This is a genomic window from Leucobacter exalbidus, from assembly GCF_017834145.1.
GTDB classification, from domain to species: Bacteria; Actinomycetota; Actinomycetes; order Actinomycetales; family Microbacteriaceae; genus Leucobacter; species Leucobacter exalbidus.
The window spans coordinates 1,670,197-1,727,453 of the sequence record NZ_JAFIDA010000001.1; the positions used below are offsets into that span (position 1 = coordinate 1,670,197).

Sequence of the window (57,257 nt, forward strand, 5' to 3'; positions counted from 1 at the left end):
TCGCAGCGGGGGTCGCGTTGTCACACCTCAGCGCCCCCGAAGCCGAGCTCGAGCTCAGCTTCCTCGAACTCACCGGCGACGCGGCCGATACGGTCGCTGAAGGAGCCCGCTCATGAGCCGTCTGACCCGCAGTCTGTCAGCCGAGGCCCGCAAGGTGCGGGCTACCAAGCTGTGGTGGATCCTCGCGCTCGTGATCGCCGTCTACTCAGCGATGATGGCGGCCGTGTTCGTGTTCATTTTTGGTGAGATGGGCGACATGGCCGACCTGGGCGGCCAGTCCCCTGCGTTCTCGTCCCAGATCATCGCCAACCTCGTCTACTCGGCAGTGGCGTCATTTGGCTATGTGGTGCCATTACTCTTTGGCGCGCTCGTCGCGACCGGCGAGCTGCGGCATCGCACGCTCGCGCTCGCATTTCTCCATGAGCCCCGCCGCGGCATCGTGCTCGCCAGCAAAACCATCACCGTGTTTGTGGTGGGGCTTGCGCTCGGTATCGCCGGTTTGCTCGGCGCAATCGCGGCTTCACTGCCCGTGTTTGTCACCACTGACGGCGATCCGATGCTGGGCACCGGCGACACCTGGGCGATCTTTGCCCGCACCATCGTGGCGATGGGGCTCTGGGCGATCCTGGGCATGGGCGTCGGAGTGCTGGTCAAGAACCAAGCCTTCGCGATCGTCATCACACTCGTGTTCACCCAGTTCGTTGAACCGGTCGCGCGCATGGGCGCCCAGTTTTGGGAGTGGAGCGCGCAGGTCGCGAAGTTCTTGCCCGGAGCCGCAAGCGATGCGTTTGTGGGCGCGAGCCTGATGAATAATCTGTCGGCGCTTGACCCATCGGCGGCTGGGGCTAGCTCGGCTTCCCTGGGCATCTGGGCTGGCTTCGCCGTGCTCGCGGCCTACGCCGCCGTGGCTACGCTGGCCGGTTGGGCGCTGCGCTGGCGCGGCGATGTCGAATAGCCCGCGACACCCCAAAAGCTCGTCGCGCCCACCCCCTCAGGGGTGGGCGCGACGAGTTCGTTACGGCTTAACTCGCGGCGCGAAACTTGCGCAGCTGATCGACCACAAAGTTGTGATCATCAACCTGCGGCAGCCCCGAGACGCCGACGGTGCCGACGACGCCCACCCCATCGATTTGAATGGGAAATACCCCGCCGTTGGCGGCGATCACTGTCGGATCAAGGCGAGCATCTGCCTCGTAGAGCCGCCCCTGTGAACGAAACAGCTCACCCACCCCCAGCGACGACCGCTCAAAGTGCACCACCGAGCGTGCCTTGCGTTCAAGCCATGCATCGTTATCGGGGCTGGCTCCCGGCAGCGCAGCGTGGAATACCCGCTGCGCGCCAATCGCGATGCCAATCACGAGCGGTAGCTGCTGCGCTACGGCAGCTTCACGCATCTGCACGCCAAGCCGCCAGGCGTCGTCGCGTGTAAACGAGGCGAACCAGAGTTCGCGCTCTTCGGCTTCGATGGCAGCAAGCCGCGACTCAGTCGTCTGCTTAGCCATTGGACGAAGCGGTCCAGATGTTGATGTTGCCGTCCTGTGCGAACTCTTCGATCTCGGCGAGCTCAGCGGCGGTGAACGGCTCTGCGGCGAGCGCCTGTACCGAGTCATCCAGCTGCGAGGTCTTGCTCGCGCCCACGAGCACTGAGGTGATGCGCTCATCGCGCAGCACCCATGCCAGCGCCATCTGCGCGAGCGTCTGGTTGCGGCGCTCGGCAATGGCGTTCAGTGAACGAATGCGCTCGATGTTCGCATCGCTCAGCATGCCGTCGCGCAGTGTCTTGCCCTGCGTCGCGCGTGAGCCCTCGGGCACCCCGTTGAGGTACTTGTTGGTGAGCAGACCCTGTGCCAGCGGCGAGAACGCGATAACGCCCGAGCCCACCTGGGCGGTGACGTCGAGCAGGCTGGGCTCGCCCTCTTCTACCCAGCGGTTGAGCATCGAGTACGAGGGCTGGTGAATGAACAGGGGAACGCCTGCGCGTTCGAGCTGTGCAGTCATTTCGGTGGTGCGTTCGGCCGAGTATGACGAGATACCGATGTAGCGAGCCTTGCCGCTCTTCACGATCTCGGCGAGGGCGTCAGCCGTTTCTTCCAGCGGGGTTTCTGGGTCGAAGCGGTGGCTGTAGAAGACGTCGACGTAGTCAAGGCGCAGGCTCGTCAGTGAGTGGTCGAGGCTCGACTGCAGGTACTTCTTATTGCCGCCGGTGCTGTTGATGCCGGGGCCGAAGGGGTAGCCCGCCTTGGTCGAGATGATCAGCTCTTCGCGCAGTGACGCGAAGTCCTCTTCCAGAATGCGGCCGACGTTCTTCTCGGTTGAGCCTGCGGGCGGGCCGTACCCGTTGGCGAGGTCGAAGTGGATGATGCCCAGGTCGAAGGCGTGACGCAGCAGCTCGCGCTGGCGTGCGATCGGGGTGTCGTCACCGAAGTTGTGCCAGGTGCCCAGCGAAATTTCGGGGAGCTTCAACCCGTGACGGCCCACGGCGCGGTACTTCATGCGCTCGTAGCGGTCTGCGGCGGGGGCGTATGCGGGGGTGAGTTGAATCGACATAACTTCCTTATTTCGGTGGGTAGAGAAAATTAAATGAGGTGAGAAATCTTGGCAATCTGTGCCGGATCAGCGAGTGCGCTGCCCAGGCTAATCACGTTGGCGCCCGCCGCGAGAAACTGCTCAGCATTATCGGCTGACATGCCACCCGTTGCCACGATGTTGAGGTGGGGGAAGGGGCCGCGCATGCCAGCGAACCAGCGCTCACCCAGTGCGTCGGCGGGGAAGGCCTTCACCCAGGTGCGCCCGGTCGTGAGTACGGCCTGAATTTCTGAGGCGGTGCCGACTCCCGGCAGGTGCGCGAGACCGGCGTCCTCGCTCGCCTGAGCAACGACGCTGTCAAAGCCGGGCGCGACGGTGAAACGAGCGCCCGCCGCGCGAACGGCCTCCACTTGGTCCACACTGATAATCGTGCCTGCGCCGACAATTGCGCCGCGGGCTTGGCCCGCTGCCGCAACGATGCGCAGCGTCTCGATGGCTTCTGGGGACTGGGCGGGGATCTCGACGGCCGAGATGCCCGCGTCCCACGCCGCCGTCGCAAGTTCGAGTGTGCGCTCCACGCTGAATCCGCGCAGGATCGCGAGGAAGGGGGCACCGCGGAAAATGTCGGTAAAGAAGTCGTTCATGGTCTCCATCCAAGGTCTCGCGAAATTGCTTCGGTGGTCTCTGTCAGCCGTGGCAGCCACCCGGTCAGTGTTTCGAGGTCGGCTTTCGCCTTCAACGCCGTGATCGACACGGCAGCGATCACCCGGCCAGAGGCGTCACGAATCGGCATCGCGACGCAGTTCACATAGTCTTCGTACTCGGCATCATCGGCAGCCCACCCGCTTGCCCTCGTGGTGACCAACGCGGCGTGAAACTCTGCCTCTGAGGTAATGGTGTTCTCGGTGAACTTCGTGAACTGGTGGCCGCGCAGCACGCGGTCGATCGTGGCCTCATCTTGGAACGCCAGAATTGCTTTGCTCACCCCTGCGGTGTGCAGCAGCACCGGCTGACCCACCTGTGAGTACAGCTTGATCATGCCGGGCTGTTCAATCTTGTCGGCGTACACAATGGTGTCGCCTTCGAGCGCGGCGAGGTGGATCGTGAAGGTGCATTCACGCCCCAGTTCGTCGAGTGAGTGGTGCGCGACGTTACGCATATCGAACTGTTCAGCGGCGACCGTGGCGAGCCCGGCGAGCCGGTATCCCAGCCCGTAGCTGCCATCGGCGCGACGCCGCGAGAGCCCCGAATCGGTCAGCGTCTGCATGGTGCGTAGCGCGGTTGATCGGTGCACCCCCAGCGCGATCGCAATCTCTGACTGGGTGCGCGGGCGCACCGCAATCAGTTCAAGGATTTCTGCGGCTCGTTGAATGCTCTGGGACATGCATCCCCCTCTCGCTGCGACACGAAGTCACGTGTACTGCTCAGCGCCCTGGCCGCGGTTGCGTGCCCCTTGCTGAGTCGGTCTCGTGTATTCATATCGCGAATCAGCGCCGAAAGGTAGCCCGCGGTGAATGCATCACCGGCACCCACCGTTTCAACGACGTCAACCGTGAGGGCGGGCACAAATACTTCGTCGTCGACAGACACCGCGGTGGCCCCGATGTCACCGTCTTTCACGATCAGGGTGCCCGTCATTTCGAGTCGCTGAAACAGCTCGGCGGCAGACGATGCTCCCCACAAGAGTTCGGCCTCGTCTCGGCCCACAAACACAATGTCTGAACGGGCCGCGAGGCCGGCGAGCACCGGCGCTGCGGTGGCAATGTCCCACACCTTCGGGCGATAGTTCACGTCGAATGACACCATCGTGGCGGTGGCGTGTGCCCGCTCGATCACCGCATCGAGCAGTGATCGGCAGCTTGCTGAGAGCCCCGCCGTAATCCCGCTAATGTGCACCACACGGGTGGCGGCCCAATCAATGCTGTCGACAATGCCAGGGGTCATCTGCGAGGCGGCTGACCCCGCACGGTAGTAGTACACCGACGTGGACTCGTCGTCGGGGTCTTTGAAATAGACACCCGTGGGTGCGTCATCAACGACGCGTACCCCGGCTACGTCAACGCCGTGACCGCGCAGCTCGTCGAGCATCCGTTCCCCCAGGGGATCGTTGCCCACCTGACTGATCCACGATGAGTGATGACCGTAGTCGGCCAAATACAGCGCGACAGTAGATTCGGCGCCACCAATCTGAATATCGAAGCTGGGGGCGACCCGCAACCGGGCCGGTGTCGACGGGGTGACCAGCGCCATACTCTCGCCGATGCACACCACTTCGGGGGCGTTACTGCGTGACTGATTCTGCGACATCACGTGAGCGTCCTTTCTTGATGAGCGCCACGATGCGGGGCGCGAACACAGCCACAATGCTGAGCACGATGAGGATGGATGCGATCGGTGAGTGAATGACTGCGGCGGGGCCGTCGATGAGCAGCGCGCGGCGCAGATTGCTCTCGGCGAGCGGGCCCAGAATCAACCCGAGCACCATGGGCCCGGGTGGGAACCCGAAGCGGCGCATGAGCAGCCCGATGAACCCGAAAGCAAACATCAAGACGACGTCAAAGATGCTGTTCTGTACGGCATACGTGCCCACCATGCAGAACGTGACGATGATGATCGCCAGGTACCTGGGCGGGAGCGCGAGCAGATTGACGACACCCTTCATACGTACGAGCGCCAGGGCGAGCGCGCCCAGGGTCGCGATCACCATGATCGTGCCGAGGCTGAAGACCAGATCGGGCTGGGTGACAAACAGTGCCGGCCCGGGCTGCAATCCCCAGATCACCATGGAGCCGAGCATCACGGCCATCACCGAGTCACCGGGCACGCCCAATGCCAGTGTGGTGGTGACCGAACCGCCCATCGTGGCGGCGCTCGCGCTGTCGGCAGCGGCGACGCCTTCGAGGTTACCCTTGCCAAAGGTGTCGGACTGCTTAGACGCCCGACGCGCCTGATCCCAGCCCACCACGCCAGCGATATCGCCGCCGGCCGCAGGAACAACGCCCACGATGGCGCCAACGATCGTGCCGATGATCGTGGGTTTACGCAGCAGCTTTCGTTCTGACTTATTCGGCCACCACTCACCCAGCTGGGTGATGGGCTGCGGGGCTTTGCCCCGTCGCGCCGTGATCATCTGGTTGAAGACGTCTGCAATGCCGAACAGGCCGATAATGACCGCGATGAAGGGGAGGCCGGAGTTCAACTCGGTGATCCCCAGGGTGAACCGCGGGTCGCCGGTGATCGGGTCGCGCCCGACCGTGCCCAAAAGCAGGCCGAGGGCGCCGGCGGTCAGACCTTTCAGTACCTTGCCCCCAGACACACCAATCATCATGGTGAGACCGAAGACCACGAGCGCAAACATCTCGATCGGGCCAAACTTCAGCGCGAACGATGCGAGCGGTTGCGCGAAAAATAGCAGGATCGCGATGCCGCACAGTGCACCGACGGCGCTGACCAGCGCAGAACTCGTCAGTGCGATGCCGGCGCGACCCTGCTTGGCGAGGGGGTAACCATCAAAGGTCGTCGCGATCGAGGCCGGGGTGCCAGGTGTATTAATCAGGATTGCTGGAACGCGATCGCCAAACTGTGCGGCGATGTAGATCGAGAGCAGCACGGCGAGGCCCTGCAGCGGTTCGAGTGTCAGTGTGAAGCCGGCCGCCAGTGCGACCGCCATGGTCGCGGTGATACCGGGTACGGCACCGACCAGCGTGCCCACCAAGATGCCGATAACGAGGCAAATACCGATGGTGGGGTCGAGGAGGGCGGTGACCCCGTCAAGTACAGCATTCATAGTGGAACCCTGAGGAGCAGGCCGAAGACACCGAACAAGATAGCGGTGACTACGACGGGGAAAAGGATGAGGGCGCGCCAGCCGCGGCCGCCCATGAGCAGGCTCAGCCCGGCAACCAGCACGAGGGTGATGGGTACAAAGTGCAGCACCTGCCACAGCAGCCCGTAGAGCACGATGGCGGGGATGAAGATTGCCAGCTGCACGAGTCCGTGGCGTGACACCTGGTCTTCTTCGATGACGCCCGGTTTGCGTGCGCCGGTGATTGCGATGGCGATGCCACCCACTGTGGTGAGCACGCCCAGAGTGAGGGGCCAGAATACGGGGCTGTTAATGAAGTTCGGGGCGCTATTGGGAAGCAGCAGCGCCGCTCCCACGATCGCGAGGCCGAGCGCAGCGGTGACCGATCCGGTCCAGACTTCGCGCGCGACGGAGCTGGGGCATGCACCCGAGTCTTCACCCGGGTGCACCGCCGTTTCAGCCTCCGTCACAGTGACAGAGGGTGCGGTCATTTCGCGAGGATCTCAGCGAATCGCTTGTTCTCAGATGCCGCGAATGCCGTCGTCGACTCGGCGTCCTGATACAACGGGATGTTGCCGCTGTCGGTCGTGAAGGTCACGAACTTATCGCTCTCGGCGGCGGTCGCCACAGCGGCTTCAAGGGTGTCGCGCACGGCGTCGTCGAGGCCTGCCGGCGCAGCCACCGTAGCCCAGCTGCCAATCACCACGTCGTAGCCCTGCGAGATCGCGGTGGGTACGCCCTCGAGCGCGGGGGCTTCTTCTTCGGTAAATACCGCGAGCACGCGCAGCTGGCCCTGGTCGTGAGCGGGCGCCGTCTCACCGATGCCCGCGAAGACTGCGTCAACCTGGCCGCCCATGGCCGCCGTTACCGCGGGAGCACCGCCGTCAAAGGGGACACTCTGAAACTTGACGCCCGCGGCATCGCCCACTGCGGTCGCACCGATCTCCCAGATGGAGCCGGCGCCAGCGTTCGAGATTGTGACCGATCCGGGGGCCTCCTTGGCCGCCGCGACGAGGTCGTCGAGGGTCTTGAATTTACTGTCTGCCGGCACCGCGAGGGTGCCCGGCTGTGAGTTCAAGCGGCCCAAGAAGTCGTAGTTCTCGTGGTCGATGTTGTAACCCTGCTCGCCGAGCATGCTGACCTCAACGGGAAGCACCGCGATGGAGTAGCCGTCGGCCTTCGTGCCAGCGACGTGCTCCATGCCCACCGAACCTGCGCCACCTGGGCGGTTATCAACCACTACCGAGACACCGAGTTCGGTCTCCATCTCGGCACCAATGGTGCGCGCAGCCAGGTCGGTTGCGCCGCCAGCGGTGGTGGGGGTGTACAGCGTGATGGTTTTACTCGGAAACTCTGCAGCAGAGCTTTCCCCGCCGCCGCGGTTGGCGCACGCGGTGGCGCCCAGGGCGAGACCGGTCAGCGCGATCAGGGCAACGCCTCGGCGCAGCTGGGTATTCAATGACTTCATTGTCAGGTGTCCAATCAAGGTCTTAGATCACTTCATCGTGTTGCAAGGTGCGCAACTCAATTGCGCACCTTGCACACTTTACCTGTTGCGCGTCGAAATGTGCAACGTGATCTGTCACGTTTCAGCGAGGATTTTTTCACCATTTTTCGCGCCATCGCCTTCGGGCAATTTGTTTTCGGGCGCGCCAAATTCACCCGCCCCGGGCCGGGCGGGTTCAGCTCCTGCGGCGAGCGCCGATGCGGGTGCGGGCCTTCAGCCGGCAGTTAGCGCGGGCGCAGGGTGGAGTGCTGCTGTACCCAGCTGAACATCGACACGGCCGCTGCGGCCGAGGCGTTGAGCGAGCGGGTCGAGCCGTACTGGGTGATCTCGACCACGGCTTCTGCGGCGGCCACGGCTTCGTCAGTGAGGCCGGGGCCTTCTTGCCCGAAGAGCATGACGCAGCGCTCAGGCCAGTCGAAGGTTTCCATGGGTACGCAGCCCGGCACGTTGTCGATCGCGATGATCGGAATGCCCTCGGTGGCAGCCCACGCCACGAGCGCGGCGATGTCTTCGCGGTGCTCGACGTGCTGGTAGCGGTCGGTGACCATGGCGCCGCGCTTGTTCCAGCGGCGGCGGCCCACGATGTGCACGGTGTCGGCGGCGAATGCGTTCGCGCTGCGCACGATCGAACCGATGTTCATGTCGTGCTGCCAGTTTTCGATGGCCACGTGAAAGCCGTGGCGCTGCTCGTCGAGGTCGGCCACGATGGCCTCCATCGTCCAGTACCGGTAGCGGTCAATGACGTTGCGTGAGTCACCGGTTTCGAGCAGTTCGCGGTCGTAGTGCGGCTCGGTGGGCCACGCTTCGGGGCCGCCCGGCCAGGGGCCCACACCCCAGGTGCTGCGCTCGGGGTGCGGATTATCTGCGGGCTGTTCGACGGTGTTCACCCGTCTATTCTCCCAGGCTCACGGGCGTGCGGCGCCCAGGGAGCTGCACGCCGCACGCGCGGGGTTATTCAGGCTCCCCCGGGCTGCCGAGCGAGGCCGGCCATCCGGCTCCCGGCAGGCAGGCGAGCACGGCCGCGTCGCCCGTCACTCGCCACGCACCAAATGCGTAGGGCACGGCGTAGGCCTCTCCGCTTTTCACCGCGATCTCGCCGGCCACCGAGTGCAGCGTGCCCGACCCTGCGGTGACGATCACGACGGCGAACGATGCCGGGTAGGCGCCGCCGGGGCCCTGGCCGCGCAGCACCCTGAAATAGGGGTCGGCCGCCGCGGGCAGCATGGTCTCTGGGCCCGGGCTCGGCTGTGACTCGGCGTGGTGAATCAGCGCAGCCAGTTCGGCACCCGCGAGCGCCGCGTGCGAAACCGCGCCCATCACGGCGTCAAAGCCCAGGTCAAGGTGCGATTCTTCGCGCGTCGAGGTCGTCACTGACCACTCCAGCAAAATCGAGAAGTCAGTGGGCTCTTGCACCTCGGCCACGAATACGCCCGTGCCAATCGCGTGCGCGGTGCCCGCGGGCACGAGCACGCTGAGCCCCGGATACGCAGGAATTTCGTTGAGTTGGGAGAGCAACCAATCGCTGTCTTGGGCGTCGCGGCGCGCGGCCAATTGATCCGGATCGACATCAGCTTTCCACCCCACGTACAGCGCGCTGCCCGGTTCGGCATCGAGCACGAACCATGCCTCGGTTTTGCCGTAGGGGCAGTCGAGGTGGCTCGCCGCGAACGCCCGGCCCGGGTGCACGTGGGTGGGGAGGCGTTGGCGGGCATCGAGCAGTTTCACGAGCACGCCCACGTCGGCGGGGGCGCTGCCGCGGCCGCCCACCCAGGATTCGGGGTCGGCGGCGACGAGGTCGGCGAGCGGGCCGTGCGCGGTGATCGCGGGCCCTACCTCGGGTTCTCCGAAACGTGACACGGTTGAGCCCAGCCACTCTTCGGGCTGAAATTCGGTGAGCTGGCTGATGCCACGCAGCGCAGCGATGCGGTCCCCTCCGCGGTAGAAGTGCTGGATCGGGTTGGGTGGCAACAGAAGCGGTTTCACAGGGGTCCTTTCACGGGCGTCGATGACCGTTGTCTCCACCCTACGACCACGCGGGCCTCAGCGCGCGGGTGAATCTGCCGGGTGATGAGTGCTCGCGCTTCAGACCTCGTCTGGGCGCGCCACCAGCGTCGGCCGTGCCGCGGCCCGCTTCGCTTCGCCGCCGGCGCTGCCGTCGCCCGCACCCTCGCCCGCGGCCGCCGCCTCGGCCTGAGAGATTTCGCGGGCGCCCCGCCACTCCTCGAGGTGCACGGGGTCATCGGTCACGATGAGGTCAATGCCGCGCTCCATCGCGTGATCCCACAGCGGCTCTTTGTTGAGGGTATACACGAGCAGGCCGATCCCTGCCGCCCGCAGTTCGGTGAGCAGGTCGGGGTGCTGCTCAAGCACTTTGGGCCGCCCGCCCACGGCCGACACTTCAAGCTCGACGGCAATCGCGGCAATGCGCGCATCCCACTCGCGGGTCAGCATCACCCGCGCAAAGGTGGGGGCCACTTGCTGCAGCCCCCGCAGGGTGTCCTCCTCGAAGGACTGTAGCGCGACCCGGTTCACCAGATACCGCGCCTGCAGCTGGTCGGTGACGGCCGAGATCTGCTCGGGCAGCCACTCCCCCTTCAGCTCGACCAGTGCGCGCACGTTGGCGGGCGCGAGCTCGTTCAGAAACTCTTCGAGCGTGGGGATCTGTTCGCCCGCATAGGCGGGGTCGAACCAGCTACCGGCGTCGAGGGTGCGCAGCTGCGCGAGGGTGTACCGGCCGACCTCTCCAATGCCGTTGGTGGTGCGGTCGATGGTGAGGTCGTGCATCAGCACGGGCACGCCATCGCGGGTGAGCTGCACGTCGGCCTCGACGAAATCGACCTGCTGGGCGATGCCGATGCGCACCGCCGCGAGCGTGTTCTCGGGGGCGAGCGCTGCGGCCCCGCGGTGGGAGACGATGCTCACGGCGCCCTCACGCAGCAGCGCCCCGTGCTGCTGCATGGTGCTCGCCGCTGCGGCGTGAGGATTGGCGCCAAACATGATGACGAGCGCGGCCGCGATCAGCCCCGCAATGACGCCCGAGCGCACCCCTAAGTGCACCCCGAACTGCCCCGTTGCCTGCCGCACATCAGCTCTACGCATCTGCCCTCCGCACCGTGCTCCGTCGCCCAATGCCAGTCAGCCTAGCTCAATTCGTTACCATTTTGTGATGTTTACTGCGTGGCCTCGCGCTCGACATCTGGGCGGCCCTAGAGTCGACACTGTGCGGTCTGTACGGGCCGTGAATAGCGCGGTGGCACGCAGCCTGCGCGCCCACTCAGACCCCTCGAGGAGACCTTCGTGACTCACCAGCCCCACAGCTTTCGCCTCACGTTCGGGGCGTACGCCGCCGAGATCTTGGCCACCGGCGCTACGCTTTCACGCCTCACCTACGCCGGCCGCGATCTGATTCTGCCCGCGGGCTCCCCGCACGCCCCGGGGTTTCCCGGCGCGCTGCTCGCCCCCTGGCCCAACCGCACCGTCGACGGCCGCTACACCTTCAACGGGCAGCTGCTCGAGGTGCCGATCAACGAGGCCGAGCGCCACCACGCGCTCCACGGGCTCGCCTACGCCCTCGAGTTCGCCCCGACCGGCCCGCCCCAGGCGGCCACGCTCGAGCTCACCGCGATGCTCGATCCCACCCCCGGGTACCCGTGGCAGTTGCGCTTCACCGCGCACTTCACCCTCGACGAGGCTGGCCTGCGCTACGGCGTCACCGCCGAGAACCTGTCGCAGAATGCTGCGCCCTATGGCGCCTCGACCCACCCCTATCTCATCGCGGGCCCCGGCTCCATCGATGATTGGGAGCTTGAGCTCGCGGTGAGCGAGCGGCTCGAAGTGACCCCGGATCGCCTGATCCCGCAGCACCTCACCCCCGCGGCTGGTTTCACGGGCCGGCTCGGCAGTACGAGCCTCGACCACGCCTTCACCGGCATCGGGTGGCACGAAGGCACCGCAGACGACACTGCCTCAGAAGCTGCCGCCGCGACCGCCACCCTGCGGGCCCCGGGCGGCACCGGCGTGGTGATGGAGTGGGATCGTTCGTGCCCGTGGGTGCAGATCTTCACGTGCGACCTGGGTGCCAGCGACCCCGCTCACCGGTCGGCGGTGGCACTCGAGCCGATGACCTGCGCTCCCGATGCGTTCAACGATGGCGCGTACCCCTTCGATACGGGGCTGCTGACGCTCGATGCCGGCCAGTCGCACACCACGCTCTGGCGCCTCACAGCCCTCGAGGGCGCAGGCACGGCGCGCTAATCCACGCCGCCACCGCGGGGCCCGGGCCACACGCTCGAGCCCCGCGGCCACCCACCGCGCCCCGCAACTCGGCCGCAACTCGGCCGCAGCCCAACCGCAACTTGAAGCTGCGCATTTCAGCCCCAAAGTTGTCTCGAAACGCACCCGCAACCAGTACGATGTTTGCGTGAACATTTTTGACGCGCACGACGCGAATGACGCACAGGCAACGCTGCTGGGCGCGGGCGTTACGAAGCGGGCCACTCGCCTCGCTGACGGCCGCGAGCTGCTGTACTTCGATGACCCTAATACGCGACTCGAAGCCGCACGCAGCATCGACACGAGGCAGCTCGATCCACGCCCCGACACCGCACAGATGCGGTACGACGTACTCACCGGCGATTGGATCTCGGTCGCCACCAACCGCCAGAACCGTGCGTTCTTGCCGCCCGCGAACCTCGACCCGCTCTCACCCCAGAGCCCCACGAACCCCTCTGAAGTGCCGTCAATGTATGACGTCGCCGTGTTCGAAAACAAGTCGCCCTCGTTTGGGCCGACGCTGCCCAAGCCAGATGCCGCCGCGCTGCGCACCCCGCTGGGCGTGCCGCTTGCCGCGACCGATGAGCCCCCGGTCGATCCCACGACGGGCATCTCGCACCCCTCGTTTGGGCGCTGCGAAGTAATCTGCTTCTCACCCGAGCACGAGGGCTCGTTCGCCTCGCTCACTCCCACCCGTGCGCGCACCGTCATCGAGGCGCTCGCTGACCGCGTCGCCGCACTGTCTGCGCTGCCCGGCATCGAGCAGGTGTTTCCGTTTGAGAACCGCGGCCGCGAGATCGGCGTCACGCTGCCGCACCCGCACGGCCAGATCTACGGCTACCCCGTGGTCACGCCGCGCACCCGCGCTCTGCTGCGCAGCATCGATGAGCACGGCAGCGACCTGTTCGCGCGCATTCTTGCGGCCGAGCGCGCCTCAGACCGCATCATCTTCGCGGGCGAGCACTGGACGGCATTTGTGCCGTTCGCGGCCCGCTGGCCCCTCGAGATCCACCTGATGCCCAACCGGCACGTGGCCGATCTCGCCGAGACCACCGCCGCCGAGCGCGACGAACTCGCCCCGCTCTACCTGCGGCTGCTGCGCGCGGTCGACACGATCTACGACACCCCCACGCCCTACATCGCCGCGTGGCACCAGGCCCCCGTGCACATCGGTCGCGACTCGGTGCGCATGCGCCTCGAGCTCACGTCGCCGCGTCGCGCCGCCGACAAACTCAAATTCCTTGCCGGATCAGAGGCCGCCATGGGCGCCTGGATTGGCGATGTGGCCCCCGAGGCCGCCGCCGCCACGATTCGCGCAGCATTTGACCGCACCCCCACCCCTGAGGATCCCCGATGACCCCCGCAGCTGCCGCCCGCCCGGCTACCCCCGCCACCAAGCAGATCGCCGCCGAGTTCTTGGCGCGCTTTGGCCGCGCAGCCGCGGGCGTCTGGTCGGCGCCGGGCCGCGTGAACCTGATCGGTGAGCACACCGATTACAACGCAGGCTTCGCGCTGCCGTTTGCGATCGGTCAGCGCACGTACGTCGCCGCGGCCCCCCGCACCGACGGCCGCATGAGCGTGGCTTCTGACGCGTTCGATGACGCCGTCGAGGTGTCGGTTGACGAACTCGCCACCCTGTTTCCCCAGGCCACCGGCCCGGGCGAGGCTGCGCAGGTACCCGAGTGGGCGGCATACCCACTCGGCGTCGCTTGGGCGCTGATGGCTCTTGCCCCCGCGGGCACCGCGTTCACGGGCTACGATCTGCTGTTCACCTCAGAAGTGCCGCTCGGCGCTGGCCTGTCGTCTTCGGCAGCGCTTGAGAGCGCGACCGCGGTGGCGCTCGACGAGCTGTGGGGCCTGAGCCTTGACCGCCGCACGCTCGCCCGCGCAGGCCAGCGCGCCGAGAACGAGGCCGTGGGCGCCCCGACCGGCATCATGGACCAGACCGCGACGCTGTTGGGCGCCGCCGATCACGGCGTGCTGATCGACTGCCGCGACCTGTCAACGACGCTCGTGCCACTGAACTTCGCCAACGAAGACCTGCAGTTGCTCGTCATCGATACACGCGTGCGCCACGCACACGCGAGCGGCGGCTACGGCGAGCGCCGGGCATCGTGCGAATTGGGGGCGGCAACACTCGCCCTCGCCAGCCTGCGCGAGCTCACCGTTGACGGCCTGGCCGCGGCCGAGACCGCGCTCGACGACACGACCTATCGCCGCGTGCGCCACGTTGTCACCGAGAACCACCGCGTTGAAGAAACCGTCAGGGTGCTCGGTGAGCAGGGCCCCCGCGCGATCGGTGCGCTCATGACCGCCTCACACGTGTCGCTGCGCGATGACTTCGAGGTGTCGGTGCCCGAGCTTGATCTCGCCGTTGACGCGGCGGTGGCGGCCGGGGCACTTGGTGCCCGCATGACCGGCGGCGGTTTCGGTGGCGCCGCCATCGCACTCGTTGATGCGGCTCAGGCCGAGACGGTGGCCCAGGCAGTGCGCGCGGCGTTCAGCGCGGCAGGCTTTGCCGAACCGAACTTGTTTGCGGTCGTACCCGCCGACGGTGCCCTGCGCGAGCAGTAGCAAGCGCTTGCGCGCTGATGCTCAATAATCAGCAAGCATGCACCCCCGACAGTTCCCCCACATGTCGGACTTGTGAACGCAAACATTTATCGCTTTAATGTTCAGTACGACCCACCAGTGATGCGAACCGCTTCTGGTTCGCATCACTTGGCACCGGTCAATTTCCGTAATGGAGTACATCTTGAAGACAACCCCCTCAACGAAGAGAGCATGATGGCAATTCACTCACGACTCACCCGCACCGCCGCCATCGTCGCGGTCGGTGCAATGTCAGCGTTCGGCCTGGCTGCGTGCAGCAGCGGCACCACTGGCGACGCGTCGAAGCCCGCGGGCGACGAGGCCGTCACCGTTGAGTACATGCACCGCCTCCCCGACGGCGAGGGCATGACCGCCGTCGCCGACACCGTGGCGCGCTGGAACGAAGAGAACCCCAACATTCAGGTGAAGACCACCAAGTTTGATGGTCACGCACAAGACATGGTGCTGAAGCTCGAAACCGACATCAAGGCCGGTAACGCACCGTGCCTCGCACAGGTCGGTTACGGCGAGGTTCCCCAGCTCTTCGTTAAGGGCATGCTCGAAGACGTTGCCACTGAGGCTGCCAAGTACAAGGCGAACTACTCGGGCGGCGCCTACGCCGGCATGCAGGTTGGCGAGGCCGTTGTCGGCCTGCCGCAGGACACCGGCCCCCTCGTCTACTTCTACAACGAAGCAGAGTTCGAGAAGCTGGGCCTGAAGGTTCCCGCCACCATCGCTGATCTCACCGCAGACGCAGCGAAGGCGACCGAGGCTGGCAAGTTCACCACCGCGTTCAGCGCTGATGAGGCCCAGAACTGGCTCACCTCGCAGACCGCTGCGGCCGGCGACACCTGGTTCTCGACCGTCGGCGACGAGTGGAAGGTCGACACGACCGGTGCCGGCAGCGAGCGCGTTGCCGCTCTCTGGCAGGGCCTGCTCGACGACAAGCAGACCCTCGTTGCTGAGCGCTGGGGTGAGGGCTTCTCGAAGGCCATCACCGACGGCACCCTGATCGGTCACATCGGCGCGGGCTGGGAGGCAGGCTTCCTGCTCGACTCGCTCGACGGCACCGACGCTGAGGGTCAGTGGCGCGTCGCGCAGCTGCCCGACTTCGGCGCAGGCGAGCTCACCGGCCCCAACGGCGGCTCGGGCGTAGCCGTGCTGAAGGGTTGCGAGAACCAAGAGCAGGCCATGGCGTTCAACGACTGGTTCAACACCCAGATCGATGACCTGGGTTCACAGGGCCTCGTGGTCGCCGCGACCACCGGTGTCCCCAAGACCAGCGAAAAGATGCTGCGCCAGTTCGGCGGCCAGGATGTGCTCGGCGAGCTCGCCACCGCCACCGAGAACCTGAACGCTGACTTCGTGTACGCACCCGGCTTCGCCACGCTCGGCAAGATGAACGAGACGGCGGCCGCAGCGGCCACGGGCAAGGCCAAGGTCATCGATATCTTCACCACCGCTGAGACCACGATGGTCACGGCGCTGACAGATCTCGGCCTCCCGGTTGCCAAGTAGTTTCACCCAGTAGTACCCGCCGAGGCGGCCTCGCAGCGCAACTTTCCCCCATCGGAAGGTGCGCGATGAGGTCGCCTCGGACCAGGTTCGGGCCTCACTGGCCCGCACCACGCCGCAATGCCGCACCACCAGCAACACCGAATCACCCGCAACGCCGCACCATCGCAACACCGCAGTAGCGAACTCCGCAACACCGCAACACCGCATCAAGCACCACTTTTTCCGCATCACCCACATCGTCGCCACACTGACGAAGGCTAGGCACATGAGCACCACAGATTCCCCCTCCACGGCCCCCGGCGGCGACCCACAAGATCGCAGCCCGGGCGCCGCCATCGCCCAGCACTCGGCATCCGCTGATCCGGATCATGCCCCCAGTGCCGCCGCAGCCGCGCTAGCAACCGGGCCCGGTAAGCGCGTACCCAGCAAGCGCCGCCGCGACGCCTTCACCGGATGGGCCTTCATGGCACCGTTCGCCGTGCTGTTCGCCGTGGTCTTCCTCGTGCCGATCATCGTGTCGATTCGCGAGGCCTTCTTCGGCCAGGTGCCCACGGGCGGTGGGCTCTACGGCGGCGGCGAAACCGTCGAAATGTTCGTCGGCTTCGCCAACTTTGCCACCGCAATTCAAAACGGCGCCTTCTGGCTGGGCATGGGCCGCGTGGTGCTGTACGCCGCGTTCCAGATTCCCGTCATGATCATTGGCGCCCTCGCCCTCGCGCTGCTGCTCGACTCGTTCATCGTGCGCCGCCCGGGCGGATTCCGCCTCTCATTCTTCTTGCCCTACGCCATCCCCGGCGTCATCGCGGCAATGATGTGGCTCTACCTCTACACCCCCGAGGTCTCACCCTTCCTGCCGTTCTTGCCCGAGGGCACCGACTTCATGAGCCCGTCGACCGTGCTGGCTTCGATGGCCAACATGACCACGTGGACGTACACGGGCTACAACATGCTCATCTTCTTGGCGGCGCTGCAGGCGATTCCGCGCGAGCTGTACGAGGCCGCCCGCATCGACGGCGCCTCGGGCCTGCAGGTCGCCCTGCGCATCAAGGTGCCGCTCGTGCGCGGCGCCGCACTACTCGCGGTGCTGCTGTCGATCATCGGCACGATTCAACTCTTCAACGAGCCCGTCATCATGGCCGGCGCGAACTCCTGGATGGGTAAAGACTTCACCCCGATGATGCTCACTTACAACACGATGATGGGTGAAATTTCGCCCTCGGGCGCAGGCCCCGCCTCGGCGCTGTCGCTGCTGATGGCACTCATCGCAGGCGCCCTCGCGGTCGTCTACTCGTTCCTCCAGCGCGGAAAGGGCAACTGATGAGCACCACGAAGATCAACGTCACCATCACTGACCAGGCGGCATCAGCTGCATCCGGATCAGCCCGCTCAGACCGCGCCGCCGCACGCGCACGACGCAAGGCCGAGAACGCCCCCGAGATTCCCCCTCGCGCGCTCGCGCCCACCCCGTTCGCGCGCATCGCCGGCATCATCGCGCTGTCGATCGCAACGCTCTACTTCATCGTGCCCGTGTTCTGGCTCGTCGTCGCTTCGACGAAGAACAACCAAGACCTGACCTCGACGTTTGGGTTCTGGTTCGCAAACTGGAACCTCGACACGAACTACGCGAGCCTCATGAGCTGGACCCAGGGCCTGTTCTGGCGCTGGGTGGGCAACTCGGTGCTCTACTCCACCACCGCCGGCGTCATCGGCACGCTGCTCGCCGTCATGGCCGGGTACGCGATCGCGAAGTTCGCCTTCCCCGGCAAGAAGATCATGGTCGGCATCATCATGGGCGGTCTGCTGCTGCCCGTCGCACTGCTCACCGTGCCGCTCTACATCGAGTTTCACGCCCTCGGCCTCACGAACACCCTGTGGGCCATCATCATCCCCTCGGCGGCCTCGCCGTTTGGTGTGTTCCTCGGCATGGTCTACGCCCAATCGTCGGTGCCCAACGAGCTCATCGAAGCGGCCCGCATCGACGGCGCTAGCGAGGCACGCATCTTCTTCACGATCGTGCTGCGCCTGCTCGCCCCCGCGATGGTGACGATCTTCCTGTTCATCTTCGTCGCCACCTGGAACAACTTCCTGCTGCCGCTGATGATGATCTCAAGCCAAGAGCTCAAGCCCGTCACCCTCGGCCTCTACGGCATGATGAGCTACTACTCACCCGACAAGGGCGCCGTGATGCTCGGTGCGCTGCTGGGCGTACTGCCGCTGATCGCGCTGTTCTTCACGCTGCAGCGCTACTGGCGCTCAGGTCTGTCGGCCGGCGCCGTCAAGGGCTAATCCCCCGCGACTTCCCCCTCACGAACGCATCCAAATCTGATGATTTGGGTGCGTTCTGTGCGTTGCGGGCGGGCGCGAGTGAGCACGGCTGCGTGGCGCTCACGGCGCGGGCGGGTGCGGCATTCGCGCGATCCGGATCATGCCCTGGCGTCTCCCCCGAAACGCACAACGGCCGCCCCACAAATGTAGGGCGGCCGTTGTGCCAGCTTCGCTGGCGGTGCATCAACTCGGGTTAGGAGCCGATGAACTCCTCGGTGGGACCGAAGTCGGGAGTCTCGCGGATCTCAACCGTGGCAGGGAGGCCGTTCGCGTCGAACACCACGATCTCGTTGTCGCCTGCGCGCCACAGCGGGGCGGGCGCGTAGAGCGTGTGCGACGGGCCGATCTCCCAGTAGCGGCCCAGCATGAAGCCGTTGAGCCACACCGAGCCCTTGACACCGCCGGGGAAGGCGAGCCACGCGTCGAGCGGTTCAGCGACCGTGAGCGTGGCGGTGGCCGCGCCGCTTGCCGTGGCCTCAGCGGCTGCAATGGCCACGGGGGCCTCGTCGCCGAGCACCCGGTGGGTGAAGCCGTGCACGATACGGCGGCCGATGCGCACCGCATGCATGATGCCCTTGCCCTCGCCCGTGAGCGCGCCGTAGTTGATGCGGCCGAGGCTCTCGACCAAAATCGTGAGGCGGGCAGCGTCTGCCGATTCGGGCAGCTCGAGCGACAAAGCGCCGTCGCGCTCGAGCACGCCCAGCGGGGCGCCGTCGAGCAGCACGGTCGCGCGGTCATGCAGGCCATCGATCGAGAGCACCGAATCGACGGCATACGCCACCGTCGCCTCGTAGGCGACAAAGCCGTCTTCGGCACCGATCTCTTCAAACGTCAACGGCAGCTGCGAGGCGTGCTCGGCCGGCGCGGCCTCGATCACCTGCATCAGCGATGCGGCGGGCGCAAACTTCGCCACGGCCGCGGCCTGCAGTCGCGGGTTCGCCGGGGGCTCGGGCAGCGGCTCAGCATGCAGCTCCTGCAGCCGGGCGCGCAACGCGTCGAAGCGGTCGTTGAGCGTGCCGTCCTCGCCGATAGGGGCGTGGTAGTCGTAGCTCGTGACGGTGGGCTGAATGACGCGATCGTGGTTTGCGCCGTTCCAATACCCGAAGTTCGTGCCGCCGTGCGCCATGTACAGGCTGAATGAGCCGCCGATCTCGAGAATCTCGTTGATCGTGCCCATCATGCTGTCGGCGCTGCGCACGTGGTGGTTCTCACCCCAGTGGTCGAACCAGCCGCCCCACATCTCGCTGCACATAAACGGCACCTCGGGGGCCTTCAGCGCGAGCGCACGGTCGACGCCCGATCCGAAGGTGAAGGTGGGCATGGCGCCCTCGACTGCGCCGTTGAGCTGCATGTCGCTCATCGTGCCGTCGGCCGTGGTGAGCAGCTCGGTGATGCCGCGCGAACGCAGGCCATCGCGCAGGTGCTGCATGTAGCCGGCGTCGCTGCCGAATGAGCCGTACTCGTTCTCGACCTGAATCGCGACGATGGGGCCGCCGTGCTTGGCCTGCAACGGTTCAATGCGGGGAATCAGCTGATCCCACCAGGTGTCGACCGCGTTCAGGTAGACGGGGTCGGTGGTGCGCAGGGCGCGGGCGCGACCGGTGAGCCAGTGCGGCAGGCCACCGTTGGACCACTCGGCACAGATGTAGGGGCTCGGGCGCAAGAACACGTCGAGGCCCACCTCGCCAGCGAGCTCGATGTAGCGGGCGATGTCGCGCCAGCCGTCGAACGAGACCTCGCCCTCGCGGCGCTCGTGGAAGTTCCAAGCGACATACGTGTCGACCGTGTTCATGCCGAGGGCGACCAGGCGGCGCAGCCGGTCTTCCCACTGGTCGGGGTGCACCCTGAAGTACTGCATCGACCCCGAGAGGATGCGGTGCGGCTGGCCGTTGCGGTACAGCTGGCCATCGCGCCACGTGAGGATCGCACCGGTCGTGGGTGCGGGCACGATTTCGGTGTCGGTGGCGTCGCTATCGACGCGCTGAGATGAAGTCATGGACTTGGCTCCTAGAAAGAATGTTTGCGTTCACATTATCGCAATGAAAACCACATTTCGCTATGCCACAAGGGCGATTGATCGCTACCATTAGCTCCATGCCTCCCCGTCGCTCATCACAAGACAAAGCCCCCAGCCAGGTCGACGTCGCCCGGCTCGCAGGAGTCTCTGCGCAGACCGTGTCACGCGTGATGTCCAACCAGGGCAGCGTGCGCCCCGAAACCGCCCGCCGTGTGCTCGCCGCGGTCGACGAACTCGGGTACCGCATTCACGCGGCCGCCGCCTCGCTCGCCTCGGGCCGCACCCGCCTGCTCGGCGTCATTATCGTGTCAAACGACCGTTATTCAATCGGTGCGCACGGCGTCGGTATCGAGCAGGCCGCGGCCGCACACGGTTACACCGTCACCACGGCGGCGGTCGCCGAGCACGCCTCTTCAGACGCCTTCATCGAGGCGTTCGATCGGCTCGAACGCCAAGGCGCCGAGGGCATCATCCTCGGCATTCCCATCGATCTCGATACCCCGGCCATGCGGGTGCGCACCGAGCGCACCCCCACGGTGCGCAGCGAACGCAGCGAGCTCGACCCGCACTCCCCCTTCGCCGTCGACCAGGCGCTCATCGGGCGGCTCGCGGTTGAGCACCTGCTCGAGCTCGGTCACCGCACCGTGTGGCACGTCACGGGCGACGACTACTGGATGGAAACCGACGAGCGGCGCACCGCGTGGCAGCAGGTACTCACCGAGCACGGCATCACGCCGCCGCCCGTGATTCCCGGCAACTGGACCCCCGAGTCGGGGTACCGCGCGGGCCGCACCATCGCCGCAATCCCCGATGCCACCGCGGTGTTTGTGAGCAGCGACGAGATGGCGTTTGGCGTGCTGCGCGCCTTGCACGAGGCGGGCAAGCGCGTGCCCGAAGACGTCTCGGTGGTGAGCGTCGACGGGATTCCGCTCTCGGCCTATGCCTCCCCCGCGCTCACGACGGTGCGGCAGCCGTTCGAAGACGTGGGCCGCGCGGCGGCCCTGCGCCTCATCGCCATGCTCGAGGGGTCATCGGTCGGCGAGCTGCCGCACATTGAGCCGACGCTCGTGGTGCGCGCCTCGACGGCACCGCCGGCGAAGTAGCTGGCACCACAGCGAAGCGGCTAACACCGCAGTGAAGCCGCTAACGCAGCAGCTGGCTCGCGAGCACGGCAGCAGACGCCAGTGCGGGCTCGGCCCGGGCGAAGTGCCCGGGCCGAGCCCGCTGTGGTGTGATCCGGATCAAGTTACGCGAGCATCAGGCCCTCGCCGTCAGTGGCGACCTCGACCCGCACGGTGTCACCGTCGCGCACATTGCCCGAAAGAATGGCCCGGGCAAGGTGATCGTCGATCTGCTTCTGCATCAGCCGGCGCAGCGGGCGGGCACCGTAGATCGGGTCGTACCCGCGCGACGCGAGCCAGGCCCGCGCTTCGGGGGTCACCGCGATCGTGAGGCGCCTCGATGCGAGGCGGGTCTGCATGCGATCGATCGACAGCTCGACGATCTGGGCAAGATCCGCGTGTGACAGCGGGTGGAAGATGACCATTTCATCGAGGCGGTTGATGAACTCGGGCTTGAATCCGCGGCGCACTGTCTCGCGCACGGCCCCCTCTTTCTCTGCCCACGTGAGCTCGGGGTCGACCAGGTACTGGCTGCCCAGGTTCGACGTGAGGATCAAGATCACGTTTCTGAAATCGACCGTGCGGCCCTGGCCATCGGTGAGCCGGCCGTCGTCGAGCACCTGCAGCAGCACGTCGAACACCTCGGGGTGTGCCTTCTCGACCTCGTCGAGCAGCACGACCGAGTACGGCCTGCGCCGCACAGCCTCGGTGAGCTGGCCGCCCTGCTCGTACCCGACGTACCCGGGAGGGGCGCCGACGAGCCTGGCGACCGAGTGCTTTTCGCCGTACTCCGACATGTCGATGCGCACCATGGCGTGCTCGTCGTCGAAGAGAAACTCGGCGAGCGCTTTGGCGAGCTCGGTTTTGCCGACGCCCGTGGGCCCCAAGAACAGGAAGGAACCCGTGGGCCTATTGGGATCGGCGATGCCGGCCCGCGTGCGCCGCACCGCATCGGCGACCGCGCCCACCGCGTCGGTCTGCCCGATGAGCCGCTTGCCCAGCTCGCGCTCGAGCGACAGCAGCTTCTCGGTTTCGCCCTGCATCAGGCGGCCGACCGGAATGCCCGTCCATGCCGCCACGACGCCCGCGATTTCTTCGTCGGTCACCTGGTCGCTGACCATGCGCGCCTCGGGCGCTTGGCCGTCTGCCCCGGATCCCGCGGCCTCTTCACTCTCGGCGTCAGCGAGCTGCTTCTGAATGACAGGGATCTCGCCGTACAGCAGCTTGGACGCCTTTTCGAGCTTGCCCTCGCGCTGTGCCATGTCGGCTTCCATGCGCAGCTGGTCAAGTTTTTCGCGCAGCTCGCCCACCCGGTTGAGGGAGGCACGCTCGCGCTCCCAGCGCACCTCGAGCCCGCTGAGAACGTCGAGCTTCGCCGCGAGGTCTTCGCGCAACTTGGCGAGACGCTCCTTCGATGCGTCGTCCTTCTCCTTCTTCAGCGCGAGTTCTTCGAGCTTCAGCCGGTCGACGGCGCGACGCAGCTCATCGATCTCGACGGGTGCCGAGTCGATCTCCATGCGCAGCCGGCTTGCGGCCTCGTCAATCAGGTCGATGGCCTTATCGGGCAGCTGGCGTGCCTGAATGTAGCGGTCTGACAGCGCGGCGGCCGCGACGAGGGCCGAGTCGGCGATCGTCACCTTGTGGTGGGCCTCGTAGCGCTCCTTCAACCCACGCAAGATCGCGATCGTGTCTTCGACCGACGGTTCGCCCACGTATACCTGCTGGAAGCGGCGCTCGAGCGCGGCATCCTTTTCGATGTATTCGCGGTATTCGTCGAGCGTGGTCGCACCGATGAGGCGCAGCTCACCGCGGGCCAGCATCGGCTTGAGCATTTGGGATGCCGCCACCGAGCTTTCGCCGCCACCCGCGCCCATAAGCGTGTGCAGCTCATCGATGAAGGTGATGTATTTGCCGTCGGAGTCTTTGATCTCTTGCAGCACGGCCTTCATGCGCTCTTCGAACTCGCCGCGGTACTTTGCGCCCGCGATCAGCGCCGAAATATCGAGCGAGATGAGCTCTTTGTCCTTGAGTGACTCGGCGACGTCGCCCGCGACGATGCGCTGGGCGAGGCCCTCGACCACCGCGGTCTTGCCGACGCCGGGTTCGCCGATGAGCACGGGGTTGTTCTTCGTGCGGCGCGTGAGCACCTGGCTGACGCGCCGAATCTCGGCGTCGCGCCCGATCACCGGATCGAGTTTGCCCGAGCGGGCCACCTCGGTGAGGTTGATACCAAACTGCTCGAGTGCGCTTTCGCCGCCTTCGCCCTGGGCGGGCTGCCAATTTGCTTGCATGTTGTGGGTTCCCCTCTCGTGGAGATCTTGCCGGGCCGCGGTGCTTCGTAATGAGCCATCGCGCGGTCTCGGTAAACTTGAGTGTTAGTGACTCAAGTCTAACTGAATCCCCCGGTCTGCGCTATCGTTTCTGCTGATCGGCCCGTGAAAATCTCAGCAATCTTCAAGTTCGCCATCACACTTCGTCACGCGGCTACCGCTCGCCGCCCGCGAAGCACCGACGCTTGCGCCCCCGGCAAGTCCAGCAACATCAAGCACCTTGCTTTCTGCGGGCTTGATTGCGTCACAGGCGATAGCCGGGATGAGTGCCTTTCATCTGTGGAGCAAAGATCTGGCCGGAGAAGCTTGAAGGGCTCAGGGGCTGCTGTTGCGTGTCATCGATGACTCCGCCTCAGGCCTTCATCGCCTTTAGTGACGGAGTTAGATGCCGCGCCGAAGAGCACTCAGTCATTAAGGTTAATCGCCGCTACGGAGCTCACGCGCGATGGCCTGCGCCGCAGCACGGATGTTGCGGGCGAAGAACGCTTCGTCCCATCTCTCTGGCGACATGACAATCTCCACTGCGGCATTCGGATACCCGTCACCTCCCGGAATAGGGGCCGCGATAGCAACGCTGCCTGTTCTATGTTGAACGTAGTAACCCTTCTGTTTCCCCGCAGCCAATGCCCGCCGAATCTCGTTGGCGCTTCCGGAAGCAAGGGCCGACTGTCGAGGCGATATATGCCGCACAAGTTCGTCCCGCCATTCGTGGCTTTGCGTGAAAGTAAGTGCCGCCCCCATAGCAGTAGCGAGAATTGGGAAGACTTTCCCCTCTTGAGCGCGCGTTGGAGCCGACCTCGTTCCCCTGACATGTCCCACATACATCGCTTCCGCGGTATCCGGCGCATTGGTCGTGAGTACCCCTAAAAACACGTTCTCGCCACTGGCGTCATACAGCCGGGTGAGATGCACCTGCGCCGCCTGGCGAAGCTTGAATTGCAGCTCTGAGTACTGTGCGAGTTCCCACACCAGGGATCCCACGCAGAATCTACCGCTCGAGGTTTTACTCAGCATTCCTAGCTGCACCAGATCATTTATAAGTCGGTGCGTTGACGACCGCGGAATTCCCGAACGCTGTCCCAGCTCTTTCGCTGACATCGTATTTTGTTCTTGAGTAAAGCAGCGCAAAATACTGACTGCACGAGATAGCAAGGGGGCCACCCCTTGGCTCGAGTGATCGTCATTCCCATGAATTGAATGTTCAGGTGCAGCGAAGGCTGGCATAGACAGTTCAGGCTCACCCAACACGCTGCTATGCACGTCATTCCTCCTCGAACACCGCGTGCATATTTATTGCACGGACACAGTTGCTTCTAACCTTGACCTTATGCTGGGCTTGCACTCAGAGCACTGCTTATTTCACTCGATCTGTTGACTCAACGCGTAGTCATCGCGGCAGGGTCCAGACTCCGAACAGCTCTCGGACTCAAACCGAACTGCCGCTTGAATGCACGGCTAAAATTGGTTGCTTCAAAGAAACCCCATTTCGCAGCGAGCGTCGCTACAGTCTCTCCTGCCAACGCAGGATCTTCGAGATCTCGCCGGCAACGCTCTAACCGGCGTTCCCTCACCCATGAGGTCACGGTAAGCCCATTCCGCTGAAACAGCATCTGCAGATACCGAGGAGAAATAAAGTGCTGTGCCGCAATCTTGCCCGGCCCCAGATCTGGGTCGCCCAAGTGCTGTTCGGCATAGTTCATTATGGATCGCATGAGCACGCTCGAAGAGCTTCCCTGCGGCTGCTGGTCGAGTTCCGCAGAGAGCATGGTCCCCACCAGATCCACAATGTTCTGAGGTAGGCGAGACCCGGAAGGCCGGGAGAAATGATCCAGCTGGTCCATAAGCCGAGTCATGAAAAGGGAGATCCCCGCAGCAAGCCCCGATGACCCGTCAAACCTCACCGCGGTGAGCTCCGCGATTGCATCTGCAGGCAACGCGAGGAGCTCTTTCGGAAACATAATGATGGCGGTGCGGGCACCCTCCGGAACGAGCAAAGAGTAGGGCCTTGATGAGTCGTAGAGTGCAAGATCACCTTCCCGCAGCACCGCTTCGCGAGAATCTTGCATGACCATGCTTTCACCTTCAAGCATCAGGCTGAGCTTATAGAAGCCGTTTCCTCGCCCGTCGCGGATGAGTTCTGGTGTGCGTTCGACGGTGTGAGCCGACGCTGCGATATCTAAGCACACCATTTGTCCGCGGCTACAAGAACGCATTGTTCCAGCAAATTGGCTGCGTGGCGCATAGCCTCAGTTGGTACGGGTAGTCCATCTACCCGGTACTCCTATTCTGGGCAGGTGGTACTGCCGCGCGTTATGCGCTTTTCTGGAACTAGCGGCACAATACGGTGCTGCTGACACAGTTTCAGGAGGTGGCCGGTGATGGCCGATTACCGAAAAATCATGGATCTGCTCCTCGATCAGCGCAGCTACGCGACGATCACGGAGCTTGTGGGATGTTCTCGCCGAGAGGTTGCAGCAGCGAAGAAGGTGATCGCGACGCGCGGGATTACTCGCGCTTTGTTCCAGCCCATGACCGATGCCGAGGTGCGGGGTTTGTTCCCCGATGGGCGCGCTCGAGTGAGCGATGATTATGAACAGCCCGACTACCGACGGGTGGTGGCATCGATGCGGAAGAATCGGCATTTCACGCTGCAGCAAGCCTGGTCACGCTATGTCGGTCAAGATAGCGGAGGGCTGAGGAAATATGGGTACGCCCAGTACTGCCATCTCTTCAGCGACTACCTGAGGAAGAACGATCTCGTCGCGACGCTCAAACATGAGCCGGGTCGGGCGATACTTGTCGATTGGGCTGGCGACACCCTCGACCTCGTCGACCAGGCAACCGGGGAAATCACCAAGGCGATCTTGTTTGTTGCAGCGCTCCCGTTTTCGGGTGCGGTGTTCTGCCACGCGTATACGGACATGAAATCACCGTCGTGGATTGACGCGCATGCGCGTGCGTTCTCGTTCTTTGGGGGCACGACGAAGTTGATCGTGCCCGATAACCCGACAACCTCGACACATCGGCTGCGGCAGGGTGATGCGGAGCGGGTAGTGAACGCACGCTACCGGCAGTTCGCTGACCATTACGGAGTCGCGGTCGTGCCCGCCAGAGTCAAGAAACCACGCGACAAAGCGGCTGCCGAGAACGCGGTAAACGTAGTCAATAAACGTGTCATCGGATATCTTGCCGAGGAAACATGGTCGAGTCTTGCGGAGTTGAACGAAGCGATCGAGGAGCGGGTACACGAGATCAATCACGTGATGTTACGCGCCGACGACACCACCAGATGGGAACGATTCGAGACCGAGGAAGCGGCAGAACTTGGGCCGATGCCTGCCGACCCGTTTGAAGAAGTCGAGTGGAAAGACGTGAAGGTGGGGCGGAACTACCACGTCACCTGCAATTACATGCACTACTCCGTTCCCCATGCTTACGCTGGCCGCCTCCTTCGGGCCCGACTCACCTCGGCGAGAGTGGCAGTGTTCGATGGGCACGATCTTGTCTGTGAACACCGACGCCTCACCGGGCGTAAAGGCCAGTATGCGACCCAGCCTGCGCATGTGCCGCCACAGCACCGCAACATTGATGGGCTGTGGACCAGGCGATGGTTCACCGATCTCGCGCGGAGCTTCGGCCCCGCGACCGTGACCGTGATCGAGCAGGTTCTTGACCGTCAGCAGATCGAGGCGCAGGGCTTCCTCGACTGCCAGAATATTCTCACCGGGTTGGGGAGGCGGAACAAGCAGCGACTCGAGGCTGCCTGCCAGCAGGTGTTGAACCTCGGAACGGCACCCACATACACCGTGTTGAAACGCATGATGGCGGGCATCGATAGCGACGTCAAGAAACCTGCACCCCGAGTGCCGGCAGGGTCAACGCAGAAAGGCCAAGCAAAGCGAGTGAGTCCCGTTAAGTTCGAAGAGTTTGCTGACGTGTACGTGCGCGACGCTTCTCACTACGCCCCAGGCAACGGGCAGCAGGGAGGCGCAGCCTAATGTTCAGCAGCGAAGACCACGAGAAATTCCGCACCCTCAGGATCACGCACGTTGCGCTCCAGTTCGAGCAGCTCATCGCTGATGAGGCGAATGACCATCTCACCCCCGAACAACTCTTTCAAACCGCCGCCGATTTAGCGCTCGGGATCCGGCGCGAGAACCGGGTCAACGGGTTCATCAAGAAGGCCGGGTTCCCTCATCCGACCGCGTCAGTCGCAGAGATCGACTATCGAGAAGGGCGTGGCCTCACTAAAGTCAGGATGCAACGTTACGCGGCAGCCGCATGGCGGCAAGACCCGAGGAACGTGCTGATCATGTCACCTACCGGCGGCGGGAAAACGTATCTAGCGTGCGCGATCGGGATCGCGGCCTGCCACACCGAACACTCGGTGACTTACGTTCGCATGGATGACCTTGCCCGCCGCCTCCTCGTCGCGAGGGGTGACAGCATCCAGCATCAGCAGCTCTTGAACGACCTCTCAAACGTTGAAGTGCTTATTTTGGATGATTTCCTCACCATCGGTATTGATGCTGACGCCGCGAATGACCTCTTCACAATCCTCGCGAACAGAGACACGAGGCTGCCCACGATTATCGCGTCACAGTCGGGGCCGGGCTATTGGCTCGAAGCGCTCCCGGACCGAGTCGCGGCCGACTCGATCGTGAACAGGCTCGTCTCTGGCTCCCGCCGCATCGATCTGGGCACTATCGATATGCGGAGCCTGCACGCCGAACGCGCACGCAAGAAAGAGGACCACTGGGAGTAGCAGGAGCGAGCGGCCTGGCATCCAGCGTCTTCGACTGGGTGCCAGTACCCCCTCGCCAGAATAGGAGTACCGGGTATGTGGACTACCCGTACCATCAAGGGCTACTTGTCAGCTGCGTTCGCTGCGAACAGCAAGCGGCATGACAGAGTTTTTTACCAGGTCACTGAACTCTTCCAATGTTCGTGTCCGCATGGTGCGAACGCCCGAATTCATGGTTTCTGTGAGAGTGGAGGAATGAGTCATAATGTTCTCGCTTTCCCGTGCTTCATTGCATCAAGATGTACTCCTCAAGATACGAAAGCGGTGTCTCTTGTGGTGGGAAAATCCCGTCTCGCGAGAAACTTTCTGGCTTACACCTTTCACACTACGAACATTTACGGGTTGCCAAAGTCCTGGCTCGCACACCGCCAACTACAAGGAGGCCCCTGCGAAGTATCTCGCAGGGGCCTCCTCAGACGAATTGTGAAATTAAGCGAACGTCACCACTGTACGTCCGTTATGGAGGTGCATCTGGGTGTATGCCTCGTTCACTTCGTCGAGCGAAATGGAACGAGATACAAGTTCGTCAAGCTTAAATTGGCCCTCGTTATAGAGCTTTACGAAATAAGGGATGTCCCGTTTGAAGTTCGTTGAGCCGTTAAAGATAGGTCGAATTCTCACCTGGTTCCAAACGAACGAGGGCCCAATTTCTATCTCGAGTTTGGTGCCTGGTTTATTCAGGCCAACAACTCCTAGCTCACCAGCACGTCCGACGGACTCGTACGCATACTTGGTAGCCTCTGGCCGACCAACAAAATCAAAGACGAAGTCAGCACCGCCGCCAGTAAGCTCCCGGATAGCCGAGGCTGGATCGACCTCTGCCGAATTTACGACATCCGTCGCACCAAATCGTCGCGCATGCTCAAGCTTGTCATCAACCACATCAACAGCGATGATCTGAGCAGCACCAACAAGCACAGCAGCCTGAATCGCCATCAAGCCAAGGCCTCCGCACCCGTATACAGCCACTGTCGCACCGTTGGGTACCTGAGCCGCATTTAAGACGGCCCCAGCACCGGCGAGCACGCCACACCCCAAGACACAAGCTATTTCATGCGGGATCGGCTGGTCAACGCGAACAATGTTGTTCTCATGCAGCAATACCTGCTCCGCGAATCCGCCCAGGTGTGTCAACGCGGTTACCGGCACGCCTTCAAGCGACAATCGAGGAGCTTCCGATTCCAGGCGGGGTCAAGTCCCGTGGAGTGGTGTAACGATCATTCTTCGAGAATGAGCTTGGCTACGCAGTCAACGTGAGGGGTAGTTCCACAGCCACCTCCTCAGCAACGTTGTCCGTGATGAGGCGAACCCTGCAACGAGCCAACACCTCGAGTCCGAGGTATCGGCGGCCCTCCGCCCACTCGTCAGATTGCTCTGCCAGGACCGCTCCAACGAGCCGGGTGATCGCGTCTCGATTCGGGAAAATACCGACAACGTCAGTGCGACGTCTGATTTCTTTGTTGAGACGTTCGTTGGGGTTGTTCGACCAGATCTGCTGCCACACATCTTTCGGGAACGCCGTGAATGCGAGGATATCGGCGCGGGCAGCATCGAGATGATCGTGCACGCCAGGCAGTTTCTCGCCGACGTAGTCCAGGAGCCGGTCGAACTGTGCCTCGACAGCTGCAACGTCGGGCTGGTCATAGACGGAATGCAGCATTGCTTTCACGGCAGGCCACATCTGCTTCGGGCAGGCCGACATGAGGTTCGCGGCGTAGTGGGTGCGGCAACGCTGCCAACTGGTGCCGGGAAAGTTGGCCCGCATGGCCTCGACCAGGCCAGCGTGTGCGTCTGACGTGATGAGCTGCACTCCGGTCAGTCCTCTCGCGACGAGGTCCGCGAAGAACATGTTCCACGCCGCCCCGGTCTCGCTCGTCGCGACCTGCATGCCGAGCACTTCACGATGCCCATCGGCGTTGACGCCGGTCGCGACGAGCACGACCGTGTTGATCACTCGCCCGCCCTCACGTACTTTCATGGTGAGGGCGTCACACGCGACGAACGTGAACGGGCCGGCATCACTGAGCGGTCGGGTGCGGAACTCGGTGACGTGTTCGTCGAGATCAGTGGCCATGCGAGAGACCTGCGATTTCGACAGTGAGTGAATGCCGAGCGTTTTCACGAGTTTGTCCATGCGTCTCGTGGAGACGCCCGCGAGGTAGGCGTCAGCGACGACGGTGATCATCGCTGACTCGGACCGTTTGCGTCGTTCGAGGAGCCAGTCAGGGAAGTAGCTGCCCTGCCGTAGTTTCGGGATCTGCACATCGATCGTGCCGACGCGGGTATCGAGCTCGCGGGCCCGGTACCCGTTGCGGGAGTTCGTGCGGTCTGGTGAAGGGGTGCCGTACTCGGCGCCGCAGACCGCGTCGGCCTCGGCGGAGAGGAGCGTGTTGATCATGGTGTGCAGCAGGGTGCGCATCAGATCTGGCGAAGCGTCGCCCAGGGCTTGGGTGAGAACAGCAGCAGGGTCGACAATAGAAGGAGTGGTCATCGGTGTGATGCCCTTTCGAGTGAGAGTTAGAAGGCTTCTCGAAGGTGTCCCCGGTGGCCACGCTGTTCTTTCAGTGGGGCCGTTGTTACTCGGGGTTCGTTACACCACTCTACGGGGCACTACTCTTCGAGTAACGCTAGGCCGTTTGAGGCTTGCCCACAGCCGCTTCCTCGTTACCTTGCGTGTGAGGGTCACAGCAGTACGCGCGGAGACAATTTTTAAGGGGTTCGAACATTAAATGCGTCATCTGTGGAGGCGAATCACTAACAGTTGTTTGACGGTTCTGCTCAAAGTCTGCACACCATCATCTGTCGACCAAAGCTTTACAGGGATGGAAGGTTTAGAGGCCAGCCATGAACTCCAACTGATCGGCCCGTGAATATCTCAGCAATCTTCAAGTTCGCCATCACACTTCGTCACGCGGCTACCGCTCGCCGCCCGCGAACCTTACAGTGGGGAGCATGGTGAACTATCGATTCCTCGGCAACAGCGGCCTCAAGATCTCAGAAATTACCCTCGGCAACTGGGTAACCCACGCGTCACAGGTGTCTGACGATGCCGCGGTGCGCACCGTGCACGCGGCGCTCGACGCCGGCATCACGACGTTTGACACGGCAGACACCTACGCCAACACCGCGGCAGAGACCGTGCTGGGTGACGCACTGCAGGGTCAGCGCCGTGCCGGGCTCGAGATTTTCACGAAGGTGTTCTTCCCCACCGGCCCAATGGGCCCGAACGACACCGGCCTCAGCCGCAAGCACATTTTCGAGTCCATCGACGGATCGCTGCAGCGCCTGCAGACCGATTACGTCGACCTTTACCAGGCTCACCGCTACGACCATGAGACCCCGCTCGAAGAGACGATGCAGGCATTCGCCGACGTCGTGCGCCAGGGTAAGGCGCTGTACATTGGCGTCTCGGAGTGGACGGCAGAGCAGCTGCGCGAGGGCCACGCGCTCTCAAAGCAGCTCGGCTTCCAGTTGATCTCGAACCAGCCGCAGTACTCCATGCTGCACCGCGTCATCGAGGGCAAGGTTGTGCCCGCATCTGAAGAGCTCGGCATCTCTCAGATCGTGTGGTCGCCCATGGCGCAGGGCGTGCTCTCGGGCAAGTACCTGCCGGGCCAGCCCGTGCCGGCTGGCTCGCGCGCCACTGACGACAAGAGCGGCGCGAACTTCATCTCGAAGTTCTTGCGCGACGACATTCTCGAGGCCGTGCAGCGACTGAAGCCCATCGCGGCCGATGCCGGGCTCACGATGCCGCAGCTCGCCATCGCGTGGGTGTTGCAGAACCCCAACATTGCCGCGGCGCTCGTGGGCGCTTCGCGCCCCGAGCAGCTGGCCGACACGGTGAAGGCTTCGGGCGTCGTGCTCGACGACGACACGAAGGCCGCCATCGACACCGCCCTCGGCGATGTTGTGTTCAGCGACCCCGAAGACACCTACACGGTGTCGCCGAAGCAGCGCCTGGTCTAGCGTCCCACCCGGGCCGCGCTTGGGCCCCGTCGCAGGGGTCGCTGCCGTGATTCACCGCAGCGACCCCTGCGATGGTGAAGCATGCCATCCTGGCCCTAGGTTCTGCGGCCGAGCCGGAGTACCGTAGGCACCATGCTGCGCGATATTGAGGTTCAGATGCCCGGCGAGACCGTCACACGCTTTGGCGACCTCGCGCCAGGAGCGGCGCTCGTCGTCAACGTCGCCTCAAAGTGCGGATTCACCCCGCAATACGCGGGGCTTGAGGAGCTTCGCCAGGAGTTTGAGCCGCTCGGCCTGGCCGTCATCGGCATGCCCTGTAACCAGTTTCTGTTTCAGGAGCCTGGCACCGACGGCGAGATCGCTGAGTTCTGCTCGCTCACCTACGGCGTCGATTTTCCACTGCTCGCCAAGGGTCGGGTGAACGGCGCCAAAGCAGAGCCGCTGTTCGCAGCGCTGCGGGTGGCAAAAGACCCGACGGGCAAGGCCGGCAAGGTGCGCTGGAACTTCGAAAAGTTTGTCATTAGCCGCGACCCTGCAGGCGGCGGCGACCCCCAGATCGTGCGCTTTAGGTCGGCGACCGAGCCCAATGACCCGGCCCTGCGCGCGGCAATCATGGACGCGCTCGCCTAGCCGCGTCACGTGCGCGGCGGTGCACCAGCGCACCAGCGCACCGACGCACCGACGCACCGACGCACCGACGCACCGACGCACCGACGCACGCCATGATGCCGAACCTGCGGCCATGGCGGCGAGATTGCTGACCGGTGCCGCGATCCGGATCATGCCCCAAAACACCGGCGCGCGAAGTCCCGGCCACCGGAACTTAGCGGGCAAACCCTTGACAGCGCGGCTGATTCCCAGAGATGATGGCCAAAGTTTCGAGGGCATTGATACTTCGCGGGAACATCACGTTTCGCGGGCGCAACCCCTATGCGGCACCACCCTGGCCGCATCCACTCGAAGGCAGGCGAACACTCCTCGAACTCTTGGATGGTTCGCCGCACAGGGGCCACACGGCCACAGCTTCCGACCTCAGTATCGCGGTCGGGGCACCCCGTGCGCTGCAGCGTTTCGTCGCGCAGCCCAAACGAGAGTGACCATCGAGATGACCACAGCTGTTCAAACGATCACCGAAGAAGAAGTTTTTATCGCGCACGAGGGCGGCAAGCTCTCGGTCACCGTTGACCGCCCGATCACTTCCAAGCGCGACCTCTCCATCGCGTACACCCCAGGCGTGGCGCAGGTCAGCCGCGGTATTGCCGCCGATCAAGACCTGGCCAAGTCGTACACCTGGGCGTCGCGCCTCGTCGCCGTCATTTCAGACGGCACCGCCGTGCTCGGCCTCGGCGATATTGGGGCGAAGGCCTCGCTGCCCGTGATGGAGGGCAAGTCAGCGCTGTTCAAAACATTCGCCGGGCTCGATTCCATTCCCATCGTGCTGAACACCACCGACCCCGACGAGATCGTTGAAACGATCGTGCGCATCGCGCCGAGCTTTGGGGCCGTCAACCTCGAGGATATTTCAGCGCCGCGCTGCTTCGAGATCGAGAAGCGCGTCATCGAGGCGCTCGATATGCCCGTGATGCACGACGATCAGCATGGCACCGCCGTGGTCGTGCTCGCGGCACTCACGAACGCAATCAAGGTGGTGGGCAAGGAGCTCACTTCCCTGCGCGTGGTTGTGACGGGCGCGGGTGCCGCGGGCATCGCGGTGGCCGAGATTCTGCTCGCCTCGGGCATCAGCGACGTGATTCTCATCGATTCAAAGGGGGCGCTGGGCTCCTCACGCGCTGACCTCACCGGTGTGAAGCTCGACATCGCCGGCCGGTCAAACCCGCGCCAGATTGCGGGCGGCACGAAGGAGGCCCTCGCGGGCGCCGACGTGTTCATCGGGGTGTCATCGTCGAAGGTGCCCACGGAGCACGCCGAGGGCATGGCCGAGGGCGCGATCGTGTTTGCGCTGTCGAACCCCGACCCCGAGATCACCCCAGAAGACGCCGAATCATTTGCCTCGGTGATCGCGACGGGCCGCAGTGACTACCCCAACCAGATCAACAACGTGCTCGCGTTCCCCGGCATTTTCCGCGGTGCGCTCGACGCGAGCGCCCGTCGCATCACGCTCGAGATGAAGCTCGCTGCGGCGCATGCCATCGCCGAGCTCGTGGGCGATGACCTCGCCGCCGACTTCATCGTGCCGAGCCCGCTCGACCCCCGGGTTGCGCCCGCGGTCGCCGCGGCCGTGATCGCGGCGGTGTAGCTGGCGACTGGGCCGTTCGGGTGGCAGAAAGGGCGGTGGTATCTCAGCGAGATACCACCGCCCTTTCGCGGTTTCTTTGCTAATTCCCTAGCCTGCAGAGGCGGCGGCGAGGTCAGCCACCTCTGCCGCTGACAGCTCAAGCGTCGCCGATGCGAGCAGTGCGGGCAGCTGCTCCACGGTGCGGGCGCTCGCGATCGGCGCGGTGATCACCGACTGCGCACGCAACCAGGCGAGCGATACCGTGGCGACCGGCACGCTGTGCGCCGCCGCAATCGCGTCGAGCGCCGCGAGGGTCGCCCGGCCGCGATCGTCGAGATACTCGGCTGCCCCGGCGGCACGTGGGCTCGCGCCCGCTGCCGTGGTATCGCTCACGTCACGGTACTTGCCCGCGAGGAATCCCTTGGCGAGCGAGAAGTACGGAAATACTGCCAGGTTCTCGGCCTCGGCGACCTCGCGCAGGCCGTTCGTTTCGAACCTGCGCTCCACCAGGTTGTAATGGGGCTGCAGCGCCACCGGCAGGTGGAAGCCACCGTCGCGCGCGATCCGGATCCACTCGGCAACCCGCTCGGCCGTGTAGTTCGAGACGCCAATCGCACGAATCTTGCCGCTGTCTACGAGCGCCGAGAAAGCGGCGACGGTTTCGGCGAGCGGGGTCTCGGGGTCGTCGAAGTGCGCGTAGTACAGGTCGATGTAGTCGGTTTGCAGCCGGGCCAGCGAGGCGTCGACCGCGGCGCGAACATTATCGGCGACGAGGCCCAAGAACTGCGGGTGAGTTGAGACCTTGGTCGCGATCACGACGGCATCGCGGTTGCCGCGCGCCGCCAGCCACTCGCCGATGATCAACTCGGATTCGCCGCCGCCATTGCCCGGCACCCAGTGCGAGTAGCCGTCGGCGGTGTCGATGAAGTTGCCGCCGCCAGCCAGAAACGCGTCGAGCACGTCGAAGGAAGTTTCGCGGTCGGCGGTCCAACCGAAGACGTTGCCGCCGAGGGCAAGCGGGGTAATTTCGAGGGCCGATGCGCCAATGCGCACGCGAGCGGGGTGGGGCATATGTGAAACTCCTTCAGGCGATGCGGGTCACAGTGATCGCGGCCGCGAGGGCCGCACTTCGACGCTAACAGCACCACCCGTGCGAGGCCCGATCGCGCCCGCCAGATGTCGATTCGTGACGCGGGCGAGCGGGGTCTTCTAGGTGGCTCGCTGTGCTGCTTACTTAGCCCGCGTTGCGTGATCCGGATCCCGCAAGCGCCGCATCGATCAGCACCTCGGCAGCAGACCGCGCGACCTGGGCTGAGCCGTTGTTTCCCGAAATCGCAGCGGTGCTCTGTGCCCCTTCGGCGAGCATTGCGAGCTGCGGCCCGAGGGATTCGGGGCCGCCGAGCTGCTCCACAAGCCCGGCAACGTATCGCTGGAATGAGGCCTTATGCTGCTGCACCACGCTGGCAACCTCAGGGTGCGTGGCTCCGAGCTCACCAAACGCGTTGATAAACGCGCAGCCGCGAAAGCTGCCCGTGCAGAACCAGTCGTCGAGATAGTCGTAGATCGCAAGCAGCTGCGCTTTGGGGCTCTCGCCCGCGGCGGTTACGCGCCCGGCGACGCCAGCTTCCCATTCATCATGTTTGCGCGCCAGTACCGCAGCGACGATGTCGTTCTTGGTGGCGAACTGACCATACAGGCGACGCAGTGACACACCGGCGGTCGCGCGCAGTTCGTCCATCCCTACCGCAGCGTAACCCTTGCTGTAGTACAGATTTTCGGCGGCTCTAAGTACCAGTTCGCGTGCCTCTTCATCGGTCATGTTTCCATTGTACTTGACACGAGAACGATCGTTCTCTAAAGTTACAATCACGCAGCGAGAACGATCGTTCTCGCAGTCTTAGTTACTCGATCTAAGGAGCACTCTCATGGGTTACATCACAGTTGGAACCGAAAACAGCACCTCCATCGACCTCTACTACGAAGATCAGGGCGCCGGCCAGCCCGTCGTGCTCATTCACGGCTACCCGCTCGACGGCCACAGCTGGGAGCGCCAGACCCGCGAACTACTTGCTGCGGGCTACCGCGTCATCACCTACGACCGCCGCGGCTTTGGCCAGTCGAGCAAGGTGGGCGCAGGCTATGACTACGACACCTTCGCTGGCGACCTCAACACGGTGCTCGAAACCCTCGACCTCGAGAACGTGATCTTGGTCGGCTTCTCCATGGGCACCGGCGAGCTCGCTCGGTACGTGGCCAAGTTTGGTCACGCCCGAGTAGCCAAGCTTGCCTTCCTCGCCTCGCTGGAGCCGTTCCTCGTTGCCACCGATGACAACGCCTGGGGCGTGCCCCAGGAGGTCTTCGACGGCATTGTTGCTGCCGCCAAGGGCGATCGCTACGCCTGGTTCACCGACTTCTTCTCGAACTTCTACAACCTCGACGAGAACTTAGGCTCGCGCATCAGTCAGGAGGCCGTCACCGCGAGCTGGAACACCGCCATCGCGAGTGCCCCGGTGGCCTCATACGCTGTGGTGTCATCGTGGATCGAGGACTTCCGCAAGGATGTGCAGGCCGTGCGCGCGAGCGGCAAGCCCTCCCTGATTTTGCACGGCACAAAGGACAACATTCTGCCCATCGACGCGACCGCCCGCCGCTTCACGCAGGCGCTGCCCGAGGCCGAGTACGTCAAGATCGAGGGCGCGCCTCACGGCCTCCTGTGGACCCACGCCGCAGAGGTCAACGAGGCACTGCTGGCGTTCGTCGGCAAGTAGTCGAGCACCTCGGTGGACACGGCTTCGTATCGCGGCTGAGCCAACGACCAGTGCGGTCTCGCACGCTCATGCGAACGGCGCGGGCACCCGGCATTATCTGCCAGGCGCCCGCGCCGCCCGTGTTTCCCCGTCGCTTATAGAGGGCTCACACAATTCACTTCAGTTACTGAATTGCGTTGACCTTCCGTGGACGCAGATGCGTCATGCCCGCGTCAACATCAAGTGCGGTACCCACCACTGAGCCCGAGCGCGGGCTCGCCAGATAGGCAATAGCCTCAGCCACTTCGCGCGGCTGCACCATGCGCCCCGTTGCCTGCCGCGCATCAAGCGCGGCCTTCTCGGCAACCGGATCAGCAAACCCCTGCAGCATGCGATCGACAAACGGCGTGTGCACCGTGGCGGGGCTCACACAATTCACGCGAACTCCCTCCGCAATATGATCCGTTGCCATCGCGTAGGTCAGCGAAAGCACTGCGCCCTTAGTCGCGCCGTATAGCGCCCGCTGGGGCAAGCCGTTCAACGCAGCAATCGAGCACAGATTCACGACAGAAGCTGCATCAGAGTTTCGCAGGTGAGGCAGGGCCTCGCGGGTCACGCGAACGATACCCATAACGTTGATGTTGAGAACCTTGGTCCACTCGTCATCTGGGTTATCTTCTACTGTGCCCACTGCGCTAATGCCAGCGTTGTTGACCACGATGTCGATGCCGCCGAAGCGTTCGACGACCTGGGCCACGGCGCTCGCCACAGATTGAGAATCTGACACGTCGCACGCCACACGAAGATACGCCTCATCTGCTCCAGCTGGGTTGAGGTCAAGCACAGCGACTTGTGCGCCACGCTCCGCAAGCACCGCCGCTGTTTCAGCGCCAATTCCAGATGCACCACCGGTAACGATTGCGGTCAACCCTGCAAATTCACTCATGAATGGTTCTCTTCCTCAGTAGTTACGGTGCTGCAACAAACAGCTGCTTGCTCGAACCCAAGCCTTCGATGGACAGCTCCACCACATCGCCGGGACGAAGATAAGGGTTTCCTTCGATGCCGAGGGCTACGCCCGCAGGGGTGCCCGTGTTAATGAGGTCACCCGGGCGGAGCACCATGAACTGGCTCAGGTACCAGATGACGTATTCGATGCCGAAAATAAGATTCTTAGTGTTGCCGTTCTGGTGCAAAACGCCATTCACCGAGAGCCGCAGGTTCAAGTTGCCGGGGTCAGCAATTTCTTCTGGTGTCACGAGAACCGGCCCAAGAGGGTTAAATCGTTCGCAGCTCTTGCCCTTGTCCCACTGTCCCCCGCGTTCGAGCTGAAACTCGCGCTCCGACACATCGTGAGAAAGCACGTAGCCCGCGATCGAAGCCCGTGCAGCTTCAGGAGACTCTAGATAGCGGGCCTCTGCGCCAATTACCACGCCAAGTTCCACTTCCCAGTCGGTCTTCACTGAATTTCGTGGAATATAGACGTCATCGAACGGCCCCACGATGGTGCTCGGATCCTTCATAAACACCACCGGCTCCTTCGGAACCTCAGCGTTCGTTTCTGCGGCATGATCACGATAGTTCAGACCGACACAGACGATCTTGCCGGGCGTCGCGATTGGAGATCCCAACCGGGCCTCCGCATCAAGTTCCTCAAGTTCGCCTGCCGCGAGAGCCTGTTCAACAACCGCTACCGGGTTATTCGAGAGGAAGGCCCCGTCAATGTCTGCGGTGATTGAGGAGAGGCTGAGTCGCCGTCCATCAACCTCGACCGCTGGGGTCTCCTGCCCAAACTCGCCTACCTTGATAAAGCGCATGCTATTCACTCTCTTTCAAATATTCAGGGCGGATGCCTGGTCCCGCTGCAGATTCATAGGCGGCTTCAACGACCGCCATAGTGTTGATGACGTCTTCGACGCTGGTCGCGAGGGTGTCAACCGAGCCTTCAAGGTACCTTTGGATCGCTGCCATCGAGCCGATGAAGGCGTCAGGGAACCAAGACCCAGAGAATTCGACGTCCTCCCAACTGGAGGCGCCATTGCGGTGAATGCGCAAGAGGTCTTCACGCCCGCGGGGATAGTCAAGGAGCAGCCCCATCTGCGCAAAGATTGCGCCTTTGGTGCCCTCCCACTTGACATAGCTTTCTTCGCGTTCTTCGCCATAGATGTGGTCGTGGTTGGTCGCGATGACCACGCGAATGTCTCGACCTTCATAACGAAAGAGGATCACCGTTCGTGAGGTCGCATGTGTTTTCTCGGGGTGACGCTCTGTCACTGCGCTAATCCCAGAAGGATTACCCAAGAAAGACCGGATCAAATCGATGTAGTGCACGCTGTGCATATTGATTTCTAAGCGTTCCAGCTCTAGCACCGGGAAAATCTCCCAGTAGTGCCCCGTAGAGTGGTATAACGAACCCCGAGTAACAACGGCCCCACTGAAAGAACAGCGTGGCCACCGGGGACACCTTCGAGAAGCCTTCTAACTCTCACTCGAAAGGGCATCACACCGATGACCACTCCTTCTATTGTCGACCCTGCTGCTGTTCTCACCCAAGCCCTGGGCGACGCTTCGCCAGATCTGATGCGCACCCTGCTGCACACCATGATCAACACGCTCCTCTCCGCCGAGGCCGACGCGGTCTGCGGCGCCGAGTACGGCACCCCTTCACCAGACCGCACGAACTCCCGCAACGGGTACCGGGCCCGCGAGCTCGATACCCGCGTCGGCACGATCGATGTGCAGATCCCGAAACTACGGCAGGGCAGCTACTTCCCTGACTGGCTCCTCGAACGACGCAAACGGTCCGAGTCAGCGATGATCACCGTCGTCGCTGACGCCTACCTCGCTGGTGTCTCCACGAGACGCATGGACAAACTCGTGAAAACGCTCGGCATTCACTCACTGTCGAAATCGCAGGTCTCTCGCATGGCCACTGATCTCGACGAACACGTCACCGAGTTCCGCACCCGACCGCTCAGTGATGCCGGCCCGTTCACGTTCGTCGCGTGTGACGCCCTCACCATGAAAGTACGTGAGGGCGGGCGAGTGATCAACACGGTCGTGCTCGTCGCGACCGGCGTCAACGCCGATGGGCATCGTGAAGTGCTCGGCATGCAGGTCGCGACGAGCGAGACCGGGGCGGCGTGGAACATGTTCTTCGCGGACCTCGTCGCGAGAGGACTGACCGGAGTGCAGCTCATCACGTCAGACGCACACGCTGGCCTGGTCGAGGCCATGCGGGCCAACTTTCCCGGCACCAGTTGGCAGCGTTGCCGCACCCACTACGCCGCGAACCTCATGTCGGCCTGCCCGAAGCAGATGTGGCCTGCCGTGAAAGCAATGCTGCATTCCGTCTATGACCAGCCCGACGTTGCAGCTGTCGAGGCACAGTTCGACCGGCTCCTGGACTACGTCGGCGAGAAACTGCCTGGCGTGCACGATCATCTCGATGCTGCCCGCGCCGATATCCTCGCATTCACGGCGTTCCCGAAAGATGTGTGGCAGCAGATCTGGTCGAACAACCCCAACGAACGTCTCAACAAAGAAATCAGACGTCGCACTGACGTTGTCGGTATTTTCCCGAATCGAGACGCGATCACCCGGCTCGTTGGAGCGGTCCTGGCAGAGCAATCTGACGAGTGGGCGGAGGGCCGCCGATACCTCGGACTCGAGGTGTTGGCTCGTTGCAGGGTTCGCCTCATCACGGACAACGTTGCTGAGGAGGTGGCTGTGGAACTACCCCTCACGTTGACTGCGTAGCCAAGCTCATTCTCGAAGAATGATCGTTACACCACTCCACGGGACTTGACCGGAGGGTGACCAGGGGCGAGCATGGGTGTGCCGCCGGTCAAAATGATCCGCGCGACCCGCATCGTCGCTGGCCGCTCCTCGGGGTCACGATCGTGACGGTGCACTCGACCAATGCGCTGGATGAGCAGGTCCATCGGTGCAATATCGGTGAACATTGCATCGAAGTCAACGTCAAGGGATGACTCGACCACCTGGGTTGCAACCACAATCATGCGTTTGGGGCGGTCGCCTCTTGGGCCGAGTCGATCGATGAGCTCGTTTTCTCGGACTCCTCGCGACTCCACGGTAAATCTAGAGTGGAAGAGCGCTACATCACCGCCAAGTCGGCTCTCTAATTCGGCGTACATCTGCTGAGCCCGGTCAACGGTATTGCACACCACCGCTACGCAGCCGCCGTTGCTGACAACTGCAAGCACCGCGTCCACCCGGTCTTCATCGTCGATGGATTCAAAAATATACTCCGTGCTTCGCGGCGATGGCTCGGGGGCAACCTGGTGCGTCTGCGTCGCGCCCACTGCCGTAATCAGCGGGTACTCCGTGGCCGCCGCGAGCGCTTGAATCTCTTCGGGCACCGGATCACTCTCACCGATTGGTCTGCGCCGCTCGCCATCAGCTAGCGGCAACCCGTACCGTGCACCCTGTTGGTAGGCGTGCAATAGGGCTTCCCGCTGAGCCGGCGGCAATGTGGCCGAGAGCGCGACGACGGGAGTTCCGTAACTGCCCAACCATTGCAGGGCACGAAGCAGGTAGGTGCGCATGTACTCATCTGCAGCGTGCACTTCATCAATGATCACTACTTTGCCCGAGAAAGACAGGTGCCTCAGCACCCCGTGTCGAGCTTTAAGCGCCATAAACAGTTGCTGATCGATGGTCGCGGCGACGAAGTCTGCGAACGTGTTACGTTTGCGCCCACGCATCCAATAGTTAACCAACGTGTTGGTGGTTTCGTCATAGCTGCGTCGAGATCGTTCTCCTTGATCGCTGAAGAGACCAGCAAAGCGAGAATCGAATTCTGCTTTGGCGTGAGCCAGAGAAACCGTCACCGGCACATCGCCGGTTTCGAGCCATGACAGCATGCGCCCAAACATCGCGTTCGTCGTAGCTCGCGTGGGCAACAGCATCGCAGCCCCGTGCAGCCCAAACTTCGCCGCGAGCGCTTCAGCGGCCGCAAAGCCAGCCTCCGTTTTTCCCTCACCGGTGGGCGCTTCAATGAGCGTGAATGAAGGCTCCTTGATTCCCGCGACCAGCGCGACCACATCTCGTTGCACCGGTCGCACGACTTCGATGCCGAAGCGCTGGTGAAAGTAGCTCTCCACGTCGTTAATCTCTTGGGGTGCCCAGTGCTCCCCAAAACGTAGCTGTTTGAGAGCGCTTCGAGCCCGCTCGTCAGGGCGAGTTCGTTCATGAGCTGGTAGCCCTGCCTCGTATGGAAAGTGCCACTCACTCGAAGCAATCCAGTCGCACACGATCAAGAAACCGGTTAAAAGGGCCTGCACACTTTCGGGAACGCGCGCCGCAAGAATCACCCGCCAGTCTTCATCGCTGAGATCGGCCATCTGGTCTGCACGCTGCAGCAGATCCACGCGCACGCGATGCCATTCAGGGCTCTCGTGCGCCGAAAATTGCGGCGGCACCTGAGTAGCGGCATTAGGGAAGACCCCGTGATGGCCACCGATCACCTCTGCGAGACGCGTCCACGGCCGGTTCCTCCTTCCCAGCCGACCGTCACCAGCCAGGTGCTCGGTTTTGGCATAGAGATAGGTATCGACCGCAAGTTGCCCGGCGAGCCCGTGCGGGTATGCGCTTTGCTCGCGCGGGGTAGGGTCTGGGATGGGAAACTTAAACCCCGTATTCGCCATCAGCTCACGCGCAAACGGCACCTTGACGGCAAATGCCGCGGTGGCTTTACCCACGTCATGGGCCGCAGCGACCCAAATAGAGAGCTTGCGAGCGAGCATTTCGTTCCCCAGGTGCTGCGCCAGCAGCCGTCGCTGAGATTCAGAGAGCCAGCTATCAAACAACTCACTTGCCACCGCAGCCGTGTCGGCAAGGTGGGCGTACAGCGGAAACCAGGTATCGCCGTTCCGGTCGGCTTTCGCCCAGGCGGCTCGAACCAGCGGATCATTCGGTGGCGGCAAGACGATCATGAGGCTCCATTCACTCGGTCAGGATGCCCCTGAGCCTAGCCTCGGCCTCAGACATTCACGTTCGACCGCGTTCATACGAACGTCAAAAGCCGCCCTACCCTACGCAGAGTCTGAAGGATCCTGCTTCTGTAGTCCGTGCAGCCCCATGGTGAGCATCGCGATCGCCGCGCCCACAATGGTGTCGACCACGCGTTCGCCCGCGATGGTTGAGACGTCAGAGATGCCCGCGGCGATCTCATTGATGAACAGCACCAGCGGAGTGATGAGCACGAGAGCCAGCGCATAGTTGCGGGCCACCACGAACTCGATGCTGAACTGGCAGCCGACCAAGATCACCAGCATCACCCATGGGTAGGCCCCCAACGGAGCGATGGCGAAGAACAGCACGGCACCGATCAGCGTGCCGACGACGCGGTGCAGGCCACGGCTGAGGGAGAGCTCGCGCACGGCGACGAGGCCCACCACGGTCACGCCGGTGGCCACAGTCCAGTAGGCGCGACTTGGGTCGAGCCAGAGCAAACTTACGGCCAGGCCCACGACCGCCACAATTGTTACGCGCAGCACGAGAATGCGCCCGCCAGATCCCAGCCACGGCCCAGGCAGCAGCTCCGAGAGCGGTCTCGCAGCGGCCTGACGCACGCGCTTCATCACCAGGGGCGAGATGGATACCAGGTACGCGGTGAGGGTGCCACACAAGAAAAGCGCCAGGTAGATCCAGGGGTCGTTGCGCCGCACACCGTCGTGCACCGCAGTGACGTTAGCCGACAGTCCATACACCAGCACGATAAACACGGGGCCGGGCGGGCCGAGGCGAAACGCGAACGCGATCGCGCAAAACACGATGGTCACGACGACAAGACCGATCGCGACGGCCCAGGGCCAGGGCGAGAGCGCCACACCGGCGCAGGCTGCAGCGAACAGCAACAGCGCCACGATCGGCAGCACCTTGGCTCGCTCTCGCGTGTTCATACCCGAGGCGTAGATCGCGGTGAAGGCGCCACCGGCGGCCTGCAACCCGATTTCTTGGTGCCCCAGAATGGTCGCGATGAGCAACGGAATACCGAGCGCTAACGCGGTGCGGGTAGCGGTGGCCGCGCGACCCCCGGGGCCGGGCGGCAGCCGGAAGAGGCTGCGCAGCGCCGCACCTCCGGCGTCGCGCCAACTGTGGTTAGCTGCGTTCGCCTGATTCATTGTTTCTATTCTACAGCGGCGAACGCAGCCCCTCCTCCATGACGGTTCAGGGGGCGCAGCCCCCTGAACCGATCGCGGTTACAGCGCGCGCAGTACGACCGCGCTGCCCTGGCCGCCGCCACCGCAGATGCCCACGGCGCCGAGGGATCCCGATCCAATCTCGGCGAGCTGGCGCGCCAGCGTGCCGATGATGCGAGCGCCCGAGGCGCCCACCGGGTGACCGAGCGAGATCGCGCCGCCGTGCGGGTTTACGATCGCGGGGTCGATGCCGAGTTCTTGCGTCGACTGCACTCCCACCGAAGCGAACGCCTCGTTGATTTCGACGGCCTGCAGGTCAGCGGCCACAGCGCCACCCGACACCTTCGCGAGGGCCGCGGTGATCGCGCGGGCCGGCTGCGAGTGCAGCTGCACGTCAGGGCCCGCCACAAATGCGGTCGCTTCGACGCGTGCGATCGCGGTGAGGCCGAGGCGCTCAGCTGCGGCCTCACTCACGATGACGAGTGCCGCGGCACCGTCAGTGATCTGCGAGGAGTTACCCGCGGTGATCGTGCCGTCCTTCGTGAATGCCGGGCGCAGACCCGCGAGGGACTCGGCCGTGGTCTGCGCACGAATGCCGTCGTCGGCGCTCACCACGGTGTCGCCGCGGCGCGAGGTCACCGTGAACGGTGCGATCTCACCCGCGAAGAACTCGGCCGAGGCGGCCGCGCGCTGGTGCGATGCCGCCGAGAACTCATCCTGCTGCTCGCGTGAGATGCCCAGCGGGGTGTTACCTGCCTCGGTCAAGATACCCATGCCGGTGCGCTCGAAGGCGTCGGTCAGGGCGTCGTGATCGATCGTGTCAGTGAGCGGTGCCGCGCCGTACTTGGTGCCGGCGCGCAGCTGCATGTAGTGGGGCGCGAGCGACATCGACTCTTGGCCAACGGCCACGACGATCTCGGCTTCGCCCGCGTTGATCAGGCGTACGGCCTGAGATACGGCTTCCACGCCCGACAGGCACACGGCGTTCAGGGTGATCGCGGGCACGGTGAGGGGAATGCCCGCACCCACGGCGGTCTGGCGTGCGGGGTTTTGGCCGGCGCCGGCCTGCAGCACCTGACCGGCGATGACCTGCTCGACCTGATCCGGGGCAATGCCCGCTCGCGATAGCGCTGCCGTCACCGCGTGCGCCCCCAGCACGGTCCCGGGCTGGGCCGCGAACTGTCCAGTGAACTTGGTGAACGGAGTGCGGGCGTAGCCAGCAATCAGCGCAGTCATCAGTGTGTCTCCTCTAGCGTCGTCGGCACGAGGGGTATGAGCACCCATTGCCTAGGCTCTATCTTGCCCGAGTTTGGCGGGGCGGGCTCGGCCGTCTTCGCACAGTCAGGCCGCTCGCGAGTGTGCGACCCGAGCACCGCCCCGCAGCGCTCAGCTGCCGAACAGGCCCGGAATCTTCAGCACAAGCTGCCAGAGCCCGTACCCAAAGGGAATGACGACCCACGCCCACGCCAGCACAATGAGCGGGCGCGGTACCGGGCGATCTTCAGTGCGCTCACTCATGAGCCGCTCCCTTCTCGTTTGCCTGCGCAGTGCGCACGGGCTCGAAATACTTCGGCTGCACCGGGCGAATCAGCTCGTTGCAAACGAACCCAATCACCAGCAGCACGACCATGATGATGAACGCGGGCTGAAACGCGGGTGGCCCGGTCAGCCCGGCCTCGTGCTGCTGCTCTGAGATCGCGTTGATGATCACCGGCCCCAGCACACCGGCGGTTGACCAGGCGGTCAGCAGCCGGCCGTGAATCGCGCCGACCTGGTAGGTGCCAAAGAGGTCGCGCAGATACGCGGGAACGGTCGCAAACCCCGCCCCGTAGAACGAAATGATCAAGATCGTGCTGACGAGAAAGAGGGGCTTATTGGAGTTCCCCATCACAATCATGCCGAAGTACAGCAGCGCGCCGACGCCCAGATAGAGGCGGTACATGTTCTTGCGCCCAAACGTGTCTGAGAGGGTCGACCAGCAGAACCTACCGATCGAGTTCGCGAGCGACAGGATCGCCACAAACCCAGCTGCGGCCGCGGCGAGACCCGCGACGCCAGGGAAGTATTCCTGAAACATGGGCGAGGCTTTCTCAAGAATGCCGATGCCCGCGGTCGTGTTGAAGCACAGCACCACCCACAGCAGCCAAAATTGCGGCGTCTTCAACGCGTTGTTCGCCGACACGTTATTGGTGGTGATGAGGCCGTGGGTTTTTACCTGCCCCGGATCCCAGCCTTGCGGCTGCCAGCCCGGCGCCGGCACACGAATCAGCAACCAGCCGAGCGCCATAAAGATCGAATAGCCCACGGCCAACACGAGAAACGCTTTGCCAATGCCTGCGGGGTCTGGCAGGTGCTCGGCGATGCCCGCGGCCGTATCGGCTGGCGTGTAGTTGCCGCCAAACCTGTTGAGCAGCGAGTTACCCAGGGGCGCCGCGATGAGTGCGCCGCCACCAAATCCCATGATCGCGATGCCCGTCGCGAGCCCGGGGCGGTCGGGGAACCACTTCATCAGCGTCGAGACTGGCGAGATGTAGCCGATGCCGAGCGCGATGCCAAAGACTCCGCCGTACCCCAGCAGCACCAGCCAGTACTGGCTGGTGAAGAATCCCAGCGCGGTCAGCAAGAACCCGACGAGAAAACAGCACGACGATACAAACATCGCCCAGCGTGGCCCGCGCGAATCAACCTGCGTGCCAAATATCGCGGCCGATAGGCCCAGCACGATGATGGCCACGGTGAACGGCAGCGCGCTTTGTACCTCAGAGACCCCGAGGCCGTGCTCGAGCGCGGGCTTAAACACGCTCCAGCTGTACGCCTGGCCGATCGATAGGTGGATCGACAACGCGGCTGGGGGAATCAGCCACCTCGACCAGCCTGGCCGCGCCTCAATGCGCCGTCGTTCTAGGAATCCTGCTTTCATCGGGTCTCCCGTCTTGAGTGGCGCTTCAGCGACACCGCCCGACGCCCCCGACGGCTTCGTTGCCGTCGTCATAAATGACGTCGGTGGGAGCCTACACCCGTCCCCGCGGCTCAAACTAGGCGCCACTTCGATCAATCAGCAGAACCCCGCGGTGAGCAGCCTAGGCTGGAGCGGTGACTAGTTCGAACGTTTCTCGCGCCGCCTCTCGTGCCAAGCCGCGTCCCGTTGCCGCCATCTCGGCAGCTCTCATCATCGCGCTGCTGCTCGTCGGCGGGTACACGGCGACCGTTGCCGCCACCGAGGTGGCCGCCGCCGATGTGACGGCTGCGGGCGACACCGAGCTTACGATCACGGCCGATACGGCTGCCGCGCAGGCGGTTGTTGACGCCCAGCCGCTTCCCACCGCGGTCGGCTGGCTGCACGACGAGGCGGTCTTCACGAACGATGACACCGCCTACCCGCTCGCGAGCATTTCGAAGCTCGTCACTGTGCTGGTGGCGCTCGAGGCCCAGCCCCTCGCCCCCGGCGAAGACGGCCCCACCTACACCTGGACCGACGCCGATGTCGCCCTCCAAAATCACTACATCTCGCTCGATGGGGTCGCCTACCCGATCCCCGCGGGCACCGAGATCACGCTGCGCCAAATGCTCACGCTCATCTTCCTGCCCTCGGCCAATGATTTCGCGTCGGCCTATGCGCTGCAGGTGTTTGGCACCAATGAGGACTTTCTTGCCGCGGTCGCCGATTGGCAGGCCCGCAACGGCATCGAGTCGCTCACGTTCGTCGAGCCCACCGGCATGGATGAGGGCAACCAGGCCAACGCCGCCGATCTGGTGCGCATCGCCCGCCTCGCCCTCGCGAACCCCACCGTCACCCAGTTCACCAATCTGCAGTCTGCCGAGCTGCCCTGGGGCATCGGCGTGATCGAGAACACCAATCCGTTGCTCGCCGAGCTGCCCAATATGCTCGGCCTGAAAACGGGCCGCTCGAGCTCAGCCGGATTCAACCTCATCGCTGCACAAGAAACCGATGCTGCGGGCCGCAAGCTCGTGAAGATCTCGGTCACCATGGGCCGCGGATCGGTCGAGGAGCGCGCGTCTTCTGGCCGCGATATGCTCGCCGCGCTCGAGCCGCTGCCGCAGCTCGTAACGCTCGTCGAAGAGGGCGAGGTGCTGGGCTCGGTGACGACGTTCACGGGCGAAGAGGTTTCTGTCATCAGCTCCGGATCAGCCACCGCCGTGCTCACCCCCGGTGAATCGGCCACGCGCACGCTTGAACTGTCACAGCCCGCCCCAGGCGCTGCGGGGCAGGCCGCGGGCGTGATTATGGTCGACTCCCCCACCGGTTCTGAGGAGATCGCGGTGGTCACCGCCGCGGCGATCGAAGAGGCAACCTTCTGGTGGCGGTTCACGCACCCCCTCGAGTTGCTGCCGTAGCGAGGTGAGGCGGTAGCGAGGTGAGGCGGCGAACGCCGCCTCACCTCCCCTAACCGACCCGGTCGGCCACGATCCGGCGCAGCGCGGCGAGCGTGAGGCCGATCGAGCCGAGGTCGATGCGCTCGTTGTTGCCGTGCACACCCTCGCGGTATTTCTCATAGCTCCATTCGGGGCCCAGCAGCCCGAAGCCGTAGGCGGGGATGCCGATGCCGCGCAGCACTCGGTTGTCTGAACCGCCGGCCGCCATGATGGGCACTACCGGTTCACCGCTCACCTCGGTGACGGCGCGCTCGATCGCCGCGAACAGCGGGGTGGTGGCGGGTGAGGCGGTGGCGGGCCAGCCGCGCAGGTGTTCGATCTCGACCGCATCGGCGAGGTCGCCGAGCATCGCGCGCAGCAGTTCGTCGACCTCGGCGTCGGTGGTGCCGGGGAGGGTGCGAATATCAAGGTCGAGTTCACCGTGCGACGGGATCACGTTGTGGGTATGCCCCGAGCGCAGAATGGTCGGTGAGATCGTGATGCGCGAGATCGCGTGCGCGTACCCCGCGATGCCGCCGAGCTTGGGCAGCACCGCGTCCAGTCGCACGGGGTCGAGCATGCGCTCGGCGAGCTCGGGGTCATCGATACGGGCGTTCACGAACGCCGCCCAGAGCGGGCCGAGCTGGGCGATCGGGGTGACCGAGCTGAGCCGGTTCAGCACCTCACCCATGCGGGTGACGGCGCCAGCGGCACCATAGGGAATGGAGGCGTGGCCGGGGGTGCCGTGCACCACGAGGCGGCGGCCGGCCGAGCCCTTTTCGGCGACCTCGATGGCGACGTGGCGGCCCATGCGCATGCCGCCTGATTCTGAGATCGCTTCGGTGACGTGCACGGCGGCGGCGTGCTCGCGCAGCAGCCAGTGGATGCCGTGCTCGCTGCCGGCTTCTTCATCGGCAACGGCGAGCAGCACGAGGTCGCCGCGCAACGGGGTGTCTGACAGCGCGGCATCGCGCAGCACGGTGGCGAAGGCGGCCGTGAGGTAGAGCATATCGACAGCTCCGCGGCCCCAAATCTCGCCGTCGATGAGTTCGCCGCCAAACGGGTTGCGGCTCCAGCCGTCGGGGTTCACGGGTACCACGTCGAGGTGCCCGACGAGCCCGAGCGCGGGCGCATCGGGGTCGGTGCCACGCACGCGAGCGATCAGTGATGAGCGCCCTGGGGCCGATGCGTACACGTGTACCTCGAGCCGCCCCGTCGCGACCGCACCGGCGAGAAACCGCTGCAGCACGTTGACGTTGCGCACCTCTTGCCCCGATTCCACCGAGCCGTCATTGACGCACGCCTCGCGAATCATGGCCTGCAGCAGTGCCACCGTGTCGTTCAGGCCGGCATCGGTCGCGTCGGCTTCCATCGTTCTCGTCACTCCGGTCTCCCCCTTGAGTCAGCTACCCCCACTCTATGCCGAATACGCTCTCGGCTTCGCGCTCACAAGCCGTTTGCGACGGGGCCCGGCGAATACCTCGACCCTTCGGCCACCTGGGGGCCGGTCACTCTTCGTTCAACTACTGTTCATGCGCTGTTCTTGGCGCCGGCCTCGCACCTTAGAATCGACCCCGGATCATCCCGTTTGGGCCGGGTTTACACCTGGCTCTCGGCGTCGCCCCCATAGTGTGAGAAACATGAATTGTCCCAGTGACGGAACGACCCTGCTCATGAGCGAACGCCAGGGCATTGAGATTGACTATTGCCCGCAATGCCGTGGTGTGTGGCTCGATCGCGGCGAGCTCGACAAAATTCTTGAGCGCGCACAGGCCGAGGCTGAGGCCCTCGCGGCCTCCGCGGCCCCGACCCCGGCCCCTCAACAAGCCCCGCCGGCGCAACAGTTCCAGCAGCAGGCACCGGCCCCCCGGCAGACGCAGCAGCCGTACTTCGGTCAGCCCCGCGTCGAGGATCGTCGCGATGACCGCTATGATTCACGCCGCGATGACCGCTACGCAGACCGCCGCGATGGCAGCTACGATCCTCGCTATAACGGTCGCAAAAAGAAGAAGCCGTTCGACTTCCTCGGCGAGCTCTTCGAGTAGCCGCACCGTTACACACCCGTGACGGCCCCGATTCTGAGGATGGGGCCGCCACGGGTGTATCTAGCTGGGATCATGGGATCCGGATCATGACCCGTCAGCCGCGCGCTCAGTCGCGTCAAGAATTGCAGCGACCCCGGCCCGGTACACGTCCATGCCGCTGATAGCAAAGAGGGCGTCGCGATGCGCGTAGACGTGCGGGTACTCGGCAAGGTTCGTGACGCCGTAGCTGCCGATCCACGGGATCGAGCCGTCGCGTGCCGCGCCCTCGACCGTCATCGCTTCTTGCGCGAGGGCGGCGCCCTGCGACAGTGAGAAGCCCGAGATAGCGGCGTAGGCACGAATCAGGGCATCGCCTGCGAGGCCAGCTTCGGTGAGCTGTTCAAGGATCAGCTCGTCGGCCGCGATATCGCCGATGCCTGCTGCGTCAATCACCGCGCCCTCGCTCGCGATCGATGGGTGTTCGAGGCTCAGCTCGGCCAGCCGGAACAGGAAGGTTTCGATGCGGGAACGCCAGTTTCCGGGGGCTTCGCGGCCTGCTTCGGCCGCGGCCCCGATCAACCGATCGAGCGCGGCGCGGGTGAGCTCGTCTTTGTTGCGAAAGTGGCGGTACATAGCCGTCGCGTCGACGCCGAGGGCCGCGCCCAGTCGTTTAAAGGTGATGCGGCTCGTGGGTTCGGTGCGCGAAAGCTCAAGCACGCCATCCACGATCACCCGTTGATCTAGACGCACTCGCTTGCTGCTGTCTCCCATGCCGCCCCGTTTCCCCTGATTTCGCGCCGCGAAAAGTGAGCGCGACGCAGCTGAGCCCAGTGTACTGCCCGCTCAGGGCCCACAGTCATTGCACGTGTCATATGACGTGTCACATGGAAGGCCGCGGGCCGCTGTAGAGAGGTTACCCGGCCACCTCAGTCACCTCTGCCACCTCAGTCACCTCTGCCACCTCAGTCACCTCTGCCACCTCGGTCAGCACAGTATCGAGCGCCGCGATGAAGTCATCGGCCTCGTCGATCGACAGCGTCATCGGTGGTTTCACTTTCAGCACGTTCTGGCGCTCGCTCGCGGGCTGCACGATGACACCGTAGTGCAGCATACGTTCGCACACCCACTCAGCGGCTGCGCGCGCGGGCTCAAGAGTCACGCGATCTTGCACCAGCTCGATGCCCTGGTACAACCCGGTGCCGTGCACGGTGCCGATGAGGTCGTGGCGCGCGGCGAGCTCAATGAGTCGCTCACGCAGGTGCGCGCCCACACGCAGCGCGTTGCCCTGCAGATCTTCGGCGTCAATCACATCGATCACAGCGGTGGCCGCGATCGCGCTCGCGGGCGCCCCGCCCGCCGAGGAAAAGAACATGCCTTCGCGTGCGAGCGCGTCGACGACCGCGCGGCTCGTGATCACCGCCCCCACCGGATATGCGTTGCCCGCCGCCTTCGCGACGGTAATAATGTCAGCGCGGGCCCCCAGCATTTCGTGGCCGAAATATGCGTGGCCCAAACGGCCATAACCCACCTGCACTTCGTCTGCGATCGCGAGACCACCGTGCGCCCGAATCGCGTCATACACGGCCGGCAGGTACCCCGCGGGAGGAATGATGCCGCCCGCGTTACCGATCACGGGCTCGCACACGAACCCCGCGGCGGGAGTGCCCACGGCCTCGAGTTCAGCAAGCTTCGCTGCGAAGTCGGCCACGTAGGCCGGGCCGGCCGCTGTGCCACGGTGCGGGCCGCGGTACGAGTTGGGAGCATCGACGATGTGAACCCAGTCGGGGCGCGAGCCCGCCGCGCCTGGGTTATCAAATGCCGAGGTGGTGACGGCATCTGAGGCCATCGTCCAGCCGTGGTAGCCCTCGCGTGCGGCTACGATGCCCGCCCGTCCCGTTGCCACCCGCGCCATGCGAATCGCAAGATCGACCGCTTCCGACCCGCTGTTGACGGGAATGACAACGTCGAGCTCGGGGTTCGCGACGTGTGCCAGCAGCTTCTCAGTGAAATCGGCGTACGCCCGGTACAAGAAGCGTGAATTTGTGTTGAGCAAGTGCAACTGCCGCCCGACCCGGTCGGCAAGCACAGGATGTGAGTGCCCGATCGCGGTGACGTTGTTCACCATGTCAAGGTAGGCCCGGCCGCGGGTTTCCACGAGCAGACTGCGCCACCCGCGCTCAATACGCGGCGGGTCTGTATAGAACCGCTCTGCGGCCCCGCCCAGCGCGTGATTGCGGCGATCCTGCTCGGTAAGCCGCTCGAACTCGGGGTCAGCGACCGATGTGATCTCCCACCCGCATATAGGCGACGGGTCGAGCGCGTCATCGCTCTCGTACTCGGCATCAAACGGAGCGAACGGGGCCGCCTCGGGCGCCGCCGGGCCGCTCGCTGCGGCATCCGGGGAGCGTTCGATGCGACGCATGATCCGGATCGAAGACTCCCCCACCAGCCCCACGACGTCGCCCGCCCGTACCCGGCCGGGAGCGGCGGTGGGTGCGACGCCCGCCATGCGCAGCACCACACCCGCGTCGATAAGCTCAAGGTCAGCATCGTCGAGGGCCCCCGAGCCCGGCAACACCGTAAGTTCGCCCGCGAACGGGGCCCGAATCTCTGTGCCGGGGTGCGCCCACAGCTCAATACAGCGCGCCCGGGGCTCGGCATCGGCGGCGCCAATACGTGCGGGCACCCGCGATAGCCGCGCTTCGCCGAACCGGGCGACCACAGCCTTCGGGGTCGCGCTATTCGCGGGGGCCGCGCCGTTCGCTAGGGTCGCAACAGCCGCCGCGTCGGCGGCTGGAGTAACAGCTTCGAGTTTCGCAGATCCGCGTGCCACTGACGAAGCGCCCGCCAGCAGCGTGGCTGCGAGCCGCGCTTCGATGCCAGATTCAAGCCAGGCCCCGCGATCGAGCCATTCGCTGTCAATGCCGAGGTCAAGCACGGCAGGTGCACCAGGCACAGCAAGCCCGGCAGGCGCAGCGAGCACTTCGGCCACCGTTGCTCCCGTGACCAGTGGTGCATAGCTCAGGCCCGCGCGATGCGAGAGCCCCGCCGCGAGACGCATCTGGGCCTCGGCCACCGCGGGGTCGATCGCGGTCGCCTCGGCGAACACGCGCCACTCATGGTCCATACGCTCGCGGGCGTAATCGTTCCCCGGATCAATATCGAGCTGACTCCATCCGCTCACCGCGAGGGTGGCGCCGCGCAGCACGATGAGGGGCCACAGTGCGTGACACTCGGCGCCCGAGAGTGGGGTGCCCGCCCGGCGCATCTCGTCGGCGAACCCGCGCACTGCGCGCCCGGCGTGGGCGAGACTGCCGGTGCGGCCGAGCACATCGGCCGCGGTGACCGCGAGCTCAGCGATTCGCCACGAGAGCCCGGCGTCGCCGAGATCGATGACCCACAGCCCGCCGTCTGCGGCACGCATCACGTTATCGGTCGTGATATCGCCATGGATCACCTGAGTCGGTAGCTCGGCCTCGACCGCAGTAACCTCGGCAGCAGCGACACGTGCGGCAGCCAGACAGATCTCGCGCTTGTTAGCGGGCAAGTAATGGGCGAGTTCTTCGATGACGGTGAGCGCGTTACCGAGCTCCCACTGGCTCGGGGCCGCTGCGGTAGCCGCTGCGTTGGCGGCCGCGTTCAGCGCGCTCGATACGGGTCGAGCTGGGGCCTCGCACTCCGCGTTACCCGCCAGCGCGGCCACTGTGCGGCCTGCAATCCGACCCAACTGCTCAGCACGTGCGCCGCTAGTGCGGGGCTCTGATTCAAGTGCTTCGCCTTCGATCCAGGCAAACCCGCGCACCGCGACCGTGAGCCCGTCGGCGGTGACGGCCGTGGTGACAGCGACGGTCGAGTCATCGGTGTGCTCGGCATGCCCAGAGGCAACCGCGGCCGATTCGGCAGCGAGCCGCACCGGCGCAGTTGCCATCTCCGGCCCAGTTGCGACCGCCTGCAGCAGCCGCGGAGTCTGCACCCCCGCCTCGGTGAGCGCATCGATGACCAGACGCTGCAGCAGGCGGCGCTCTACGGGCGCATCGGGGTGGTCAAATTTCAGCAGCATCGCCGCGTCTTCGCCAGCGATACGAAAATTGCGGTCTTGCTGGCTGCCAAGTTCGGTGACTGCCCCGTCAATGCCGAAGAGCTCGGCCGCAAGGCGCTGCGCCGTCACGGCGTCGATGCTCGGCCGCGCAAGTAGCCAGTGATTGTTCGGTGCAGTCATATCGCCCTCCAGGTTGGTCCACTCGTAACGGTACCTGACATCGAGCATCTGTGAAGTAATGATTCGTTACCCTAAGACCATGCCCGCGAACACAAGCGCCATCTCTGCGCGCCAACCCGACGAAGTTGATCTCGATGCCATTGACCGTGTGTTGATTAGCGCGCTGCAAGAGGACGGTCGGCTGAGCTACGCCGATCTAGCCAAGCTCGTCGCGCTCACCCCCGGAGGGGTGCGTAAACGCGTGATGCGATTGGAGGAACAGGACGTCGTACAGGTCGTGGGCGTGACTGACCCGCTGCGCATGGGCTATCGCAGCATGGCGATGCTCGGGGTCTCAGTACGAGGAGACGCCGAGGTTGTCGCAGATGCGCTGAGCGCGCTCGACTGCGTCATCTATGTCGTGTTCACTGCGGGTCAGTTCAACCTCATGGTTGAGGTAATTGCCGAAGACCAAGACGATCTGTTCGCAGTCATCAATCGTGACGTCTCTGGCATTTCTGGCGTGATCCGCGTCGAGTCGTTTCCATATTTCTCCATCCATACGCACCGCTTCGGCTGGGGCACGCGCTAACGCGGTGGCCGTTCGTTGGGAGCGATATCCAAGAATTCCTCACCAAAGAGCGCCAACTGATCTGGCGCCTGCTGGCTCGGGGATGACGCCCTTGGCATCGGATCCATCAGGTGTGCGCCGTCGCCGCGCAGCGGCCGCACCTCATGCGTGCGCAGCTCGCATGACACTGAGATCGCCATTGCGGTCACCGCATTTACGAGGTGCTGATCTCCCAGCGTTGCCGGATCGAGCCACTCTGCCGTCAGCTCATCAGCCAAGAAGACGGGCATGCGGTCGTGCAAGTCTGTCATTTTGCCCGCCGAGGGCTGGGTCAAGATCGTGGTGGTGAGCGTCCACCGGTCGTCACTGCCCGGCGCACGCCACCACGAGTACAACCCCGCGAGAATGAGCACGGGTGCCGGCCCAAAGATTGCGTGCGGTACCCGTCTTTCTTTGGAGCCCGTCCACTCGTAGAAACCCGATACTGGGATGGCGCAGCGAGCATGCTGCACCGCCGCTTGAAATGTCGGCTTCTCTGCCGCAGTTTCTGCGCGAGCGTTAAACGTAGGAAACTTTGAGTTCAACTGTTTAGCCCAGGGCGGGGCGAGTGACCAGTGAGCAAGTTCGAAGTGCTTGCTACCAGTAACGGGATCAGTGAGCGCAATTGCGAGCGCTCTAGTGGGCGGGATGTTCCAGCTCGACGCGGCTCCTTGCGGGGCAGCAGTGAGCCACTCAGCGAGGGCGGTGTCACCGGCCACCCTCAACATCTCTTCGTAATCCACGATCACCCTACCGCACATGCCCTCAGGCTACGCCGACCCCACGACACTGTCACCCCCGCGACACAAAACGCCGCCCGGCTCTGGCGAGCGGGGCGGCGTTCAACGTTGTCGTGCAGACGTGCGGCTGGTTTGGTTAGCCGCGAGGTACGGGTGGGCCGAGCTGCAGCAACACAACGTAGGCAATCACGATGAGGGCGATGAGCAGCACGATGGCGAGCACGAGGTGACTGAGCACCCATGCCTGCACGTGTTCAATAAAACCCCGCGGAGCATCGCCACCGGGAGCTAGGCGCCATCCGCCAGCGAGCAGGCCTTTGCGGTCGGTGGCGATTTCAAAGGGCACCGTCGCGAATGGAATGACGGCGCTCACGAGGCC

General features: G+C 64.2%; 51 protein-coding genes and 1 pseudogene (2 of these 52 only partly in view). 19 read left to right on the plus strand and 33 right to left on the minus strand.

The genetic code is table 11. The annotated features are described in order from the left end of the window. Nucleotides 1–116: the 3' end of an ABC transporter ATP-binding protein gene (locus tag JOF28_RS07545; RefSeq protein WP_342452118.1), read on the plus strand. 841 nt of this gene lie to the left of the window's left edge; only the last 116 of its 957 coding nucleotides appear in the window; the start codon falls outside the window, past its left edge; its stop codon occupies nt 114–116. After that, entirely contained in the window at nt 113–955 is an 843-nt protein-coding gene (locus JOF28_RS07550; RefSeq protein WP_209705209.1) for an ABC transporter permease, read from the plus strand. The genes JOF28_RS07545 and JOF28_RS07550 overlap by 4 nt, the downstream gene beginning before the upstream one ends. 67 nt (nt 956–1,022) lie before the next feature. Here JOF28_RS07550 and JOF28_RS07555 read toward each other — a convergent pair whose 3' ends face one another. From JOF28_RS07555 to JOF28_RS07605, 11 genes are all read right to left on the minus strand, one after another. Beyond that, a complete protein-coding gene (locus tag JOF28_RS07555; protein WP_209705210.1) occupies nt 1,023–1,502 on the minus strand; it encodes a heme-degrading domain-containing protein in 480 nt (159 codons plus the stop codon). Then, on the minus strand, nt 1,495–2,547 hold the full coding sequence (mgrA, locus tag JOF28_RS07560) for an L-glyceraldehyde 3-phosphate reductase (protein ID WP_209705211.1): 1,053 nt from the start codon (nt 2,545–2,547) through the stop codon (nt 1,495–1,497). The genes JOF28_RS07555 and mgrA overlap by 8 nt, the downstream gene beginning before the upstream one ends. Before the next feature lie 29 nt (nt 2,548–2,576). Continuing rightward, complete coding sequence (locus tag JOF28_RS07565; RefSeq protein ID WP_245189903.1) at nt 2,577–3,170, minus strand: bifunctional 4-hydroxy-2-oxoglutarate aldolase/2-dehydro-3-deoxy-phosphogluconate aldolase; 594 nt, start codon at nt 3,168–3,170, stop codon at nt 2,577–2,579. Beyond that, nucleotides 3,167–3,910: an IclR family transcriptional regulator gene (locus tag JOF28_RS07570; protein ID WP_209705213.1), complete on the minus strand. Its 744-nt coding sequence runs from the start codon at nt 3,908–3,910 to the stop codon at nt 3,167–3,169. The genes JOF28_RS07565 and JOF28_RS07570 overlap by 4 nt, the downstream gene beginning before the upstream one ends. Beyond that, complete coding sequence (locus tag JOF28_RS07575) at nt 3,868–4,833, minus strand: sugar kinase (RefSeq protein WP_209705214.1); 966 nt, start codon at nt 4,831–4,833, stop codon at nt 3,868–3,870. Before JOF28_RS07575 ends, JOF28_RS07570 begins: the two co-directional genes overlap by 43 nt. Beyond that, the gene (locus JOF28_RS07580) at nt 4,808–6,313 is read right to left on the minus strand and encodes a tripartite tricarboxylate transporter permease (RefSeq protein ID WP_209705215.1); all 1,506 of its coding nucleotides are present in this window, start codon (nt 6,311–6,313) and stop codon (nt 4,808–4,810) included. The genes JOF28_RS07575 and JOF28_RS07580 overlap by 26 nt, the downstream gene beginning before the upstream one ends. After that, nucleotides 6,310–6,822, minus strand: coding sequence for a tripartite tricarboxylate transporter TctB family protein (locus JOF28_RS07585; protein WP_209705216.1), 513 nt, complete (start codon nt 6,820–6,822; stop codon nt 6,310–6,312). Before JOF28_RS07585 ends, JOF28_RS07580 begins: the two co-directional genes overlap by 4 nt. Next, complete coding sequence (locus JOF28_RS07590; RefSeq protein WP_209705217.1) at nt 6,819–7,790, minus strand: Bug family tripartite tricarboxylate transporter substrate binding protein; 972 nt, start codon at nt 7,788–7,790, stop codon at nt 6,819–6,821. The genes JOF28_RS07585 and JOF28_RS07590 overlap by 4 nt, the downstream gene beginning before the upstream one ends. A gap of 272 nt (nt 7,791–8,062) precedes the next feature. Beyond that, nucleotides 8,063–8,725 carry a TrmH family RNA methyltransferase gene (locus JOF28_RS07595; RefSeq protein ID WP_209705218.1) on the minus strand — a complete coding sequence of 221 codons (663 nt, stop codon included), beginning with the start codon at nt 8,723–8,725 and terminating at the stop codon, nt 8,063–8,065. Nucleotides 8,726–8,789: 64 nt separating this feature from the next. Further along, complete coding sequence (locus JOF28_RS07600) at nt 8,790–9,821, minus strand: class I mannose-6-phosphate isomerase (RefSeq protein ID WP_209705219.1); 1,032 nt, start codon at nt 9,819–9,821, stop codon at nt 8,790–8,792. Nucleotides 9,822–9,920: 99 nt separating this feature from the next. Beyond that, complete coding sequence (locus JOF28_RS07605; RefSeq protein WP_209705220.1) at nt 9,921–10,937, minus strand: glycerophosphodiester phosphodiesterase; 1,017 nt, start codon at nt 10,935–10,937, stop codon at nt 9,921–9,923. Nucleotides 10,938–11,135: 198 nt separating this feature from the next. Between JOF28_RS07605 and JOF28_RS07610 the strand changes: the two genes are divergently transcribed. From JOF28_RS07610 to JOF28_RS07635, 6 genes are all read left to right on the plus strand, one after another. Continuing rightward, on the plus strand, nt 11,136–12,092 hold the full coding sequence (locus tag JOF28_RS07610; protein WP_209705221.1) for an aldose epimerase family protein: 957 nt from the start codon (nt 11,136–11,138) through the stop codon (nt 12,090–12,092). A gap of 166 nt (nt 12,093–12,258) precedes the next feature. Continuing rightward, nucleotides 12,259–13,467: a galactose-1-phosphate uridylyltransferase gene (gene galT, locus JOF28_RS07615; RefSeq protein ID WP_342452119.1), complete on the plus strand. Its 1,209-nt coding sequence runs from the start codon at nt 12,259–12,261 to the stop codon at nt 13,465–13,467. Continuing rightward, complete coding sequence (galK, locus tag JOF28_RS07620; protein ID WP_209705223.1) at nt 13,464–14,684, plus strand: galactokinase; 1,221 nt, start codon at nt 13,464–13,466, stop codon at nt 14,682–14,684. Before galT ends, galK begins: the two co-directional genes overlap by 4 nt. Before the next feature lie 210 nt (nt 14,685–14,894). Continuing rightward, nucleotides 14,895–16,220 (plus strand): ABC transporter substrate-binding protein, encoded by a 1,326-nt coding sequence (locus tag JOF28_RS07625; protein ID WP_245189904.1) that lies wholly within the window; start codon nt 14,895–14,897, stop codon nt 16,218–16,220. Between the two features lie 265 nt (nt 16,221–16,485). Further along, on the plus strand, nt 16,486–17,538 hold the full coding sequence (locus JOF28_RS07630; RefSeq protein ID WP_209705224.1) for a carbohydrate ABC transporter permease: 1,053 nt from the start codon (nt 16,486–16,488) through the stop codon (nt 17,536–17,538). Next, entirely contained in the window at nt 17,538–18,506 is a 969-nt protein-coding gene (locus JOF28_RS07635) for a carbohydrate ABC transporter permease (RefSeq protein ID WP_209705225.1), read from the plus strand. Before JOF28_RS07630 ends, JOF28_RS07635 begins: the two co-directional genes overlap by 1 nt. Before the next feature lie 232 nt (nt 18,507–18,738). On the opposite strand, the gene JOF28_RS07640 is transcribed toward JOF28_RS07635, so the two are convergent. Beyond that, nucleotides 18,739–20,541, minus strand: a complete 1,803-nt coding sequence (locus JOF28_RS07640) for a glycoside hydrolase family 35 protein (protein ID WP_209705226.1) — start codon at nt 20,539–20,541, stop codon at nt 18,739–18,741. A 98-nt stretch (nt 20,542–20,639) separates the two neighbouring features. Between JOF28_RS07640 and JOF28_RS07645 the strand changes: the two genes are divergently transcribed. Continuing rightward, a complete protein-coding gene (locus JOF28_RS07645; protein WP_209705227.1) occupies nt 20,640–21,665 on the plus strand; it encodes a LacI family DNA-binding transcriptional regulator in 1,026 nt (341 codons plus the stop codon). A gap of 143 nt (nt 21,666–21,808) precedes the next feature. On the opposite strand, the gene JOF28_RS07650 is transcribed toward JOF28_RS07645, so the two are convergent. The 4 genes and pseudogenes from JOF28_RS07650 to JOF28_RS14690 all read right to left on the minus strand — a co-directional run. Then, nucleotides 21,809–23,974 carry an ATP-dependent Clp protease ATP-binding subunit gene (locus tag JOF28_RS07650; RefSeq protein WP_209705228.1) on the minus strand — a complete coding sequence of 722 codons (2,166 nt, stop codon included), beginning with the start codon at nt 23,972–23,974 and terminating at the stop codon, nt 21,809–21,811. 456 nt (nt 23,975–24,430) lie between these two features. After that, entirely contained in the window at nt 24,431–25,273 is an 843-nt protein-coding gene (locus JOF28_RS07655; protein WP_209705229.1) for an IclR family transcriptional regulator, read from the minus strand. Nucleotides 25,274–25,389: 116 nt separating this feature from the next. After that, nucleotides 25,390–25,779 (minus strand): helix-turn-helix domain-containing protein, encoded by a 390-nt coding sequence (locus JOF28_RS14685; protein ID WP_342452190.1) that lies wholly within the window; start codon nt 25,777–25,779, stop codon nt 25,390–25,392. A gap of 6 nt (nt 25,780–25,785) precedes the next feature. After that, nucleotides 25,786–26,235: pseudogene (locus JOF28_RS14690) on the minus strand (cupin domain-containing protein); the annotation flags it as partial. Between the two features lie 156 nt (nt 26,236–26,391). Between JOF28_RS14690 and istA the strand changes: the two are divergent. Both istA and JOF28_RS07670 read left to right on the plus strand, forming a co-directional pair. Continuing rightward, on the plus strand, nt 26,392–28,011 hold the full coding sequence (gene istA, locus JOF28_RS07665) for an IS21 family transposase (RefSeq protein ID WP_245189823.1): 1,620 nt from the start codon (nt 26,392–26,394) through the stop codon (nt 28,009–28,011). Then, nucleotides 28,011–28,778: an ATP-binding protein gene (locus JOF28_RS07670; protein WP_209704120.1), complete on the plus strand. Its 768-nt coding sequence runs from the start codon at nt 28,011–28,013 to the stop codon at nt 28,776–28,778. Before istA ends, JOF28_RS07670 begins: the two co-directional genes overlap by 1 nt. Nucleotides 28,779–29,246: 468 nt before the next feature. Here the strand turns inward: JOF28_RS07670 and JOF28_RS07675 are convergent, their stop codons facing one another. Then, nucleotides 29,247–29,981: a zinc-binding dehydrogenase gene (locus JOF28_RS07675; protein WP_209705231.1), complete on the minus strand. Its 735-nt coding sequence runs from the start codon at nt 29,979–29,981 to the stop codon at nt 29,247–29,249. 76 nt (nt 29,982–30,057) lie between these two features. Next, nucleotides 30,058–31,308, minus strand: a complete 1,251-nt coding sequence (locus JOF28_RS07680) for an IS256 family transposase (RefSeq protein WP_071044057.1) — start codon at nt 31,306–31,308, stop codon at nt 30,058–30,060. A gap of 461 nt (nt 31,309–31,769) precedes the next feature. Here JOF28_RS07680 and JOF28_RS07685 point away from each other — a divergent pair, with 461 nt between their 5' ends. The 3 genes from JOF28_RS07685 to JOF28_RS07695 all read left to right on the plus strand — a co-directional run bounded on the left by JOF28_RS07685 (nt 31,770) and on the right by JOF28_RS07695 (nt 35,040). Further along, nucleotides 31,770–32,783 carry an aldo/keto reductase family protein gene (locus JOF28_RS07685; RefSeq protein WP_209705232.1) on the plus strand — a complete coding sequence of 338 codons (1,014 nt, stop codon included), beginning with the start codon at nt 31,770–31,772 and terminating at the stop codon, nt 32,781–32,783. A gap of 132 nt (nt 32,784–32,915) precedes the next feature. Continuing rightward, on the plus strand, nt 32,916–33,413 hold the full coding sequence (locus JOF28_RS07690) for a glutathione peroxidase (RefSeq protein WP_209705233.1): 498 nt from the start codon (nt 32,916–32,918) through the stop codon (nt 33,411–33,413). Nucleotides 33,414–33,888: 475 nt separating this feature from the next. Beyond that, the gene (locus JOF28_RS07695; protein WP_209705234.1) at nt 33,889–35,040 is read left to right on the plus strand and encodes an NAD(P)-dependent malic enzyme; all 1,152 of its coding nucleotides are present in this window, start codon (nt 33,889–33,891) and stop codon (nt 35,038–35,040) included. A gap of 87 nt (nt 35,041–35,127) precedes the next feature. On the opposite strand, the gene JOF28_RS07700 is transcribed toward JOF28_RS07695, so the two are convergent. Next, complete coding sequence (locus tag JOF28_RS07700; protein WP_209705235.1) at nt 35,128–36,090, minus strand: aldo/keto reductase; 963 nt, start codon at nt 36,088–36,090, stop codon at nt 35,128–35,130. A gap of 163 nt (nt 36,091–36,253) precedes the next feature. Further along, nucleotides 36,254–36,838 carry a TetR/AcrR family transcriptional regulator gene (locus JOF28_RS07705; protein WP_209705236.1) on the minus strand — a complete coding sequence of 195 codons (585 nt, stop codon included), beginning with the start codon at nt 36,836–36,838 and terminating at the stop codon, nt 36,254–36,256. 106 nt (nt 36,839–36,944) lie between these two features. Here JOF28_RS07705 and JOF28_RS07710 point away from each other — a divergent pair, with 106 nt between their 5' ends. Continuing rightward, nucleotides 36,945–37,787: an alpha/beta fold hydrolase gene (locus JOF28_RS07710; protein ID WP_209705237.1), complete on the plus strand. Its 843-nt coding sequence runs from the start codon at nt 36,945–36,947 to the stop codon at nt 37,785–37,787. 163 nt (nt 37,788–37,950) lie between these two features. On the opposite strand, the gene JOF28_RS07715 is transcribed toward JOF28_RS07710, so the two are convergent. Genes JOF28_RS07715 through JOF28_RS07725 form a run of 3 tightly spaced genes read right to left on the minus strand, consistent with a single transcriptional unit; the run spans nt 37,951 to nt 40,136 of the window. Continuing rightward, a complete protein-coding gene (locus tag JOF28_RS07715; protein WP_209705238.1) occupies nt 37,951–38,712 on the minus strand; it encodes an SDR family NAD(P)-dependent oxidoreductase in 762 nt (253 codons plus the stop codon). A gap of 22 nt (nt 38,713–38,734) precedes the next feature. Next, entirely contained in the window at nt 38,735–39,583 is an 849-nt protein-coding gene (locus JOF28_RS07720) for a fumarylacetoacetate hydrolase family protein (protein ID WP_209705239.1), read from the minus strand. A 1-nt stretch (nt 39,584) separates the two neighbouring features. After that, nucleotides 39,585–40,136: a Gfo/Idh/MocA family oxidoreductase gene (locus tag JOF28_RS07725; protein WP_209705240.1), complete on the minus strand. Its 552-nt coding sequence runs from the start codon at nt 40,134–40,136 to the stop codon at nt 39,585–39,587. Between the two features lie 138 nt (nt 40,137–40,274). On the opposite strand from JOF28_RS07725, the gene JOF28_RS07730 reads away from it, so the two are divergent. Then, nucleotides 40,275–41,525 (plus strand): IS256 family transposase, encoded by a 1,251-nt coding sequence (locus JOF28_RS07730; protein WP_071044057.1) that lies wholly within the window; start codon nt 40,275–40,277, stop codon nt 41,523–41,525. 26 nt (nt 41,526–41,551) lie between these two features. On the opposite strand, the gene cas3 is transcribed toward JOF28_RS07730, so the two are convergent. From cas3 to JOF28_RS07750, 5 genes are all read right to left on the minus strand, one after another. Then, nucleotides 41,552–43,723, minus strand: coding sequence for a CRISPR-associated helicase Cas3' (gene cas3 / locus JOF28_RS07735; RefSeq protein WP_209705241.1), 2,172 nt, complete (start codon nt 43,721–43,723; stop codon nt 41,552–41,554). Between the two features lie 99 nt (nt 43,724–43,822). After that, nucleotides 43,823–44,914, minus strand: a complete 1,092-nt coding sequence (locus JOF28_RS07740) for an FUSC family protein (protein ID WP_209705242.1) — start codon at nt 44,912–44,914, stop codon at nt 43,823–43,825. A gap of 78 nt (nt 44,915–44,992) precedes the next feature. Further along, on the minus strand, nt 44,993–46,168 hold the full coding sequence (locus tag JOF28_RS07745; protein ID WP_209705243.1) for an acetyl-CoA C-acyltransferase: 1,176 nt from the start codon (nt 46,166–46,168) through the stop codon (nt 44,993–44,995). A 150-nt stretch (nt 46,169–46,318) separates the two neighbouring features. Then, the gene (locus tag JOF28_RS14695) at nt 46,319–46,450 is read right to left on the minus strand and encodes an MFS transporter small subunit (protein WP_280909314.1); all 132 of its coding nucleotides are present in this window, start codon (nt 46,448–46,450) and stop codon (nt 46,319–46,321) included. Further along, nucleotides 46,443–47,924 carry an OFA family MFS transporter gene (locus JOF28_RS07750; RefSeq protein WP_342452120.1) on the minus strand — a complete coding sequence of 494 codons (1,482 nt, stop codon included), beginning with the start codon at nt 47,922–47,924 and terminating at the stop codon, nt 46,443–46,445. The genes JOF28_RS14695 and JOF28_RS07750 overlap by 8 nt, the downstream gene beginning before the upstream one ends. Nucleotides 47,925–48,025: 101 nt before the next feature. On the opposite strand from JOF28_RS07750, the gene JOF28_RS07755 reads away from it, so the two are divergent. Continuing rightward, nucleotides 48,026–49,288, plus strand: coding sequence for a D-alanyl-D-alanine carboxypeptidase family protein (locus tag JOF28_RS07755; protein ID WP_209705244.1), 1,263 nt, complete (start codon nt 48,026–48,028; stop codon nt 49,286–49,288). Between the two features lie 49 nt (nt 49,289–49,337). On the opposite strand, the gene JOF28_RS07760 is transcribed toward JOF28_RS07755, so the two are convergent. After that, nucleotides 49,338–50,690, minus strand: a complete 1,353-nt coding sequence (locus tag JOF28_RS07760) for a M20/M25/M40 family metallo-hydrolase (RefSeq protein ID WP_342452121.1) — start codon at nt 50,688–50,690, stop codon at nt 49,338–49,340. A gap of 256 nt (nt 50,691–50,946) precedes the next feature. On the opposite strand from JOF28_RS07760, the gene JOF28_RS07765 reads away from it, so the two are divergent. Further along, entirely contained in the window at nt 50,947–51,351 is a 405-nt protein-coding gene (locus JOF28_RS07765; protein WP_209705245.1) for a TFIIB-type zinc ribbon-containing protein, read from the plus strand. 84 nt (nt 51,352–51,435) lie between these two features. Here the strand turns inward: JOF28_RS07765 and JOF28_RS07770 are convergent, their stop codons facing one another. Next, entirely contained in the window at nt 51,436–52,101 is a 666-nt protein-coding gene (locus JOF28_RS07770) for a TetR/AcrR family transcriptional regulator (protein WP_209705246.1), read from the minus strand. 142 nt (nt 52,102–52,243) lie between these two features. After that, nucleotides 52,244–55,549, minus strand: coding sequence for an aminotransferase class III-fold pyridoxal phosphate-dependent enzyme (locus tag JOF28_RS07775; RefSeq protein WP_209705247.1), 3,306 nt, complete (start codon nt 55,547–55,549; stop codon nt 52,244–52,246). Between the two features lie 79 nt (nt 55,550–55,628). On the opposite strand from JOF28_RS07775, the gene JOF28_RS07780 reads away from it, so the two are divergent. After that, nucleotides 55,629–56,120 carry an Lrp/AsnC family transcriptional regulator gene (locus JOF28_RS07780; RefSeq protein WP_209705248.1) on the plus strand — a complete coding sequence of 164 codons (492 nt, stop codon included), beginning with the start codon at nt 55,629–55,631 and terminating at the stop codon, nt 56,118–56,120. On the opposite strand, the gene JOF28_RS07785 is transcribed toward JOF28_RS07780, so the two are convergent. After that, nucleotides 56,117–56,899 carry an SOS response-associated peptidase gene (locus JOF28_RS07785; RefSeq protein ID WP_280909315.1) on the minus strand — a complete coding sequence of 261 codons (783 nt, stop codon included), beginning with the start codon at nt 56,897–56,899 and terminating at the stop codon, nt 56,117–56,119. The two genes, JOF28_RS07780 and JOF28_RS07785, sit on opposite strands and share 4 nt — an antisense overlap. 115 nt (nt 56,900–57,014) lie before the next feature. Next, a protein-coding gene (locus JOF28_RS07790) for a DUF3817 domain-containing protein (RefSeq protein WP_209705250.1) crosses the window boundary here: on the minus strand, nt 57,015–57,257 show its 3' portion. It continues 210 nt past the right edge of the window; only the last 243 of its 453 coding nucleotides appear in the window; the start codon falls outside the window, past its right edge — the gene reads right to left on this strand; its stop codon occupies nt 57,015–57,017.

Excerpts from the sequence above, each read along its gene's own strand:
- JOF28_RS07550 (WP_209705209.1), top strand. The coding sequence starts at position 113 with ATGAGCCGTCTGACCCGCAGTCTGTCAGCCGAGGCCCGCAAGGTGCGG.
- JOF28_RS07555 (WP_209705210.1), bottom strand. The coding sequence starts at position 1,502 with ATGGCTAAGCAGACGACTGAGTCGCGGCTTGCTGCCATCGAAGCCGAA.
- mgrA (WP_209705211.1), bottom strand. The coding sequence starts at position 2,547 with ATGTCGATTCAACTCACCCCCGCATACGCCCCCGCCGCAGACCGCTAC.
- JOF28_RS07565 (WP_245189903.1), bottom strand. The coding sequence starts at position 3,170 with ATGAACGACTTCTTTACCGACATTTTCCGCGGTGCCCCCTTCCTCGCG.
- JOF28_RS07570 (WP_209705213.1), bottom strand. The coding sequence starts at position 3,910 with ATGTCCCAGAGCATTCAACGAGCCGCAGAAATCCTTGAACTGATTGCG.
- JOF28_RS07575 (WP_209705214.1), bottom strand. The coding sequence starts at position 4,833 with ATGTCGCAGAATCAGTCACGCAGTAACGCCCCCGAAGTGGTGTGCATC.
- JOF28_RS07580 (WP_209705215.1), bottom strand. The coding sequence starts at position 6,313 with ATGAATGCTGTACTTGACGGGGTCACCGCCCTCCTCGACCCCACCATC.
- JOF28_RS07585 (WP_209705216.1), bottom strand. The coding sequence starts at position 6,822 with ATGACCGCACCCTCTGTCACTGTGACGGAGGCTGAAACGGCGGTGCAC.
- JOF28_RS07605 (WP_209705220.1), bottom strand. The coding sequence starts at position 10,937 with ATGCGTAGAGCTGATGTGCGGCAGGCAACGGGGCAGTTCGGGGTGCAC.
- galK (WP_209705223.1), top strand. The coding sequence starts at position 13,464 with ATGACCCCCGCAGCTGCCGCCCGCCCGGCTACCCCCGCCACCAAGCAG.
- JOF28_RS07625 (WP_245189904.1), top strand. The coding sequence starts at position 14,895 with ATGATGGCAATTCACTCACGACTCACCCGCACCGCCGCCATCGTCGCG.
- JOF28_RS07630 (WP_209705224.1), top strand. The coding sequence starts at position 16,486 with ATGAGCACCACAGATTCCCCCTCCACGGCCCCCGGCGGCGACCCACAA.
- JOF28_RS07635 (WP_209705225.1), top strand. The coding sequence starts at position 17,538 with ATGAGCACCACGAAGATCAACGTCACCATCACTGACCAGGCGGCATCA.
- JOF28_RS07640 (WP_209705226.1), bottom strand. The coding sequence starts at position 20,541 with ATGACTTCATCTCAGCGCGTCGATAGCGACGCCACCGACACCGAAATC.
- JOF28_RS07645 (WP_209705227.1), top strand. The coding sequence starts at position 20,640 with ATGCCTCCCCGTCGCTCATCACAAGACAAAGCCCCCAGCCAGGTCGAC.
- JOF28_RS07650 (WP_209705228.1), bottom strand. The coding sequence starts at position 23,974 with ATGCAAGCAAATTGGCAGCCCGCCCAGGGCGAAGGCGGCGAAAGCGCA.
- JOF28_RS14685 (WP_342452190.1), bottom strand. The coding sequence starts at position 25,779 with ATGCTCTCTGCGGAACTCGACCAGCAGCCGCAGGGAAGCTCTTCGAGC.
- istA (WP_245189823.1), top strand. The coding sequence starts at position 26,392 with ATGGCCGATTACCGAAAAATCATGGATCTGCTCCTCGATCAGCGCAGC.
- JOF28_RS07670 (WP_209704120.1), top strand. The coding sequence starts at position 28,011 with ATGTTCAGCAGCGAAGACCACGAGAAATTCCGCACCCTCAGGATCACG.
- JOF28_RS07680 (WP_071044057.1), bottom strand. The coding sequence starts at position 31,308 with ATGACCACTCCTTCTATTGTCGACCCTGCTGCTGTTCTCACCCAAGCC.
- JOF28_RS07685 (WP_209705232.1), top strand. The coding sequence starts at position 31,770 with ATGGTGAACTATCGATTCCTCGGCAACAGCGGCCTCAAGATCTCAGAA.
- JOF28_RS07690 (WP_209705233.1), top strand. The coding sequence starts at position 32,916 with ATGCTGCGCGATATTGAGGTTCAGATGCCCGGCGAGACCGTCACACGC.
- JOF28_RS07695 (WP_209705234.1), top strand. The coding sequence starts at position 33,889 with ATGACCACAGCTGTTCAAACGATCACCGAAGAAGAAGTTTTTATCGCG.
- JOF28_RS07700 (WP_209705235.1), bottom strand. The coding sequence starts at position 36,090 with ATGCCCCACCCCGCTCGCGTGCGCATTGGCGCATCGGCCCTCGAAATT.
- JOF28_RS07705 (WP_209705236.1), bottom strand. The coding sequence starts at position 36,838 with ATGACCGATGAAGAGGCACGCGAACTGGTACTTAGAGCCGCCGAAAAT.
- JOF28_RS07710 (WP_209705237.1), top strand. The coding sequence starts at position 36,945 with ATGGGTTACATCACAGTTGGAACCGAAAACAGCACCTCCATCGACCTC.
- JOF28_RS07715 (WP_209705238.1), bottom strand. The coding sequence starts at position 38,712 with ATGAGTGAATTTGCAGGGTTGACCGCAATCGTTACCGGTGGTGCATCT.
- JOF28_RS07720 (WP_209705239.1), bottom strand. The coding sequence starts at position 39,583 with ATGCGCTTTATCAAGGTAGGCGAGTTTGGGCAGGAGACCCCAGCGGTC.
- JOF28_RS07730 (WP_071044057.1), top strand. The coding sequence starts at position 40,275 with ATGACCACTCCTTCTATTGTCGACCCTGCTGCTGTTCTCACCCAAGCC.
- cas3 (WP_209705241.1), bottom strand. The coding sequence starts at position 43,723 with ATGATCGTCTTGCCGCCACCGAATGATCCGCTGGTTCGAGCCGCCTGG.
- JOF28_RS07740 (WP_209705242.1), bottom strand. The coding sequence starts at position 44,914 with ATGAATCAGGCGAACGCAGCTAACCACAGTTGGCGCGACGCCGGAGGT.
- JOF28_RS07745 (WP_209705243.1), bottom strand. The coding sequence starts at position 46,168 with ATGACTGCGCTGATTGCTGGCTACGCCCGCACTCCGTTCACCAAGTTC.
- JOF28_RS14695 (WP_280909314.1), bottom strand. The coding sequence starts at position 46,450 with ATGAGTGAGCGCACTGAAGATCGCCCGGTACCGCGCCCGCTCATTGTG.
- JOF28_RS07750 (WP_342452120.1), bottom strand. The coding sequence starts at position 47,924 with ATGACGACGGCAACGAAGCCGTCGGGGGCGTCGGGCGGTGTCGCTGAA.
- JOF28_RS07765 (WP_209705245.1), top strand. The coding sequence starts at position 50,947 with ATGAATTGTCCCAGTGACGGAACGACCCTGCTCATGAGCGAACGCCAG.
- JOF28_RS07770 (WP_209705246.1), bottom strand. The coding sequence starts at position 52,101 with ATGGGAGACAGCAGCAAGCGAGTGCGTCTAGATCAACGGGTGATCGTG.
- JOF28_RS07775 (WP_209705247.1), bottom strand. The coding sequence starts at position 55,549 with ATGACTGCACCGAACAATCACTGGCTACTTGCGCGGCCGAGCATCGAC.
- JOF28_RS07780 (WP_209705248.1), top strand. The coding sequence starts at position 55,629 with ATGCCCGCGAACACAAGCGCCATCTCTGCGCGCCAACCCGACGAAGTT.
- JOF28_RS07785 (WP_280909315.1), bottom strand. The coding sequence starts at position 56,899 with ATGTGCGGTAGGGTGATCGTGGATTACGAAGAGATGTTGAGGGTGGCC.